This is a genomic window from Bacillus sanguinis (genome assembly GCF_018332475.1).
In the GTDB taxonomy this organism is placed as follows: domain Bacteria; phylum Bacillota; class Bacilli; order Bacillales; family Bacillaceae_G; genus Bacillus_A; species Bacillus_A sanguinis.
Genome location: NZ_BOQB01000174.1, coordinates 1 through 43,378, shown reverse-complemented (window position 1 = coordinate 43,378; position 43,378 = coordinate 1). Strand labels below are relative to the sequence as shown.

Annotated in this window: 45 protein-coding genes, 1 pseudogene, 1 riboswitch and 1 other annotated feature; of the genes and pseudogenes, 15 read left to right on the top strand and 31 right to left on the bottom strand. The window is 35.5% G+C overall.

Going from position 1 to position 43,378, the window contains the following annotated elements; translation table 11 throughout:
• Nucleotides 1-417 precede the first annotated feature (417 nt).
• Together KI369_RS18905 and ybaK are read right to left on the bottom strand one after the other, a co-directional pair.
• Nucleotides 418-1,077: a hypothetical protein gene (locus tag KI369_RS18905; protein ID WP_212956955.1), complete on the bottom strand. Its 660-nt coding sequence runs from the start codon at nt 1,075-1,077 to the stop codon at nt 418-420.
• Nucleotides 1,078-1,921: 844 nt separating this feature from the next.
• Nucleotides 1,922-2,398 carry a Cys-tRNA(Pro) deacylase gene (gene ybaK / locus KI369_RS18900; protein ID WP_212956954.1) on the bottom strand — a complete coding sequence of 159 codons (477 nt, stop codon included), beginning with the start codon at nt 2,396-2,398 and terminating at the stop codon, nt 1,922-1,924.
• 340 nt (nt 2,399-2,738) lie between these two features.
• Between ybaK and KI369_RS18895 the strand changes: the two genes are divergently transcribed.
• The 3 genes from KI369_RS18895 (at nt 2,739) to KI369_RS18885 (ending at nt 5,348) form a co-directional block, all read left to right on the top strand.
• Entirely contained in the window at nt 2,739-4,016 is a 1,278-nt protein-coding gene (locus KI369_RS18895) for a histidine--tRNA ligase (RefSeq protein ID WP_212956953.1), read from the top strand.
• Between the two features lie 162 nt (nt 4,017-4,178).
• Nucleotides 4,179-4,487 (top strand): hypothetical protein, encoded by a 309-nt coding sequence (locus KI369_RS18890; protein ID WP_212956952.1) that lies wholly within the window; start codon nt 4,179-4,181, stop codon nt 4,485-4,487.
• A gap of 261 nt (nt 4,488-4,748) precedes the next feature.
• Entirely contained in the window at nt 4,749-5,348 is a 600-nt protein-coding gene (locus KI369_RS18885; protein ID WP_212956951.1) for a hypothetical protein, read from the top strand.
• A 58-nt stretch (nt 5,349-5,406) separates the two neighbouring features.
• Here KI369_RS18885 and KI369_RS18880 read toward each other — a convergent pair whose 3' ends face one another.
• Nucleotides 5,407-5,787 carry a winged helix-turn-helix transcriptional regulator gene (locus KI369_RS18880; RefSeq protein ID WP_000340653.1) on the bottom strand — a complete coding sequence of 127 codons (381 nt, stop codon included), beginning with the start codon at nt 5,785-5,787 and terminating at the stop codon, nt 5,407-5,409.
• Between the two features lie 128 nt (nt 5,788-5,915).
• On the opposite strand from KI369_RS18880, the gene KI369_RS18875 reads away from it, so the two are divergent.
• Nucleotides 5,916-6,599, top strand: coding sequence for an NAD(P)H-dependent oxidoreductase (locus KI369_RS18875; RefSeq protein ID WP_074609220.1), 684 nt, complete (start codon nt 5,916-5,918; stop codon nt 6,597-6,599).
• Nucleotides 6,600-6,746: 147 nt separating this feature from the next.
• A complete protein-coding gene (locus KI369_RS18870) occupies nt 6,747-7,028 on the top strand; it encodes a DUF1292 domain-containing protein (protein WP_001997837.1) in 282 nt (93 codons plus the stop codon).
• Nucleotides 7,029-7,079: 51 nt separating this feature from the next.
• On the opposite strand, the gene KI369_RS18865 is transcribed toward KI369_RS18870, so the two are convergent.
• The 8 genes from KI369_RS18865 to KI369_RS18830 all read right to left on the bottom strand — a co-directional run bounded on the left by KI369_RS18865 (nt 7,080) and on the right by KI369_RS18830 (nt 15,815).
• Nucleotides 7,080-8,138: a pyruvate kinase gene (locus KI369_RS18865; protein WP_212956956.1), complete on the bottom strand. Its 1,059-nt coding sequence runs from the start codon at nt 8,136-8,138 to the stop codon at nt 7,080-7,082.
• Between the two features lie 137 nt (nt 8,139-8,275).
• Complete coding sequence (locus tag KI369_RS18860) at nt 8,276-9,535, bottom strand: hypothetical protein (RefSeq protein ID WP_212956950.1); 1,260 nt, start codon at nt 9,533-9,535, stop codon at nt 8,276-8,278.
• Entirely contained in the window at nt 9,532-11,076 is a 1,545-nt protein-coding gene (locus KI369_RS18855) for a hypothetical protein (RefSeq protein WP_212956949.1), read from the bottom strand. The genes KI369_RS18860 and KI369_RS18855 overlap by 4 nt, the downstream gene beginning before the upstream one ends.
• 215 nt (nt 11,077-11,291) lie before the next feature.
• Complete coding sequence (locus KI369_RS18850) at nt 11,292-12,002, bottom strand: hypothetical protein (RefSeq protein ID WP_212956948.1); 711 nt, start codon at nt 12,000-12,002, stop codon at nt 11,292-11,294.
• A 338-nt stretch (nt 12,003-12,340) separates the two neighbouring features.
• The gene (locus KI369_RS18845; protein ID WP_000716989.1) at nt 12,341-13,099 is read right to left on the bottom strand and encodes an SDR family oxidoreductase; all 759 of its coding nucleotides are present in this window, start codon (nt 13,097-13,099) and stop codon (nt 12,341-12,343) included.
• A 56-nt stretch (nt 13,100-13,155) separates the two neighbouring features.
• On the bottom strand, nt 13,156-14,814 hold the full coding sequence (locus tag KI369_RS18840) for a putative ABC transporter permease subunit (protein ID WP_212956947.1): 1,659 nt from the start codon (nt 14,812-14,814) through the stop codon (nt 13,156-13,158).
• Complete coding sequence (locus KI369_RS18835) at nt 14,807-15,532, bottom strand: ABC transporter ATP-binding protein (protein ID WP_078985035.1); 726 nt, start codon at nt 15,530-15,532, stop codon at nt 14,807-14,809. The genes KI369_RS18840 and KI369_RS18835 overlap by 8 nt, the downstream gene beginning before the upstream one ends.
• 88 nt (nt 15,533-15,620) lie before the next feature.
• Entirely contained in the window at nt 15,621-15,815 is a 195-nt protein-coding gene (locus KI369_RS18830; RefSeq protein WP_029438995.1) for a hypothetical protein, read from the bottom strand.
• A gap of 179 nt (nt 15,816-15,994) precedes the next feature.
• On the opposite strand from KI369_RS18830, the gene KI369_RS18825 reads away from it, so the two are divergent.
• A complete protein-coding gene (locus tag KI369_RS18825) occupies nt 15,995-16,354 on the top strand; it encodes a DUF3796 domain-containing protein (RefSeq protein WP_212956946.1) in 360 nt (119 codons plus the stop codon).
• Nucleotides 16,342-16,545, top strand: coding sequence for a helix-turn-helix transcriptional regulator (locus KI369_RS18820; RefSeq protein ID WP_046198411.1), 204 nt, complete (start codon nt 16,342-16,344; stop codon nt 16,543-16,545). Before KI369_RS18825 ends, KI369_RS18820 begins: the two co-directional genes overlap by 13 nt.
• Nucleotides 16,546-16,743: 198 nt before the next feature.
• Here KI369_RS18820 and KI369_RS18815 read toward each other — a convergent pair whose 3' ends face one another.
• Together KI369_RS18815 and KI369_RS18810 are read right to left on the bottom strand one after the other, a co-directional pair.
• On the bottom strand, nt 16,744-17,706 hold the full coding sequence (locus KI369_RS18815; RefSeq protein WP_212956945.1) for a tubby C-terminal domain-like protein: 963 nt from the start codon (nt 17,704-17,706) through the stop codon (nt 16,744-16,746).
• Nucleotides 17,707-17,776: 70 nt separating this feature from the next.
• Complete coding sequence (locus KI369_RS18810) at nt 17,777-18,487, bottom strand: YjjG family noncanonical pyrimidine nucleotidase (protein ID WP_076870206.1); 711 nt, start codon at nt 18,485-18,487, stop codon at nt 17,777-17,779.
• A gap of 340 nt (nt 18,488-18,827) precedes the next feature.
• Here KI369_RS18810 and KI369_RS18805 point away from each other — a divergent pair, with 340 nt between their 5' ends.
• The gene (locus KI369_RS18805; protein WP_076870205.1) at nt 18,828-19,253 is read left to right on the top strand and encodes a DUF1648 domain-containing protein; all 426 of its coding nucleotides are present in this window, start codon (nt 18,828-18,830) and stop codon (nt 19,251-19,253) included.
• A gap of 96 nt (nt 19,254-19,349) precedes the next feature.
• Here KI369_RS18805 and KI369_RS18800 read toward each other — a convergent pair whose 3' ends face one another.
• Both KI369_RS18800 and KI369_RS18795 read right to left on the bottom strand, forming a co-directional pair.
• The gene (locus KI369_RS18800) at nt 19,350-20,372 is read right to left on the bottom strand and encodes a tyrosine-protein phosphatase (protein ID WP_212956944.1); all 1,023 of its coding nucleotides are present in this window, start codon (nt 20,370-20,372) and stop codon (nt 19,350-19,352) included.
• A 178-nt stretch (nt 20,373-20,550) separates the two neighbouring features.
• Nucleotides 20,551-21,273, bottom strand: coding sequence for an N-acetyltransferase (locus tag KI369_RS18795; RefSeq protein ID WP_076870203.1), 723 nt, complete (start codon nt 21,271-21,273; stop codon nt 20,551-20,553).
• Between the two features lie 123 nt (nt 21,274-21,396).
• Here KI369_RS18795 and KI369_RS18790 point away from each other — a divergent pair, with 123 nt between their 5' ends.
• Nucleotides 21,397-22,236: a DUF2785 domain-containing protein gene (locus KI369_RS18790; protein ID WP_212956943.1), complete on the top strand. Its 840-nt coding sequence runs from the start codon at nt 21,397-21,399 to the stop codon at nt 22,234-22,236.
• 17 nt (nt 22,237-22,253) lie between these two features.
• Entirely contained in the window at nt 22,254-22,742 is a 489-nt protein-coding gene (locus tag KI369_RS18785) for an NUDIX hydrolase (RefSeq protein ID WP_076870201.1), read from the top strand.
• Nucleotides 22,743-22,828: 86 nt separating this feature from the next.
• On the opposite strand, the gene KI369_RS18780 is transcribed toward KI369_RS18785, so the two are convergent.
• The 9 genes and pseudogenes from KI369_RS18780 to KI369_RS18740 form a co-directional block, all read right to left on the bottom strand.
• The gene (locus KI369_RS18780; protein WP_076870200.1) at nt 22,829-23,083 is read right to left on the bottom strand and encodes a YbeF family protein; all 255 of its coding nucleotides are present in this window, start codon (nt 23,081-23,083) and stop codon (nt 22,829-22,831) included.
• A 98-nt stretch (nt 23,084-23,181) separates the two neighbouring features.
• On the bottom strand, nt 23,182-23,562 hold the full coding sequence (locus tag KI369_RS18775; protein ID WP_076870199.1) for a VOC family protein: 381 nt from the start codon (nt 23,560-23,562) through the stop codon (nt 23,182-23,184).
• Nucleotides 23,563-23,623: 61 nt separating this feature from the next.
• The gene (locus KI369_RS18770; RefSeq protein WP_212956942.1) at nt 23,624-24,652 is read right to left on the bottom strand and encodes an ROK family transcriptional regulator; all 1,029 of its coding nucleotides are present in this window, start codon (nt 24,650-24,652) and stop codon (nt 23,624-23,626) included.
• Between the two features lie 122 nt (nt 24,653-24,774).
• Nucleotides 24,775-24,923 (bottom strand): annotated as a pseudogene (locus KI369_RS18765) (MFS transporter); the annotation flags it as partial.
• A 167-nt stretch (nt 24,924-25,090) separates the two neighbouring features.
• Nucleotides 25,091-25,654 (bottom strand): maltose acetyltransferase domain-containing protein, encoded by a 564-nt coding sequence (locus KI369_RS18760; protein ID WP_212956941.1) that lies wholly within the window; start codon nt 25,652-25,654, stop codon nt 25,091-25,093.
• Nucleotides 25,655-25,961: 307 nt separating this feature from the next.
• Nucleotides 25,962-28,451 carry an FtsX-like permease family protein gene (locus KI369_RS18755; RefSeq protein WP_212956940.1) on the bottom strand — a complete coding sequence of 830 codons (2,490 nt, stop codon included), beginning with the start codon at nt 28,449-28,451 and terminating at the stop codon, nt 25,962-25,964.
• Nucleotides 28,448-29,206 carry an ABC transporter ATP-binding protein gene (locus tag KI369_RS18750; protein ID WP_212956939.1) on the bottom strand — a complete coding sequence of 253 codons (759 nt, stop codon included), beginning with the start codon at nt 29,204-29,206 and terminating at the stop codon, nt 28,448-28,450. The genes KI369_RS18755 and KI369_RS18750 overlap by 4 nt, the downstream gene beginning before the upstream one ends.
• On the bottom strand, nt 29,199-29,348 hold the full coding sequence (locus tag KI369_RS18745) for a hypothetical protein (protein ID WP_076870194.1): 150 nt from the start codon (nt 29,346-29,348) through the stop codon (nt 29,199-29,201). The genes KI369_RS18750 and KI369_RS18745 overlap by 8 nt, the downstream gene beginning before the upstream one ends.
• Nucleotides 29,349-29,426: 78 nt before the next feature.
• Nucleotides 29,427-30,425, bottom strand: coding sequence for a tryptophan--tRNA ligase (locus tag KI369_RS18740; RefSeq protein WP_212956938.1), 999 nt, complete (start codon nt 30,423-30,425; stop codon nt 29,427-29,429).
• Nucleotides 30,426-30,469: 44 nt separating this feature from the next.
• Nucleotides 30,470-30,678 (bottom strand) — a binding site (T-box leader).
• A gap of 152 nt (nt 30,679-30,830) precedes the next feature.
• Here KI369_RS18740 and KI369_RS18735 point away from each other — a divergent pair.
• Nucleotides 30,831-31,130, top strand: a complete 300-nt coding sequence (locus tag KI369_RS18735; protein WP_212956937.1) for a hypothetical protein — start codon at nt 30,831-30,833, stop codon at nt 31,128-31,130.
• A 64-nt stretch (nt 31,131-31,194) separates the two neighbouring features.
• Here the strand turns inward: KI369_RS18735 and KI369_RS18730 are convergent, their stop codons facing one another.
• Together KI369_RS18730 and KI369_RS18725 are read right to left on the bottom strand one after the other, a co-directional pair.
• Nucleotides 31,195-32,316 carry an AI-2E family transporter gene (locus KI369_RS18730; RefSeq protein ID WP_212956936.1) on the bottom strand — a complete coding sequence of 374 codons (1,122 nt, stop codon included), beginning with the start codon at nt 32,314-32,316 and terminating at the stop codon, nt 31,195-31,197.
• Between the two features lie 63 nt (nt 32,317-32,379).
• The gene (locus KI369_RS18725; protein WP_000539720.1) at nt 32,380-32,628 is read right to left on the bottom strand and encodes a GlsB/YeaQ/YmgE family stress response membrane protein; all 249 of its coding nucleotides are present in this window, start codon (nt 32,626-32,628) and stop codon (nt 32,380-32,382) included.
• 136 nt (nt 32,629-32,764) lie between these two features.
• On the opposite strand from KI369_RS18725, the gene KI369_RS18720 reads away from it, so the two are divergent.
• Nucleotides 32,765-33,226, top strand: a complete 462-nt coding sequence (locus KI369_RS18720; protein ID WP_212956935.1) for a GNAT family N-acetyltransferase — start codon at nt 32,765-32,767, stop codon at nt 33,224-33,226.
• A gap of 38 nt (nt 33,227-33,264) precedes the next feature.
• Nucleotides 33,265-33,407: riboswitch (cyclic di-AMP (ydaO/yuaA leader) on the top strand.
• Nucleotides 33,408-33,504: 97 nt separating this feature from the next.
• Complete coding sequence (locus KI369_RS18715; protein WP_000945246.1) at nt 33,505-33,648, top strand: hypothetical protein; 144 nt, start codon at nt 33,505-33,507, stop codon at nt 33,646-33,648.
• Between the two features lie 71 nt (nt 33,649-33,719).
• Here KI369_RS18715 and KI369_RS18710 read toward each other — a convergent pair whose 3' ends face one another.
• From KI369_RS18710 to KI369_RS18695, 4 genes are all read right to left on the bottom strand, one after another.
• The gene (locus KI369_RS18710; protein ID WP_212956934.1) at nt 33,720-36,233 is read right to left on the bottom strand and encodes a BC_3345 family exosporium-associated protein; all 2,514 of its coding nucleotides are present in this window, start codon (nt 36,231-36,233) and stop codon (nt 33,720-33,722) included.
• A gap of 22 nt (nt 36,234-36,255) precedes the next feature.
• Nucleotides 36,256-38,763, bottom strand: a complete 2,508-nt coding sequence (locus KI369_RS18705; RefSeq protein WP_212956933.1) for a collagen-like protein — start codon at nt 38,761-38,763, stop codon at nt 36,256-36,258.
• Between the two features lie 148 nt (nt 38,764-38,911).
• Nucleotides 38,912-39,667, bottom strand: a complete 756-nt coding sequence (locus KI369_RS18700) for a class I SAM-dependent methyltransferase (RefSeq protein ID WP_212956932.1) — start codon at nt 39,665-39,667, stop codon at nt 38,912-38,914.
• Nucleotides 39,668-39,708: 41 nt separating this feature from the next.
• Complete coding sequence (locus KI369_RS18695; RefSeq protein WP_212956931.1) at nt 39,709-40,251, bottom strand: CGNR zinc finger domain-containing protein; 543 nt, start codon at nt 40,249-40,251, stop codon at nt 39,709-39,711.
• A 112-nt stretch (nt 40,252-40,363) separates the two neighbouring features.
• Between KI369_RS18695 and KI369_RS18690 the strand changes: the two genes are divergently transcribed.
• Nucleotides 40,364-41,560, top strand: coding sequence for an MDR family MFS transporter (locus tag KI369_RS18690; protein WP_212956930.1), 1,197 nt, complete (start codon nt 40,364-40,366; stop codon nt 41,558-41,560).
• A gap of 81 nt (nt 41,561-41,641) precedes the next feature.
• On the opposite strand, the gene KI369_RS18685 is transcribed toward KI369_RS18690, so the two are convergent.
• On the bottom strand, nt 41,642-42,556 hold the full coding sequence (locus tag KI369_RS18685) for a tetratricopeptide repeat protein (RefSeq protein WP_212956929.1): 915 nt from the start codon (nt 42,554-42,556) through the stop codon (nt 41,642-41,644).
• Nucleotides 42,557-42,893: 337 nt separating this feature from the next.
• Here KI369_RS18685 and KI369_RS18680 point away from each other — a divergent pair, with 337 nt between their 5' ends.
• The gene (locus KI369_RS18680; RefSeq protein WP_212956928.1) at nt 42,894-43,274 is read left to right on the top strand and encodes a hypothetical protein; all 381 of its coding nucleotides are present in this window, start codon (nt 42,894-42,896) and stop codon (nt 43,272-43,274) included.
• Nucleotides 43,275-43,378 lie beyond the last annotated feature (104 nt).

The window sequence follows — 43,378 nt, the reverse complement described above, 5'->3', positions numbered from 1 at the left end:
TTGATAACCTCACATGAATGGAGTATTCATGTGAGGTTATCAAAACGTCTCATTATCGGCATCAATGAAAAGAGGAAAACATATTCTCACAAGAGAACCTTCTTTTTTACATGGATCCATGTATTTTTTATACATTCCTATCCTAGCTCAGTTTTAAAATTCTCGTTTGTTACTGAATTAGCTGAAAATCCACATAAAAATTTGCATACTCTTAACCTGGGAATTTTCTAAAAACCTGACGATATCCCTCTCATAAAATCTCCTTTTGTACAGAAATAATAGAGTGCTATAAAAATACCGGTCATATTTTTCAGCAATTGGGCCAGATTATAGAGTGATTTTATTAATTGCGAATCAATCGTTTTGCATTTCATATAATCTTGCCCCTACTGTGCTGTGCGCTCTAATCCAATTTTACTAATATTTGTTTATGACATCTGACATCGTAGATTTCATTGTTCGTAACAGTTCTTCTTTTGTTATCTTTTCTTGCACATTTTTAAAAGGACCACCTAAAGATTTACCATTTTGATCCTTAATCTCTAGTTCTGTTATCTTTTTATTATTCTCCTGAATGAGTTGAAATAGAGCATATAAACGATCTAATTCTACGGAATTCAATTGGCTAAAGTCAATCTCGTTACTCATTTGCAAAGTTAATAATAATTCATTAGTAGGTTTTCCTTCATCTGGATCTTTATTATCTAATATATATTGAAGAGGATTTTCCGTTTCAGATTCCACGTATCCTAATTTTTTTATTTCTTCTAGAGTTGGTTTGAATTTCTTATATTCCTCAAATGTTTTTTTCCCATATTGGTATTCATCACCTACTAGATACGAATAGAGGAGACCTTGTACCTTTACTCGGAATTTTAGATATTTGTTATTTTTTTCTTGTACAGTATGGTAGGTATTACCACCATTATTTTCATTTATCGGGCTCCAATCTGTTACAACAACATCAATACTGTGTTTTTCTTTTATATATTCTTGTACCTCAGCTCCATTTTCTTGATTACAACCATTTAGACATAAGAAACATAATACTAATATTACATGCTTCAAAGTTTTCATATAAGCACTCCTATGTAAGAATTAATTCTTGAATGTGTGGCACACTACAAAACCTTCTTTTCCTTAATCATATACTTTAACTTTTATATAGTTTGAATCTTAAATCATTTAAGTTACTTAATTCCCTAAATATACCACTTAAAGTATTACCGTCTTAAAATATATAACTTATTTGTTTTTAGTTCTTTCTCAATTCTATAAGCCTATGTTTCATTGGGCTCATATCTAAAACGTACATTTATACCATGATACCTATTTTACTATAAAATCCGGTTAAATTGTTAAAATATACCTTTTTTCATTTCCTAGTATAGGCGTTCCTTCTACTCAATGAGGGAATATTTATGGAAAGACATTATACAATTTCAAGTTATGCACCATCTATAAGCAGAGAAAACATAGATATAAACATAACAAAACCAAAGTAATATATACGAATAATCACATTTAGAATCACTAATGATAATGTTATACTACTATCAACCAAGAAGAACCCAATAAACTATGATTAATCACTACATCCTCTTTCAAGGGTAGCACCCCATGCCCATCTAGCTAAGATTGGGTATTTCTTGAACCCCTATTAAACACTCTCCCGTCACTTGTCTATCTTTAAGAGTAACTCTGCTTGTTTATTTAAAGTCCTCGCACCGAGGCTTTGTCGTCCCCAAAAATCCAAACAAACGATTCAGATTATATGTTTATATCAAACTGAACATTCAATCTTTATTTGGTTTATCCAGTTTGTAAATAAAAAAGGATAATCCGCCCTCATAATGGACTAACTATCCTATAAATCTTTATCTAAAGTTAATAAAACTAGAACTTCTTTTCCTATGTATCATTACTTCGTTATCTCACCAAACTGCGCTCTCGTCACTTTCGCTAAGTCATCCACTTTCAGCTCAATTTGTATACCTATTTTCCCGCCGCTTACAATAATCGTTTCAAGCGATTGAGCACTCGCATCAATACATGTAGAAAACAACTTTTTCATTCCGACTGGTGAACAACCACCGCGAATATATCCTGACACTTTCGTAATATCTTTAACAGGAATCATTTCAATTTTCTTTTCACCAACTGATTTTGCCGCAGCTTTTAAATTTAGTTCCTCATCTACCGGAATGATAAACACATGATAATTTTTACTATTCCCTTGAGCGATTAACGTTTTATATACTTCTCTCACTTCTCGTCCAATTTTCTCGGCTACTGATACGCCATCAATTTTCCCATCGTCTGGATTATATGACATCATCGAATATTCAATTTTCTCTTTATCTAATATTCGCATCGCATTTGTTTTATCTTTTTTCATAGTGATCTCCTTAAACGGTTATTTCATATTATTAAGTTTTATTATACACCCTTTTCCATTTCTCCTACATAACTTCACGTATATTTCAAAACTAAAAATATTGATAATTCAAAAATCATCTGATATACTTTGAAAAAAACTTATGTTAAGGAGAGATTTCTAATGCAAAATTTTAATACGTCTTTCCAACTTCATCATCATACGTAACGCCGTGTATCCGAAGAAAAATTTTTCTTCGTGGGTACAGGGCTTTTCCTGTTGACCCACGAAGCGTTCATAAAGCTATGTGGGTATTTTTATACCCGCATAGCTTTTTTTAATTTAAAAAGGAGTGATTACAATGGAAATGAAAAATGTAAAAGGAACGAAAGACTATTTACCAGAAGAACAAGTGTTGCGAAATAAAATTAAAAGAGCTTGTGAAGTCACATTTGAACGATACGGATGTAAACCGTTAGAAACACCGACATTAAATATGTATGAGCTTATGTCTTACAAGTACGGAGGTGGCGATGAAATATTAAAAGAAATATATACGCTTCAAGATCAAGGAAAACGCGCACTTGCCTTACGTTACGATTTGACAATTCCATTCGCAAAAGTTGTGGCAATGAATCCGAACATCCGCCTTCCTTTTAAACGGTATGAAATTGGGAAAGTATTTCGAGATGGGCCAATTAAACAAGGCAGATTCCGTGAGTTTATACAATGCGATGTTGATATAGTAGGTATAGAATCCGTCATGGCAGAAGCGGAACTTATGAGCATGGCGTTTGAACTGTTCCGAACGTTAAACTTAGAAGTAACGATCCAATATAATAACCGCAAATTATTAAACGGTATTCTTCAGGCCATTAACATCCCTACCGAGTTAACGAGTGACGTCATTTTATCATTAGATAAAATCGAAAAGATTGGGATTGATGGTGTACGAAAAGATGTATTAGAGCGCGGAATTTCTGAAGAAATGGCTGATACAATATGTAATACTGTATTATCTTGTCTAAATCTTACAATTGCTGACTTTAAAGAAGCTTTCAATAACCAACTCGTTACCGATGGAGTAAACGAATTGCAACAATTACAGCAATATTTAATCGCTCTTGGAATAAATGAAAATGCTATATTCAATCCGTTTTTAGCCCGAGGACTCACAATGTATACAGGCACCGTATATGAAATCTTTTTAAAAGATGGCTCGATTACATCTAGCATCGGTAGTGGTGGTCGTTACGATAATATTATTGGAGCATTCCGTGGTGATGATATGAGCTATCCAACAGTCGGTATTTCATTCGGTTTAGACGTTATTTACACAGCACTGTCGCAGAAAGAAACGATATCATCTACAGCGGATGTATTTATCATCCCACTCGGGACAGAATTACACTGTTTACAAATTGCCCAGCAATTACGTGCTACCACTTCCTTAAAAATTGAACTTGAACTAGCAGGACGCAAATTAAAACGTGCCCTTAATTATGCCAATAAAGAGAATATCCCTTATGTGCTTATTATTGGAGAAGAAGAACTTAATACAGAAACCGTTATGCTGCGGAATATGAAGGAAGGTAGTGAGGTGAAAGTCTCCCTTTCTTCTTTAAGTAGTTATTTATAATACGAACCACCCTCGTTTGGGTGGTTTTTCTATTTTATAGATAACGAAACAATTAGTTTACATAAAACAATTACATTCTACTAAAAACCACAAGTATTCAATATCCAATTATCTATTATTTTTGGTAATATATAGATATGAATTATTTTAGGAGGATTTACTTTGAAAACTTACATACAAGCACTAAAGTGGGCCACAGGGATCTATCATCTTTTATTGATTCCTTTTTGTTATTTATTTCTAAATCATGCTAACCTATATGGGATACCTTTACTAGTGATTGCTTTACATATCACTACTATTTTATTATCCAAAAAAGCAGCCATGAATACGTCCCCTCATTATATCGGTATTATCGTTACTCTAGTTGCCTTCTTTCCTTATATAGAAATCGTTCTACATATTATAGCAGCCGTTTTCCTTTTATTAGATGCTGCTTCTATGAATGCAAAAGAAGTGTATGATTCATAGCTGGATAAAATGAAACTTTAATCAGTAGAGTTTTGAAGTCGGTTAGCAAATTGCAAAATTTACACAATAACTTTATTGTTAACATCCAAAAAGGATTTACTTTTTAAGTAAATCCTTTTTTAATTTCAAATTACCCTCCTTACTCCAGACCAATAAAAGAATATTCTGTTTAATTTTTATAAATTTCTAAACATTTATAAAACATTCAAATTATCATACATTTTAGTTATGTAAAAAACTAAGTTTAAAGGAGAGGAATTTATGCTAAAAAAATTGATAGTAGGTGCAGTGGTAGCCATTTCATCATTAACTGTAGGATTGGGATCAGTATCAGCTAGTACCGAAAAGGATTATTCGATTACCTCTTTTGAATATGTAACTGTAGATGAAAAGACAGTAGATTCGTTTAACAAATTGGGTGCTCCATCTAAGGAAGACATAAAAATAACTTTAGTTCTACCGAAACAAAACCAAAATGGAGACTGGTTATCTTATGGTTTTTCGAGCAAAGAAAGTTTAGAGTCTTTTATTGAAAAAGATAAACAAAGATTGAATCATACAATCACTCCCCTTGGGGTTGAAGGAAGCGGCCCTGGTAGTACAGACTTCTATAAACGTACAAATCAAGGTAGCGAGTATTTTTCTCTAAGTAGCGGTTATAAAAACTTGTCTCCTAGTTGGCAAAATCAAATTTCTTCCGTAAGTACAGCATCCCCTACTGCTAGCTATTCAACAACGCTATGGGAACATACTTCAACTGAAGGATATGGAAAAGGTGTTGTTTTTAAACATGCTGATTGGTATGGTAAAACTGCAAACTTGGCTGCCATTCCAACTTCAGCAGTTGAAGTTAAAAAGTAAAAATACAGAAATAAAAGGTGTCTTCACGTATGGAAGACACCTTTTATTTCTACAACTCTTAACTATTATTTTTCATATTCCTACTCTCCAAAACTTTCTCCATATTATGAGTCGCCCACTCCATCATTAATAGAATCATTGGACGCAGTGATTCACCAAGCTCCGTTAACGAATATTCTACTTTCGGGGGTACTTCACGGTACACTTCACGATGTATGATACCATCTGCTTCGAGTTCCCTCAGCTGTAATGTTAACATTCTTTGTGTGATATTTGGCTTTAACCTTTTTAACTCATTAAAACGTTTTGTACCATCTAATAGATGATACAAAATTACCCCTTTCCATTTCCCTCCAATGACCTCGACCATCGCTTCCACTGGACAAGAATATTTATTTAAAAATGGGTAATTTATATTATTTTCGTTTGAACAATCCATAATAAATCCCTTCCCTTAACATTAGTATCTTTTTTGATACTATACCACATAAATGTGCGTACTTGTTTCTATGTTACTTTAAAAATATAATTTGGTTACAAAATACATTAATGAAAAGAGGAACTTTTATGACAAATACAAATCAAATTACAAAAGAAAAAATTATGGAGGCTTATCATTTCAGACATGCATGTAAAGAGTTCGATTCTATGCAAAAAATTTCAGAAGAGGATTTTAAATTTATTTTAGAAACAGGAAGATTATCTCCTTCTTCTTTCGGATATGAACCTTGGAAATTTGTTGTCGTACAAAATAAAGAATTAAGAGAAAAACTACGACCATATTCATGGGGCGCTGGTGGGCAACTTGCAACAGCTAGCCACTTTGTCATTGTTCTTTCAAGAAATATTAAAGATATGCATTATGATGCAGATTATATTAAACATATGATGAATGATATTATTGAATTACCTGAAGACGCGCAAAAAATTAGATATGAATTCTTCAAAAAGTTCCAGGAGTCAGATTTTAACTTATTACAATCCGACCGTGCTGTATTCGATTGGGCATCTAAGCAAACTTATATTGCTTTAGGGAATATGATGACGAGCGCAGCTCAAATCGGGATTGATTCTTGTCCAATAGAAGGATTTGATAAAGAGAAAGTAGATTCTTTACTTCGTCAAGAAGGCATAATCAATGGAGATAACTTTGAAGTATCTGTTATGGTTGCCTTTGGTTACCGTAAAGAAGAGCCAAAACGTGATAAAACAAGACAGACCATGGATGCAATTGTTGAATGGATTGAATAAGATAACATGCGCTCCTTATCGCTGTATACCCATACGAAAGAAGTAGAACTTCATTTTTCTTATGTATGAAATTAGTTTTTCATGGAAAGATATATTAGTATGTATGCAGTTTAAACACTCTATTTATTAGAGCTGGACAGGAGGAGAATGAATATGTCTGATATTGAAGTTGGCGAAGTGTTTACTCTTAGTGATGAGAATAACGAAGAGCAAGAAGTAGAAGTGCTTGGAGCGATGGATGTCGAAGGTGCAGAATATATTGCAGTTGCCTTTGTTGAAGATATCCAAACAGAAACCGAGGAAGACATTGATATTTTCTTTTTAAAAGTAGAAGAAGATAGTGAATTCTCATACATTGAGAATGACGAGGAATTTGAAAAAGTATCTGCTGCGTTTGAAAAGATTTTGGATGAGCAAGAGCAAGAATAGAATAGAATGAAACACACGAGGACGGATACATATCCGCCCTCTTTTTATTTTTCACTCACCCAAAGATTTATGCAGCAATTCCAGTACATCTTTCATCACAAAAGGACCGTCTTGTTTCACATGCTCAGCAAATTCAGAAACGAGACGTAGTGTACTCACACTTTCAACCGGATGCTCTCCTGAAGCACTTTCAGCAGAAAGCATAACAGCATTCGTTCCGTCCAATACAGCTTGAAACACATCAGTTACCTCTGCCCTTGTTGGAATCGAATGATCTACCATAGATTGAAGCATTTGAGTCGCTGTAATAACATATGTATTCGTTCGATTACATTCCTGAATCATCATTTTCTGCAAGAGCGGTATAAATTGAAATGGCAACTCAACTCCTAAATCGCCCCTTGCAATCATAATTCCATCTGCTTCTTTACATATATCTTGAAAATTCTCGATTGCTTCCATCGTTTCTATTTTTGCAATTAAATTAGGTGACGTTTCTTTATACTGTTGTATAAAATCTCGTATTTCTTTTATATGACTAGGTTTTCTTACGAAAGAACACGCAATAAAATCAACATCCTCTTCTAAAAGAAACTGAATATCTTTTTTATCTTTCTCTGTAATAGCTGGTAAACTAACGATTGCCCCTGGTAAGTTCACTCCTTTATGTGATGAGATATTACCACCTGTTTTGACCTTTGTTTCTATTTTATCCGTACTTACCTTCTCAACGATTAACTCAACTTCACCATCATTCATTAAAATTCTACTTCCGACTTTCACATCATTCGCGATTCCTTCATAATCAACACTTGCTTCCCTATTACTCCCTGTAACTGGCTGTGTATGCAAAATAAAAGGATCCCCCGCTTGAAGTGTAATTTGTTCGCCTTTCATTTCACCTAACCTTATTTTAGGACCTTGTACATCGCCTAAAATTTTAATAGAATCATCTAACGATTTCACTAAACGAATAATATCTTTATGACTTTCATGCGTACCATGTGATAAATTTAGACGAACAATTTTCATACCATTGTTTATTAACTTCGCTAACGTTTCTTTATTATTACTTGCTGGCCCAATTGTACAAACTCGATCGATTGTCATATTTCCACCATCCTTTTTCATTAGGATTCCCACTAAAAAATGATTAATTCTCATTATAGGTGTCGTCTAAAAATATGAATTGAATAGCAAAATGAAGTTATAATTTAGATCATATAATTACTTACTTAAGCAAAAAACTATAGTTTCTTATATAATGCCTTCATTAATTTTTCTACGTTCAAAAGTTCATTTCGAATACTGTGTACATGAATTCCTGACTTTGTTAAGACTCCAATTAACCTTTCAAATGCACGTAAAGCATCTTTATGTATTTCCTGTTCAATTGCAGTAAGCTCCTTGTTCATGTTACCGAGAAATTGAATTTTCCCCTGATGAACCACTTCTAAATTAACTATAGGTTTTTTATTAAAAATTTCGTGTAAAATACTTTTCCACTTTTCTTTCTTTATTTCTTCTTTCAAGCCCAATTGTCTTTTCATAGCTACAACTAGATCCTGCAAACTTATTTCTAATTGACTAAATTCCTTCTTCGCAAGAATTTTCTTTAACTTATTCGCAACACGCCAGCTCTGTTTTAATCCGACAAAAGCACCTACTAGAGGCAGTACTATAGCAAATGCTCCTCCTGATACAAATACGGCTTTCGCAGCAAAAGTACAAGCTACTTGTCCTGCAGCGGCTAATGATGCACGACTCGTTGTATCAATAGCCACATTTCGTGCTGCAAGCTGAAAAGGTAATTGCTCCTTCACAACTCGCCTTAAATTGTAAAAAGAACTCACCCCAGCCGAAATCCAAGGAACCTCAAAATCAAGTATCCCCTCTGCATGAGATAAAGTAGATTGTGTTGCTTCAAGAACTTCTTCTCTCGTTACCCCGATACTATAAACATTAAGGTTATCTGAATAATGCATTGCCAATTCATCATTCACATATACAGGAATATCGGGATAACGTTCTAAATGTTCATCAACAATTGCTTTATTACTACCACACTTCACTTGAAATTGTTCCCCATCAATAAGAATATCCCATCCAGCTTGATTTGAGGTTTCTGGAAACTGTACATCATATCCTGCTGCTTCCAATCTTTGGGCAATCATTTGTTCAGCTACATATCCTTGTAATTGAGCCATGTCTCCTGTAGCTAAGTCTATATCGACTGTTTTTGCAAACTGAGCCAATGAAAATATCGAACTCAAATCCTCACTACGTGCAAAGTCAATTCCTTTAACAACGGTAGGATTAATCATAAAATAATCATATAAAAACTCACCTACACTAATTCCGACAATACCATTCATTTCTTCTGTTTGATTTGTACTCCCAAATAACCTAGCACCTTTTCTTTTATTTTTCTTACCTACTGTGCATTTCATTGCCTGTTCAAATTCACCATTCCGCCAATACTCCCAAAATTGTTCATTTTGAATCATACGATATCACCTAAGCCATAGATTTCTTTTTGTAATGCGCGTAATTCATCTTTCTTTTCATAAAGCATGTTATTTACTGTCGATAAGTTTTTTTCAATATCTCTTTTTTGCTCTTTTAACTTAGTCACTTTTTCATTTACTTTTTGTTTCTTCTTCATAATAAAATGTGCTTCATTGCACATTTTATTTAGGCTTATCGGCCGAATAGAAATCACTTCAACAGCTTGTTCTCTTTTCAATTCATGGATTTGTTTTTTTATTTTTGAAATATCATTTTCATATGAAATATTTGAAACCATTCCGCTAACTTTCCCCCAAAAAGAATCTACCTGTCTATTTTTTCTAATAGACTCTTTCTTAGTTCGCACTTCCATTTCTAAACCCTCAATTTTCATGCTCTTCTGTTTGAAAACCTCTGTCTTTTCATGTTCACTTACTAGTATTAAAGAATCAATGAGTTGATTCACTATGTTATTATAAGCACTTGTACTTTCCGATAATTGATTATTGCAATACACTAGACTATCTTTGTTCATTTTTAATTGCTGCGTTATCATTTCGCATTCCTTTTTATAATTAGCAATTACATCTAACAATTTACTTTGCTCGTTATAAAATTGAGACCATTCTTGAATAAAAGTATCATACTCATATACTTTCGCATCTCCTAAAAGTACTGGTAGCATTAATTGAACAATACCCATCTGTAACAATGTTTTCTTCACTTTTTTACTTTGTGTTAACATCATCATGCTACTAAATCCACCAATTAAAATAAAGCCTACTGGTCCTGTCAAAACAGATAATGCAGATGTTGCTGTTATATAAGCACTAAAAGGTAATGTCAATCCAAGCAAACTAGCTGTCCCAGCAATTAACGACGTTAAAGTTGTGTACGCCGCAAATCCTGCTATCTCCACAATAACAGCCAACAATACAGCACTGCCTTGTGTCGCAATGAGTTTTTTTATCGTAGCACTTGTTACTGCATCAATATTTAATTTATCTTTAATCTTTTCTTGCTGCTCTGTTGGTAGAGACTCAATAAATTGCTCAATTTGATTGGCAAAATTTTCTTCTTGATCCGCAGTTAGATTTTTTAACTCCCCACCAATTGACTCAAATATTTTTTGCATTTGATACAATGTTAATTGATTATCGATTGTCAAATGTTCATTACGTGATACAAACGCACTATAATTTTTATCTTTTTTCATTTGAAGTGTATGTGCTTTTTGAAGAATTTCTCCACATTTATTCTCTATTTCATAAGAGGTATTATAGTACGACCCTGCTAGGTCAAATTCTTTTGTCATATATAAAAATAATTGTAAACGTAGTGTATTGTCATCCACATCCTTTAGCTTTGCAATTTCGAAATCTAGCTCTTGCTTTGAATGGTCTACACCTTTATTAAAAAAGTCTTTCGTTTTATTTGCTATCATATTAAAAATTCCAGTCTCCATAACTAAAACATAAATTAAGCGTAATTGCTCCCCGTTTGCCGCCATTAATCCGTTAGCTAAACTTTTACCTATCATTCAAAACTGCCCCCATTTTCTATAAAAATTTATAACAATAGTAGATACTAATCTTTATTGCCTAAACTATTTCTTACATCATATAATCATTATATCAATCTATATACAATATTTGTTATATTTTCCCGTATAATATTTTCTATAGAAGGATACACTCATCCAAATTCCCCTTAAACAACGTAAAAAAGCCTACTCCCACAAGTAGGCTTTTGAAACTACGAAAGTTTCGTCAATAACTGATTTAAATCTTTTTTCGTTTTCGTCGTTAATGACTTCATTTTAGTAATATCTATCTTTTCTTTCTCCGCTCCTACAATTAACGGGTACATACTTTGTCCGATTGTTTTATATTCAGCTGGGTGTGATGTTTCTAACTCTTTCTCGATTACATCCCACTTTGCATTAATTTGTTTTCCAAGTTTATTTACTGTTTCTAATTTCGGATTAGCAGCTAATTGCTTATCTAAGCTATCAACTAATGCAACAACTTCTTTCACACTCGTTTTCACAGCTACACTTTTCTTCGGATCTTTCGTTGTTTTTCCGTCTGAGTTTGTACTTGTACTTTGATCTGTTGTTTTTCCGCTAGTCGTTTGATCATTCGTCTTTCCTGTCGTCTCTTTTTCTTTTGTTTTTATATTCTCGTTTTGAGTTGACGTTTTACTGTTACTTTCTGTTCCTGATGATTCTTTCGTGTTTTTAGCATCTTTATCTGTTTTTTCGTTGGAAGAAGTATTTGTTTCTTTGTCAGTATCTTTCGTTGTTTTTGACGTTTCATCTGTACTTGTCGTTTTTACTTCCCCTTCATTTTGTGCAGTTACTTGTTCCTTCTTTTCTGTCTCTTTATCTGCTGACGGACTACAAGCTGCCATAGTAAGCATTGTACCAATTGTTATCGATGCGATAGCGACCTTTTTCATTTTCATATAAATCCCCCTATGTTTACTTTATTTATCCTCCCCTTTACGATTCGATTTCCCCTTAAAAAATCCCTTTTCATACGAATTACCATCTTTCCGACAGTAATCTTCATAATAATACGTACAAAAAACGATAAACCAATTTGAATATTCGAGTTTCTTCTACTGCATTTTTCTTCTCTTTGGCAAAAGAAAAAGAGTATATTGTCACATGAAGAATTACGATCTTCATATGACGATATACTCTCCTATCAAATTTTTATCTTTCTTGACATTTTATTTATACAAAAAAATAATATTTTCTTTCATTTTTTTGTTTCTCAACGATTGTTAACATAATACTTTTATGAGTAACCACCATTCGAATGAATAACTTGCCCAGTAATCCATTTTGCTTCTTCACTTACTAAAAAAGATATTAAACGCGCAGCATCCACCGGCTCTCCTACTTTACCTTGCGGGAACTTCCATACTAAATGATGCTTCAGCTCCTCTGTAATCCATCCTGTATTCGTCGGTCCTGGATCAACAGCATTTACTGTAATCCCCTTCTCCATCGCAACTGGTGCTACTGATTTTGTAAATGCTTCAATTGCTCCTTTCGTTGCTGCGTATGCTAGTTCATCAGGCATTGGCCCGAGTGACTGTCCTGAAGTAAGATTAATAATACTCCCACTCGTCTTGCTTGCATAATGTTTTATAAATAATGAGCTTAATAACATAGTAGCCCGAACATTAACCGTATAATGTTTATCTAACTGTTCTACATTTAATTCCTCAATTCTCGTATGAGTAGCATACGCTGCATTATTAATTAAAATAGATGGATCACCTAACCGTTCTGATACCATATAAAACAAACGATTTGATGAATACGACTGCGATAAGTTGATTTCTGCCATTTCACATCGAACACCGTAACTTTCAATCTCCTCTTTCAACAAAAAGGGTTCTTTGTCATGCATTCCCCACGGCATCGCTTTATCATACTGAGACCAGTACGTGAAAAAAATGTCTATTCCTTTTTGAGCAAGCACCTTGCATACAACTGCACCAATTCCATTCAGACGAGTGGCCCCTGTTACAATTGCTATTTTCTTCACCTTTTCTCCTCCACCTATGGATAAATCCTCTGCACGAATACAGAGGATCTATCTTTTTATTCAATATTTGACAATATACGTTCTGCACCTAATTTTAAAATTTTAATAAAGATATAATTTACAACCGTAAACATTACAAATAAAACGATAAACATAACCCACAGTCCCACTTGAAGGAAGAAGTATAATAGACTTACTCCCGCTACAATAACTAAAGCTATTAAAATATTAGCTAAAAAATTCCACAAAGTTGTATAGCGACTCTTAAATAATTTCTGCTCTGTATCCCAATGTATATCTGCAGTTTGTGCATCCCAGCGTGTGCCGATTAAATTAATTAACAATAAACCGTTCGCACTTAATAAGAACCAAAGAACCATAAATACTGGAGAAATTCCCGCTACAACTGCCATCGTAATACCGAACACTGCTAAAATAATTACATTAATTAACCAAGCAGTGATCGCTTTCGCAAAAAAGATATCCGAAGCTTTTACTGGTAAATAACGATTCACAAACCAAGAGCTTCCATCACGTGAGAATGAAGTTGTTGCGATGACGTTACTTCCCATTAAAAATAGAGAGGCACAAAGGCCAACACCAATTGCAAGTCCTGCTGATTTTGGATTATCAATATATCCCGTGATCCATTTTAAATTCCCATCTTGCACGAATAAAATGAAGAACAACATAATCGGCATAACGAAAGTTTGTACGATACAATTTAAGAAAAATTGTGGTGTACGGAATAACGTTTTAAATTCTTTTTTCACATATGCTTTCAAATGTGAACTTTGTACCGTAGATTTCTGTAAGCCTTCTGCTGAAATGACTTCTTTTTTTGCTGTACTCGTTGAAAGTCCAATAACCCCTTTTAAATATGTACGCTCTGCAATGTAATAAAACAACACAAAAAATACAAATGAAATAACTGCAAAGATTATTACGTATAAAGGACCCTTCCAATTTGCATTTTCTACTAATGCTACTGCTCCAAAATATGTAGTTGGAAAATAGTTTGTCATTTGTACTAAAAGAGAAGACTGGTTGTTTGCAAGGTAATCCGCAATTGCATCTTCAGAAAACGAACTTTTATTTTTCCACTGCAAAAATACGTTAATTCCTACAATAAATAGTATACTTACGATTCCAATAAATATATTTCCTCGGTCTTTATTTTTCGCTATATTTGTATACCTCATAATAACTGTCATCAGTAACGAAGCTAGTACTAACGGCACAATTGGGAAGAGTAAGTAAATGAAAATCATATATATGTAATATGTAATAAATGCGCCACTTTTTAAACCGTACGTAATAAAGATCGGTAATAAAATAAATGAACTCATTACGTATTGTGTAATTAATACCGTTAAAAATTTGGCTGAAATAATTTGCGCTGGTTTTAATGGTAATGGTAATAACATTTCAATGTCATTGCTGTAGTAAAATACAGTTAAAATGTTTGTTATACTCATTAAAAATACCCATATACTCGCAATCGCAAGTCCCATTGCGATAATCATTCCTGGATCTTGCCCTAAATGTATCATTCCCTCATACATTGCATGCGTGATAGAACCAAACAGTAGAAAGCCGACAAATAAAATAGCTGCAAATGAAAATACATACGCCCATCGCTTCTTCTTATCTGTTATAAAATCTGCATAATTTAATTTCAATAATACTTTCGTTAACGTCCAAATTTTACTCATTGCCCGTCATCTCCAAGAACATTTTTTCAAGTGATTCATTGGATTTAAAATGATCTCTCATTTCATCTAAATTCCCTTTAAACTGAAGGTTTCCCTTATTAATAATCGCGACGCGGTCACATAATTTTTCTGCCACTTCTAATACGTGTGTAGAGAAGAATACAATCTTTCCTTTATCCGCATGTTCTCTCATCATTTCTTTTAAAATATATGCAGATTTCGGATCAAGCCCTGTTAACGGTTCGTCTAAAATCCATACATCTGGCTCATGCACGAGCACACCAATAATAACAATCTTTTGTCTCATACCGTGCGAGTAACTTTGTATTTGATCCGATAACGCATTGTAAAGATCAAATTTCTTCGCTAAGGACTCAATTCGTTCTTGTCGTACTTCTTTCGGCACTTCATACATATCTGCCATAAAGTTTAAATATTCAATTCCCTTTAATCGTAAAAACATATCTGGACTATCCGGGACATAACCAAACGTCCTTTTCGCTTCCATCGGATTTTTCATAATATCTATACCATTAATCGCAATCGTCCCTTTGTCCACCCCATGAATACCAGTAATCATCTTAATTGTCGTTGATTTACCCGCACCATTCGGTCCTAAAAATCCAAAGATTTCTCCGCTAGGCACAGATAAACTTAAATCTTTTACTGCATAGGTAGATCCATTATAACTTTTTGACACATTCGTAATTTCAATCATTCCATCCAATCCTTTCCTTAATTACCAAATAACTATATCTACATTATAGCATACTTCTATTTTTAGATTTTTATATTTTTTCAGTTTTTTAACCTTTAAAATAAATATACACGCCTAATCCAACGATTAAAACGACAGCTAGTATAATATAAATCATCGTAAGTCTTCTAATATTCCCCTTTGTCGCTTTACTATAATTTGCATCACCCTTTCGCCCAATTAACACTGTCGCGACTACAGTAATCACTACAAGTAATACAACGATCATGATCCAATTTAGCATACCTTCCTCCCCCTCCTTACAACCATTTTACAATATTATCCTCTTTATTTCGCAGTATATTTCCTCTTTTTACTATTATTATGAAGCAAACTGGAAAACTATTATTACCATTCCTATCCATATATGATATATTTATAACATAACGTGATTTATTTCTAACATGATAAGGAGGAACTATCATGAAAACAACTTGGATAAAATATTTAGGATTTCTTGGTTTCTTCGGTTTCCTCGGCTTTTTTTACGAAAAAGGATTGTTTACTATGTTTTGTTTCTTCTCCTTTTTCACCTCATATAGAACGGTTCAACATGATGAACTGTTTGAACAAATCGTCAATAAATCGTGCCGCAATGCCTTTATCATTTCGTTACTAACTACCGCTATCATTCTGTTTATTGAAATGTTATTTCCAAACCCGGCGCTACAACAGATTGATATCGCTCTTATTTTCGGCACACTCATTCTTACGTTTGGTTTTTCTATGTTCTTTTACGATAAACCTGTTGAAGAAATGGAAGATGCACCATGGCGTTCGTAACGAAAATAAAAGAATACCGTGCCAAATTGAATATGACACAAGAAGATTTAGCAAAGAGCGTTGGTGTACGTCGTGAAACAATTAGCCACCTTGAAAAAGGAAAATACAACCCTTCCTTGCAGCTTGCTTACGATATAGCGAAGGCACTTCATAGTACGATTGATGAGATTTTTATTTTTGAGGATGAATAAAGTGAAACTTTAATCAGTGGGGGTTTTCTTCCCCCCACTGATTATCAGCCCTCACCAATCGGACTTTTATGGGCAGCCCGACCCCCACCTAACTTCTTTGCTTTCGCTGCATTTTGAGGTGGGGGTCTTACTGCCTATTAAAGTGGGATAAAAAATACCGGTATTCTTTTCACAAAGAATACCGGTATTTTTCATTTATCACCCATACAAAACCGCATGAAATACACCTAACAGTAAGTATTGATCCTGTATATAATTTTCCTCATATACATTCATCTCAATGTAATACATATCTTCCTCAAGACGAATATTCCAATCTGCGATTACATAGCCTTTTCGTAATAACTTTCCCATCCCAAAAGTGGTTTTGTGAACAACAAATTCTTCTCTCTTATATGTAAAGGTAAATAAGAAATTTGCATCCAGTAACTTTCCGTCACACACAAGTATTTCATGCTCTATATCATTAGGATCGATGTACGTTACTAAAATCCTTCTTTGACGCTGCCTACTTACATCCTTTGCAATGACGCGAATATTGTCCTTACTATCCTTTATTTCGTAAATGATATTACTACCGACTTTCGGAATGAAATCTAGCACTCTCATCAACGTATTTTTATAATAGCCCCGTACTGTGCCTACGCCTTCGCTTTCATTGTAAACCTCAATAGGCACCGTGTCCGCTTTACTATCACACAATCGCTTGTAAGAAAGCTGCATCATTCGCTCTCCTCTTAAGTACTGATCAAACGTCACAGGATATTCTACCATGCGCAGCTCTTTATTTAACTCATATAAATAGCGTTGAATACTCTCCACTAATGTTGTAGTAGAAATACTCTCCTGAAGTTCAAATTGTTGCCAACTGGAAGAAACCCTCCACTGATTGTCCTCTCCATAGAAGAAACTAAGAATGATCTCATCACGGTCAGGCGTTTCATAATTCATATGTACGTTCTGCCCGTGTTGCACTTGCTCCATCCACTGTCCTAAATAAATGCCTAGCTCTGCAACCTTCATACGTGACTTTTGAAAAAGTACGCTGTCACTCACGCGAATCGTTACATCCCCTTCGATAAAGCCCTTTGAATAAGCATCATACCGCGGCTCATCCTTCTGCGGGATATTCTTGTCTAACTCAAATAAAAACGTTAACATCCTTTATTCACCTCTAGTTGTTACACAGCTCTTGCCTATATTGACTGTAACTGAAAATATATCAATACAATTAAAATGAAGCTACCTTTTCTTCAGTCACTTCTACAATTTCTAAAATTTGTAGCAGGCTCCCCACTTCGTAAGTCGGCTTAACATCTGCCCTATTTTCATTCAAACTCGGATTATACCAACACGTATCAATGCCGTAGTCTTCTCCGCCTTTCATATCAGAAGTTAACGAATCTCCAACCATTAGTACACTTGATTTATCCGTAATCCCAAACTTTTCAAACGCATAATCAAAAATCTCACGTGCTGGTTTTTGATGGCCAACCTCTTCAGAAATAATGATATGTTCAAAGAAGTTACATAAAGGCGAATTTCCGATTCTAGATTGTTGCACCTTCGTATATCCATTGGTAATGATGCCTAGCTTGCAATCTTGTAGATTCTCACATAATTGCACTGCACCTTCTATAAGATGTACTTCTTTCCCTAAGTTTTCAAGATATACATCACTAAATTGCTGCGCATCTACTTCTATATTATGAAGTGCAAATAATTGTCTAAATCGATCTACCGCTAATTCACTTAACGTAATCATTTTATTTTCTAAATCTCTCCATAACCCATTACTAATCTCTTTATAACTTGCAAGATAATCACTATACCCTGTAGGCATACCAAACTGTACAAACGCATTATGTAATGCGTGTTTTTCCGTTTCAGGGAAATCTAATAATGTATCGTCTACGTCGAATAATATAACTTTATATTTCATTATGCTCTCCTCAACTAGTACGTTATTTACAACTTGTATTTTCTCATTAATTGTCTCTTAAGTCGAATTTTTTTCTTTTACGAAAAGCAGCTGTCCAGAGATTTTACAGTTGTTTCAGACACACGAGTCATGTTATTCAAAAATAATTAATTGTGAAAATACTATAAATTTGAGATAATTTGGATAATAGATTTGAATTTTAAAAAGGTAATACAGGAAATGTATTACTCTAGTTATTATAGGAAGGGAGCGGAAAAATATAGTAAATTCATGGGAAAGACCTAAAATAAAAATTCCAAGAACAAAAAGTGAATGGGTTGGAGATATTATTGGATATTCATTGTTCTTTGGATCAATCATTTTTTTGATTATCATTTGGGGAAGATTACCTGAGGAAGTACCCGCACATTATAACGCATATGGGGCTGTAGATCGTTGGGGATCCAAATGGGAGCTTTTACTTCTACCAGGAATAGGAGCATTTATACTCCTTTTAATGCAGACTTTAGAAAAGTTTCCAGAAGTTCATAACTATCCAAAAAGATTTAATGAATCGAATGCTGATCAGTTTTATTTAAATAGCAGAAAAATGCTTAATCAATTAAAAAATGTCTGTTTACTTATTTTTTCTTTCATCCAATTTGAAACAATTTCAATAGCTCTAGATTGGAGCGACGGTTTTGGAAAATTATTTTTACCGATATTATTAATTGGGACAGCTATTCCAATTATTTTAGGCATTATAAGGCAACGAAAAATTTCATAATGCGGACAACGATATTCGGTTATCCATCATTTTATGGAATAACATGATATCAACAATAAGAATTCGGGAGGCTAATTCAATCAGCCTCCCGAATTCTTATTTATCCTCTAGCAATAACACTTTCATTTTTTCTAACGACTCTTTCGTAAAGCCAAGTGCTTTTTCAGCATACGCTTCAACTGAACCGTATTGCTTTTTCACTTCATCAATCGCAGCTTGTAAATATTCAGCGCGCGCTTCGAACATCGCACCTAATATCGCTCTACTCTCATCATTTTGTAGTTTTGCACCTAAAAAGGCCATCATTTTCTCATTTAGCTTTTCACGGAATCCGTTACTTAATAAGTAATCTTCCATTACTGTTTTCTCTGGTACACCTAATAAAAGTAATAATAATGCTGATCCAAATCCAGTACGGTCTTTCCCAGCTGTACAGTGGTTTACTAACGGTAAGTTTTCCGGGTCTTGCGCTAAGTTTAAGAAGCTCACGAATGCTTCGTTACCACTTACGAAGTCTTGATTCATTTTCACAAGATACTCACCTGGTTTTCCTAACATAGAAAGGTCACCAACTTGGAAAAATTCATTTATATTTAAATCTTTCGCCAAGTCCTGCATAACTGGTAAGCACACTTGACGAGCGCCTGTAATCTCAGGGTTTGGCTTATGCTTCACTTCAAAGTCTGTACGGTAATCGCAAATTAACTTTAAACCAGACTTTTGTAAATACGCAATATCCCACTCTGTTAGTCCTGCTAATTCTTCAGAACGGTACAACTTGCCCCATTTTACTTTACGGCCTTCAAGCGTTTCATATCCGCCCATATCACGGAAGTTAAACGCTCCTTGTAATGGCAATCTACGCTCAGCTACTGTCACTGCTTGTCCATTACTACCTACTAGTCTAAAATATGGACGCTCATTGTCGCTCGGGTTTTCAATTGAATATGATGATTCTCCATTTACCGTTGCAAGTAATTCTCCATTTTCTTCAATATGATCTGGCGAAGTACTCCAGTAAATGCGAACTTCCTCTATATTATTTTCCCACTTTATTTGTAACGTATTATCTTCATTTCTTTCTACAGTTGCTTGTAACCAATGTCTTTGCTGCTCCATTCTTTCACCAACGCTTTCTCTTATAATCAAATCTTTCTCTATTTTATTATAGGAATATCTATTTTGTCGTTCTCATTTTTCTTTTTATCTTACAAACAGGCAAAAAGTTCTTTTACTTGTTCAAAATTTGTACACGGATTTCCTCGAAATACATTCAAGAAAGTACATCATTCATCCTTTAAATCTTCTTCACATATCGTTCAGTACAACTCAGCAGCTGACATCCGTTCTTTTCAAAAATATCCTTCATCCACTCATTTTGTACATTTGCCTCGCCAATATAATAAGATGCACCTATTTCTTTTAAGACAAACATTGCACCTGTAAAGAATGCTGCTTCGTACCCTTTATTTCGCATATTTGAATCAATTGCGAAATACATTAGTTTTCCTTCTTCTAACGTACCTCTTTCGATATGCGGGATGACAATTCCTAGTGGCTCTTCATCGATACTCGCTGTTAAACAATGCTCTTTCCATTGCGCACCAATTTCTTGTAGCATCATATTTACAAATTGATCATAAGTGACTTGTTCTTCCGTCATTTCGTTCCAAAGAGAATAAAATGTATCTTCTCCTACTTCTTCAATAAGTTTAAAATCAATTTCACTTTCTTCATCTTCTACTTCATATATATCCTTACATACAATCATGTTTTCCGTAATATATTCAAATGAATACGTTTCGAAACATTTTTTATATAAATCATAATTTGGGCTTTTTGAAGAAATCTCAAAATGTACGTTTTCTAATTCCTCTTTTTCAGCCTCAGCAACGCAATATTGCATCATTTCCTTTAATTGCTCTTCTGTAAAAACTTCTGCATTATTTTCTTTTATCATGATTGAAGAATCATTTCTTCTTATTTTAAAATGTTTTTCTAACTGTTTTATAGTCATCATTTACTTCCCTCATCTATGTCATACTCGAATTTCTACTTGTTCTCCTTGCATGAGCAGGATTGTCCTTGAATATATAGAATACTAGAAAACATCGCATCTTTAAAGTGCGGAGGAGGTTCTCCATTGGATATTACAGCGTTGCAACAACAGTTAGAGCTTATACAACAAAATGACTATACGCAACTGCAACATATAGATATTAATGAGTTAACTTTGAACATGCTTCAGTTTATCGGAACGACTGATAGTTACGTCCGTTATCAACTTATATATAAATGTTTTGCACATTTCATTCATCATGAATTCCTTATGGATGATCAACTAAAATTACTGTTGCAAACTTGTTTAAGTGATGAGTATTTATATTGTGACATTTACTCCCCACATACAGATGGGGTTTTCACACGTTCTTACACTGTTTCGTTACTTGCGTTAATACTCCAATTCGCTAATTCGCACTACTTTTGTACAGAGGAGGATATCGAAGAAATAAAAAACAAACTCATTACATATACAAACTTAGAAACAGATTTTCGAGGCTATATCGAAAATAAAGGATGGGCTCATTGTCTTGCCCACGTATCTGATGCCTTTACTGAAATTGTTCACAATTCTTATACGACCTTTGAATGGTATGAAGAATTAATTCATTGCTTATTAAATAAAATCTTCATTCCATCTGACCTTTTTCATAATAACGAAGATGAACGAATTGTTACGCCATTACTAGCAATGCTGTATCATGACTTCCCGCAAGATGAGTTAATTTCTATTATTCATAAAAAAATAAAAAGGCTTCCTCAAATTAGAAAACGCCTTTCACTTAATGAGTATTGTATTTTATGTGCCAACATTAAAACTTTTTTACGTACATTATTTTTTAGAACGAAAGATGACCACAACTTAGCCTATACAGCTCGTAAAACAGAAAGAATGTTAAAAGAACTTCCTAATTATTATTAACTATAAGGAGAATGACTATGGGTTATATTGAAGACATGAGAAATCTAGTAGGCAATCAACCACTTATTCTAATCGGTTCACACGCCATTATTTTAAATGAAAAAAAGGAAATATTACTACAGCTCCGTACAGATTTTAACCGCTGGGGCATCATTGGCGGCGCCTTAGAATATAACGAAACGCTAGAAGACGCTTTAAAACGAGAAGTATATGAAGAAACTGGACTTAATATCAAAAATCCAGAACTATTCCGTACATACTCAGGACCAGATTTCTTTCAAATCTATCCAAACGGCGATCAAGTACACGGTGTACTCGTTGTTTATATTTGCCGAGAATTCAACGGTGAGCTTGTATGCGACCATACGGAATCGAAAGAACTACGCTTCTTTCCACTTGATGAGTTACCTAGTAACCTTCCTCCTGTTATTGAGAGGATTATTAAGGAGTTTCAGCAATCCAATTCATATGTTAAAAAGAATGGTTCTTCTTTTCACTTGATATAGTAATATAAAAACCTCATTTCTCGTCATTACAACGTGAAATGAGGTTTTTATCGTTCACCGTAACTCCCTATTTCCCCAAAATGATATTAACGTTCTCTTTCTACAACTTTATATCCCTTTATAAAAAGTATAGTTATATAAGAAACAATAAATGAAAGAATCGTATACATGCCAACCCAAAAGAAAAATACTGGATCGTACACTGTAACATTTAGCAAAAGAAAAATAAGAAATGTTACCATTGGCATCACGTAAAATGTACCTACTTTATATGTCACAGCTATTGAAAAAATACAAATAAGCAATGGATATATACAGAAAATCAAAATTGACTCACTCAACGTTATGTCCCCCTTTCTGCAGAAATAATAGGTTTCTTTTAAACATTTTGGGGAACAACAAAGTTTTATATTTCCATTCGTTTTTAGTAAATAAAACGTTAAATTGTTATCTCAATCTGATTTCCTTCAGGATCACTTACTACACTTTCATAATAACCATCACCTGTAGTTCGTGGACCGTTTAACACAGGGTATCCTGCTTCTCTTAGTGTACTTGTTAATTCGTTCACTTTTTCTTTACTACCTACAGAAAAAGCAATATGCGCATATCCTATTGTTTGTGTTTGTAATGCATCATCTATCCCTACTTGTCTCATCAGTTCTAGACGCGCTCCACCTTCAAAAGTTATAAAATAAGATTCAAACTGCTTTTTCGGATTATGATATAAACGATTTTCTTCACCACCGAAGTACTGTTTATAAAAATCACGCATTCCTTCTAAATCATTCACCCAAATTGCTACATGTTCAATTTTCATAATAGACACCTTTTCTTTTATGTTATTCAACTGACAATTGGATGCTTCATTGCCAGCACATTTAATTTTCTTTATTTGTTCTAGTAATCATAAGATCAAGTCCAAGGCTTTTTAATCCATATAAATAATCTTCTTTCCAATTACTCACTGTTATTTTCGGAATATGTTCCGCCGGAATGTACTGCGGACAACTTTTTACAATTTGCTCTATTACAAATTGATTCACTTCATCATCACAGAAGATAAAGGCATGAGGGTTAATAATAGCTATACATGTAGCTATTAAACGAGTAATAGCATCTATATTATATTCCTCTGGATTACTCGAATCTTCACTTCTCAAAGCTTGTAAGAAATTTTCATTATCATACTGCGGAACGAAAGATATCTCTCCTGAGAAAAATGTACTTCCTCGTACTACATCTCCATTTATCATAATACCTGCACCTGGACCATTTTGACCTGAATACAAATATACAAGCGAGGAATTGTCATAGTTTCCAGTGTTTTTATAATAACCAAGCACTGCGGCATTCATATCGTTTTCTATTACTACAGGTATAGAAAACAGATCCTCCAAATGACTTTTCAAATCAAAATTTTGGAACTTTTCATAACCAGGTATATAAAAAATACGACCATTATCAACCGAACCAGGCACACCAATTGATATAGAGCTTATTTTCGGGAATGTAGCGATAAAACCTTCAATTTGTTTAGATAATAAAGTTAAGCCCGTATCAATTAATACACTTGAAGTACTTCCTTGTTCTTTTACTTCCCCTAAACAGTTGAAAATTGTATAGTTTGTCTCATTTTTTTCTAAAAATATTGCTAAACCTAACATATATTCTGGATTATAAGCATATCGTTTCGCTCTTCTTCCGCCACTTGAATCATCTAAACCGACTAAAGTGACTTCACCGTTTTGTTTCATATTTTCTATAAATTTACTTATCGTTGGAAAACTAATTTCTAATGTATTACTAAGTTCAACTTTTGTTGCACTACCTTGCTCTAGAAGAGCTGTACGAATGCCGCGAAGGATCGTCTCTTTAATCGATTTTTGAGTAACAAATTGTTCACTCAAATCGCTCACCACCTTAATCAACATACTTATTAAACCCTTTTAATAAGTTGCGTTGACAATATATCATACATCATTTTCTAAAGCAATAGAGATGATATATTTCTAATAGCGGCATTCCGTATTTAACTCGATGTATTCTCTCTCGTAACAGACGATACAATTCCAGACAAGATAACAAATAATAAAACTGCTAGCAAAGCATTACGTATTCCGAATGCTTCCCCTAGTATACCTAGCCGACTAAAAAGGCTGTATAACCGATGATAGCAACTTACAGCAAACGAGAAAACCGGCAAAACAAATAAGAAACAGAGCGTTTCGAGAGGCAAGTAATGTCTTTGTATGATTATCCGCACTATTTTTCTCCATATGAAACACCTTTCACATTGTCTATACGATACGACACCAGTTTATTCATATACCCATGAAAAATGATTTCTATAAGTCTATCGTTTTAATAACTTTAGCTGGATTACCACCAACTACTACATTATTAGGTACATCTTTTGTCACAACTGCCCCTGAAGCAATTACAGCGTTGTCTCCAATTGAAATACCAGGGTTAATAATAGCTCCCCCGCCAATCCAAACATTGTTACCAATCTTTACAGGCTTCCCATATTCTTTACCAGAATTCCGCTCTACCGAATGTAAAGGATGCGTAGCAGTATAAATGTGAACACCAGGTGCAAACATACAATTATCACCGATTCGAACTTCACAAACGTCTAAAATCACACAATTGAAATTTGCGAAAAAGCTCTTTCCAACATGGATATTGTAGCCGTAATCACAACGAAAATCAGGATTAATTTGGGCTTTTCCATCAGCTGAAGAACCTAAAAGCTGATTTAATAAAGTGTAACGTCTCTCATCTCCTGTCTCCATTGCCTCGTTATAAAGGCGTGTTAAACGTTTTGCCTCCACCCTATCAGCTACTAATTCTTCGTCATCCGCAATATACATTTCTCCCGCCAACATCTTTTCTTTTTCTGTTTTCATACAATCATCTCCTTTGTTATCGAATGAACCGCACTTATTAAACATCTTTAATAAGTGATTTTAATTATACTTATTAAACAAGTTTAATAAGTATCCCTATAGTAGCATACTTTTTAATATATGCAACTAATAAGTTTCAAAAAGAAATGCAAACTCCTTACTTCACCTAATGATATTACTCGGTGGCATCTAACTAAAATAATGCACTATACATTTATGAATGAGCACATCAATATGAAAATCAATTGTTAATAAAAAGAGAGATTGACCCAAAAGTAGCTGAATAGCAACTTGGGTTAACCTCTTTTTATTTATTATCCTTATTTAACTCTTCTACAATGTCCCTTTTTCCTATTCTATTAGCAAAAGGTATAAAAATAATAAAGACTATTCCAAACATCCCCGCTATTACCCTTAAGATAAGTTTGAAATCAAAAAATAAAGGTGTACGATCTATTATACTTACCATATAGGTTAATAATGCTCCTATAACAGCCCCTAGTACGATTCCAATAAGTACATATAAATTAACTTGCGTCAAAATAATTTGTACAACCCCTTTTTTCTTAACTGTTATTGCTCGTAAAATAGCAAACTCTTTTCTTTTAGATTGAATATTATTTATAAGTGTATTACATACCCCTAATGTCACACTAAACAAAATCACTACAATAACAACGATGAAAATGGACCACCTTTGCTGAAACATTAAATTAGATTGTTTTAATGATTGAGTATAACTACTTATTTTTAATTGTGGATATTGATCTTTCACTTTCTTTAATTGCTCCAACGTCTCTCTCTCATTATTTGAACTAATAAATGCACGCTCAAAAACTGTATAATCTTGTTTATATTTTACATTACTCCAATCCATGAGTACCGAAGGAGAATTTGGTAGTTTGTTAACAATTAATCCAACTTCTACCTTACCAATCGGTCTAACTTTTTGTTCCTGTTCTGAAAATAGACCCAATTGAACGATATCGCCTACATGAAGTTTATATCGCCCCGCTAACTCTTCTGTAACAATTATACTATTCTCGAAGTTTGCAGGTAGTTTTGGCAGTAATCCTTGCTTTTCCATTTCCTTTACATCACCTAAATTATAGTCAAAAGTAATATATTTTTCACCTTGCTTTAATTCTGCCAGTGAGTTCGTACTAATCGTACTAGCTCCTTTTACACTACTTATTTCTTTAAATATATTTTGTATATGAGGTGAGGAAATGGTTGAATCATTATTCAAACGATTTTCCACAACAATATGTGTTGGAAATTCTCGTTGTAAATATCTTTCATTATTTTTTTGCATCGTTTTAAATATAGTGGATCCGAAGACAACTATCACCATCATTGTACTTATCATTAAGATAACAAATGTATTTTTTCTTACTTGCGGAATTACATTTTTAATAGCAACAAATGTATTCCTTCCAAATATTTTTTTCATTATAGGTAGACATGCTATTAATATCGAAGAGAGATAAGTCGGAAATAAAATATATACTCCTAAAACGAGAAATATAGCTCCTATTAATATCACTATTGCCTGCGTATCTCCCGTATTTGCTACAAACCCACCTAAAACAGTTAAAAATACGCTACTCATTAAAAGGAATTTCCCCATAATACTGCGTATTTTTTTATTAGAAAAATCGGATTCTTCATTCTCCCGCATAAGCTTTACTGGCAATATTTTCGAACTTCTGTATGACGGATATAACATAAACAGTTCAATAAAAAAGATACTAAAAATCACTGTTACAATTGCTATTTTATAATCAAAATTCATTGAATTAATTTGAAAAGCAAATACATGCTCTAGCCAACTTTGTAAAAAACGGTTACTTATTACAGCTAGTAACAAACCTAATATTCCACCAAAGAAATTGATTACACTACATTGAATAAATATAACTTTAAACATTTGTTTCGTTGTTGCTCCCATTGATCGCATAATAGCAAATTGACTTTTATATTTATATAAAAACACTTCAAAATTAGACACCAACAATAACGCAGTAACAATAAGTATTAATGTAGATAAAACGATTATAAAAATATGTAATGATGCTAAATTACTTTTTAAAAACTCGTCTTCCTCCGCAATATCGATTCTTAATTCTTTGTCTATTTTATGAATTTCACTAGACAATGCTAGTACATCTGCATTCTCTTTTGCTTTTATTAACAAATAAGTAGCTTCATTGTGTTTACCCGTTTTTTCATATATGTGCTGTTTCACCGCACCTTCAGATAAAATAAGTATATCTGGAGCTGAACCTCCAGCTTCTATATCAGGCAACACTTCTTTTACTACATATGATTTATTTTCGATTTCAATCTTTTCCCCAACTTTTACTTGTAAAGTTTCTGCTAATCCATCATTTAATGTTACTTCCTCATTTGATATATTTTTAGAAAAATGATATCGACTTTTAGATAATGAATCGTTTTGAACACCTACTGTATAAATAGCTGTATTCAATTTATTTACTTGCAAATGATTTACTAATACTTTTGACATGTATTCAACATTTTCTTGTTCCTTAATATTTTGCAGTAAAGATTTATCCATCAACTTATTTTGATCAGGGTTATATCCGACAGATAAATCCATATCTCCGTATACATTTTTCACTTCATTTATAACAGACTGTTTCGCATGACTCGAAAATACAATCATCGTAACAATTAGAGAAACAGCCAACATAACGCTAACTATAGAGGAAATAGCAGTGAATTTATTCGTCTTAAAAAAGCGTAAACTTAATCCTCGTACTGATTTTATCATTTTGATTTCCCCATTATTTTTTTGAATTTATCTAAAATAATATTCATATCATTTACTCCATGAGAACACGTATAATCATCAACAACTTCTCCATTATGAAAGAAGAGAACCCGATCTGCATACGTAGCAATGTGGGGATCATGAGTAACAAGAATCATACTTTGATTAAATTTTTGTTTCATATCGACCAGTACTCGTAAAATATCATTAGACGTATTGAAATCTAAATTTCCAGTAGGTTCATCTGCAAGAACAATTGGGGGAGATGTTATTAACGCCCTACCAATTGCAACACGTTGTTGTTGCCCCCCAGAAAGCTGAACTGGTCGATGATTTCTCCAATTTACTAAACCAAGAACATCTAATATTTTATTTGTTTTTTCTCGTATCTCCTCTTCTGAATTAGCTGATAATATGAGGGGTAACGCAATATTTTCTTCTACAGATAAATCCTTTAATAAATGAAATGACTGGAATATAAATCCTATGTTATCCCTTCTATACTCTGTCGCATACGGTTCAATAAACATATTTTCAGGCACTTCACCATTTACATAGAGAACCCCCTCATCAGGCTTATCTAGAGCACCAAGAATGTTTAGTAATGTACTCTTTCCAGATCCACTCGTTCCCATTATGGCAAGGAGTTCTCCTTTATTTAACTCCAAAGATACATTTTGTAACGCCCTAACATTTGTATCTACACTCTCATATGTTTTACTTAACTCTTGAACTGCTAACACAACTTCATCCATCATTATTCACCTCAACATGATTAAGTTTTATTCCCTCCACCAAATTAACCTGAATTAAAATTTTTTCTTTTAAATTACTAGGTGGTACAATTTCTGTTCCTATTTGGAATAACAACACTTTTAACTCGAGAGTTGTAATCATTTCTATCCCTCCTCACTCTATATTGGTAACAAATTGAAATTTCGTTCGTTTTTTTTTTGCAAAAAAATAAGGGAACGCTTAACGTCCCCCTTCAAATCCAATCCGTTTTTTAATTTCCGCTAAATTTACCTTCGCGATTTCTCTTGCCCGTTCAGCACCTTTTCCCAACGCTTCATATAATAAATCCGGTTCATTCATATACATTGCATATTTCTCACGAGGTCCAGCCAATACACGATCTACAACGCGAAACAACTCTTTTTTCACATCGCCCCATCCGATTCCAGTCTCATATTTTTCACGTAATGACTGCATTTCATCTTCTGTCGCAAATTCTTTATATATTGTATATAACGTTTCTAGTTCTTTCGGTTCATTTGGAAGTGAAGAATCTGTTTTAATTTTAAATATTAACTTTCGTAGTTTTTCTTGCTCTGCAAATAATGGGATCACATTCCCATAACTTTTACTCATCTTTCTTCCATCAAGCCCTGGTAATATTGCGCCCTCTTCTTGTATGACATACTCTGGAATTGTAAATGTCGTTCCGAAAGTATGATTAAAATACGTCGCAATATCACGCGCGATTTCAATATGCTGAATTTGATCTTTTCCGACAGGTACATGCGTAGCCTGAAATAGTAATATGTCGGCTGCCATTAAGATCGGATACATATATAACCCCATATTCACACCAGCATCTACCTCTAACCCTGCCTCTTTATTTTGCTCTACTTTCGCTTTATACGCATGAGCACGGTTCATAAGCCCTTTCGGAGTTAGGCAAGCTAATATCCAAGCTAGTTCTAGAATCTCCGGTACTTCTGTTTGCCTGTAAAAAATAACATCTTCATCAAGTCCGAGTGATAACCAAGTAGCGGCTACCTCTTTCGTATAACTACTAAACTGACTTGGATCATGTACAGCATTTAATGCATGATAATCAGCTATGAAATACAATGCTTTTCCTTCATTACTCTTTGACATTTGCAACGCAGGTTTAATTGCACCAATATAATTTCCTAAATGCGGATAACCTGTCGGCTTAATTCCTGTTAACATTATTTTGTCACTCATCCTAACTCCTCCTTTCTCAAAATAAAAAGAGCCCCTCATCCTTAAAAAAGGACGAGAGACTCCCGCGGTACCACCTTAATTAGCTATCATGAATAGCTCACTTCAACTTCTTAACGTGAAGCAACCGTCTTTACCTACTCATTTCAGTTAGAAGCTCCAGAGCCCATTCCATATTCATCCCTTACTGATTTCCACCACATATCAGCTCTCTGAAAAGTTTTGAATATGTACTCTTCTCTTTCATCGCTTTTGCTTATTTTTTACAGTTTATCACATTTTCTCCTGACACAAAACTAAATATTCAAATTTTTTAGCGTTTTAACAATAATGATTACCAATTTATCCCTAACAATATATAATCAATATATATAGAAGCGATTTACAATACAAAAAAGAGGTGATGTTATGGGTTGGTTTACTAAAAAGAATGATGAGTTTAAAAACGATGATACAACGCAAGGTGATACTTTAGGGGTAATTATACATTTCACACCTATCGCTATATATGTATACACTTGTGATGAGTATATAGAATCGTTTGAAGGTACGCTCACTTTTGAAAACGAGAACGGAAATCAAGTAGAAATCGGAGGTACTTTCATTTCTCTTGAAGTGGATGCGAATTTTCGCATGGACGATTTAATATTTGACTACAAACTAAAGGAAAGCAATCTACCTATTATTGAATTAAAAGCCTACGCATGAAGTCAATTTGTCTACTATAGAAAGAGTAAAAAAGCTAGAACAGTACTATCTGTTCTAGCTTTTTTCACGTATTCAACTTAACAAATCGATAACCGTGCGTAACTAACACTTTTAATATCGCATATCCTGGGATCGCTAAAATAATCCCCATAATTCCAAATAAATTTCCGGCAGTTAAAATAATAAAAATGATAGTAATCGGGTGAATATCTAGCTTTTTCCCCATGACTTGCGGAGAAATAAATTTACCTTCTGCTAATTGTACAACCATCATAACAATAATTACTTTTAACACCATCCCTGGCGAGTCAATAAACGCGATAATTAACGCTGGTGTAATTGCAATGATTGGTCCTACATACGGAACGATATTTACAATCATCGCTAAAATAGCAAGTAGTACCGCATATTTAATACCGATAATAAGGTAACCAATTAATAGCATAATACCGATAAATAAGCTAACGATAATTTGTCCTCTAATATACGAACTAATCGCATAATGCATATCATCTAGTATTCTCATTGCTGCTGGTTGTCTTTGCTCTGAGATAAACTTTAAGAAATGATTCGGTAATTGCTCACCATCTTTTAAAAGATAGAACAATATAAACGGAACCATTACAAACGTTAAAACGACCTCTGTCACAGTGCTTAAAAATCCAGTTACATTCCCAGTTACTGATGATAACGACTTCGTAAAATCAACTGTGTAGTCTTTTACCATACTCGCTACATCAATATTTAAATTCTCCTGAATTTTTCCTAGTAAATTACTTTCCCCGAATCGTCGTGCTGCTCGTTCAATTTCATGACCGAAATACGGTAAGTTATCTATTAATGCATCAATTTGATCTTTAATAATCGGAATAACCGTTACGACTAAAAACACAAATAATCCAATTACTATTAAGTATATCGAGGCTATCGATACGATTCTGGAAACACCTTTCTTTTCTAAAAGTGAAACGAATGGATGTAAAATGTAAAATAGTACGCCCGCTAATAATACCGGGAAGAAAATTGTTTTTAAAAAGACGATAAACGGTGTAAAAACAAATGATATTTTTGTTAGTAATAAAATATTAATGAACAATAGTGCAAACCCAAGTAACACTGCTAAATAATTGTGTTCTCTAAAAAACTTTTTCAGCTTATCTCTTTTTCTTATATTTATTTTCTCCAACGAAACCACCTCTTCGAATGATGAAAAGCCCTTATTCAGGGCTTTTCATCATAATCTATATATCTATTTCTTTGCAGCTTTCACTACAAATGATACAATAAGAATTAACACGATTGCTCCTAATAATGCTGGCACGACATGAATCCCACCAAATGATGGCCCAAAAGATCCAAATAATCTACCGCCTAACGAAGCACCTAATAAACCTGCGATAATATTTCCAAACATACCACCCGGAAAATTTTTACCCGTTATAGAACCTGCAATTGCACCTATAATAGCACCAACTATTAATGTGATAATCCATCCCATTTTTAGTCCTCCATTTCTACTATGGTGTATTTCTTTTTCATACTAAATTGTTATGTAACTATTATAATTATTATATCCAATAAAGAAAAATCTTGTCAAATCTATGAAAATAAAGCCTATAAGGAGGTTTTACCCTATGATTCAAAAATTAATAACAACTTCTCACAACACTGCTACTTCTATTTTAAACATTCAAATACCCGCTTATGAAATTGAAGCAAAATATATAAATAGTACGGCTATCCCTCGTCTTTATGATACTGTAGCCGATATTCAATTATGTGATGAAATTTTTTACGGCTATTTTTATGAAGATACACTTGCCGGGTTTATTTCTTTTAAAATAGATGAAGAGGAAGTTGATATTCATCGTTTAGTAGTATCCCCCGATCATTTTCATAAAGGAATTGCAACAAAACTACTACTATATGTATTTGACATGTTCTCTTCTTCTAAAACATATGTTGTACAAACAGGGAAAGAAAATACCCCCGCTCTGTCTTTATACAAAAAACATGGATTTATTGAAGTAAAGGATATCATATTACCCGATGGAGTGATTTTAACCTCACTTAAAAAATCAGAAAACAACAAATAGTTTGACTTATTATTTTATTTATGTTATCTTTTACTTTATAAAACCTTTTGCTGAGTCCAAATTTTGGAGCGGGGGAACCATTTTTGTAGCTATGCTACTTGGGGCGAATCTTATTTAAGTAGGGAAACTCTCACTTCCCGAGTCCGACAGCTAACCTCGTAAGCGTAATGGGAGAGGAAGGTGCTTTTTGCCTATGTTACACATTTTGCCTCCTTAATTGTAAATATGGGATCGATACCAAATAGTCACCTATATTTATAGAAAAGGAGAAATGTAAAATGTTACGTTTATCTGATCACGCAATAAAAATGATGGAGCAAAGACTTCGACTCGAACAACACCGCACATATCAAGCAAATAAAGTTGTAGATAATTTACATCACAAATACTTCTTTCAACATATTTTTCAACCGAAAAGATAAGGAAATGGTTCATTTAACATCAAAAACACAAGGTGTGTCTAAAAAGACATTCCTTGTGTTTTTTATATTCCTTATAATATTCTCACTACATTTAAACTTGCCGTAATCGCACCTGCTATAGTGGTCACATGCCCTACACCTAATGGACCATTTTGTAATACTAACGTGGAATTAGCACTCGTTACATTCACAAGGAGTGTATTTGAAATGGCAGGTTCGATTACTACAGTTGATGTCGTTACGTTTTGTATAAAACTCCCTGTTAGTTGGGCTCCATTTAATAGTAATCTGACAGATACTGTCTCATTCCCCGCACTTGCATCTCCTTGAAAATAATAACTTACTAAATATATGCCTGGCGTAGATACGGTAACCGTTGTGGAACTAGTTAAAGATACACCTGTTCCATATACTGTAGATCCACTATTAATTGGAATATTGGCATTTGCTGCAATGGCACTCGTTGATGTAGAAAAGAAATAGCCGCCACCTGTTGATATTGCAGATGATCCAGTTGCACCTGTCAAACCTGTTGGACCCGTGGCACCGGTTGCTCCCGTTATTCCCGTTCCCCCTGTTGCTCCTGTTATTCCTTGGATTCCTTGGATTCCTGTCGGTCCTGTTGCACCTGTCACTCCCGTCGGTCCTGTTGCACCGGTTGCTCCCGTCACACCTTGTGGTCCTTGGATTCCTTGTGGACCGGTTGGACCCGTCGCTCCCGTCGGGCCGGTTGCACCAGTTGGACCTGTTATCCCTTGTGGACCTTGGATTCCTTGTGGACCTTGTGAGCCCGTTGCTCCTGTCTCTCCAGTTGCTCCCGTCTGCCCTGTTACTCCTTGTGGTCCTTGAATTCCTTGTGGACCTTGAGGACCCGTTACTCCCGCCTGCCCTGTTGCTCCAGTTGCTCCGGTTGGTCCCGTCGAACCGGTTATCCCTTGAATTCCTTGCGGTCCAGTTGGGCCGGTTGGACCAATAGGACCTTGGATTCCTTGGATTCCTTGAATGCCCTGTGGACCGGTTGGGCCTTGTAGACCTTGTATGCCTTGAATTCCTTGTGGTCCTGTTGCCCCTGTTGGACCAGTTGGACCCTCTGGACCTTGCACTCCTTGGATTCCAGTCGAACCAGTTGGACCTATATTTCCTTGAGGTCCCTGTATGCCTTGAATTCCTTGTGGTCCTGTTGGGCCTGTTATGCCGCTCAGCCCTTGTACTCCTTGGATTCCTTGGGGTCCAGTTGGTCCCTGTATGCCTTGAATCCCTTGTAACCCCTGTAAACCAGTTGGACCCGTTGCTCCCCTTACGCCTTGCTCACCTTGTATGCCTTGAATTCCTTGAGGGCCTGCCTGCCCGATTGGCCCCTGTGCCCCTTGCACACCTTGCGGACCGGTTGGGCCGGTTGGGCCTACCGGTCCCTGCACTCCTTGTAAACCTTGTAGACCGGTTGGGCCCGTTACTCCCATTACACCTTGAGGTCCTTGAATACCTTGATCACCCGTTGGACCAGTTGCCCCCATTGGTCCCTGCACCCCTTGCAAACCTGTTAAACCTGTTGTTCCAGTTGGTCCCTGTACTCCTTGCACTCCTTGAATTCCAGTCGCTCCCGTTGCTCCCGTCGCCCCTGTTGGACCGGTTGCTCCAGTCGGACCGGTTGGACCTCCCGGTGATCCTGCTGGACCGGTTGGACCGGTCGGACCTCCTGGTGGACCGGTTGGGCCCGTTGCTCCGGTTGGACCGGTTGCAGATCCTGTTGGACCAGTTACTCCCGCCTGACCTGTCGAGCCTGTTGGACCTGGATCCCCTTGCAAGCCTGTTGGGCCAGTTGGCCCTATTACACCTTGCACTCCTTGAATTCCTTGAGACCCTGTTGGACCGGTTAGCCCCATCTCACCTTGTGGACCTTGTAAACCTTGGACGCCGGTTGCCCCTGTTGGTCCCATTGGTCCTTGTTCCCCTTGAATTCCTTGAGAACCTGTTGGACCGATTGGACCAATCGGACCCTGTATTCCTTGTATTCCTGTTACACCTTGTAAACCACTACTTCCTAAATTACCTTGCACCCCTTGTATACCAGTATTTCCAGTTGGACCGGTTGGACCATTTTCTCCTTGCACTCCTTGTATACCTTGTATTCCTGTTGGGCCCGTTGGACCGATTTCTCCTTGCACTCCTTGTACGCCCTGTATTCCTGTTGGACCGGTTGGACCGATTGAGCCAGGAATTCCTTGTATTCCTTGAATACCTGTTGGACCAGTTGGACCTCTTTCGCCTTGTATTCCTTGAACACCTTGTATTCCTTGCGGACCTTGTTCCCCCATCGGCCCTTGACTACCTTGAGCACCCTGTGGTCCTGTTAAACCAATTGGACCGGTTGGACCAATCTCTCCCTGTACCCCTTGCACTCCTTGAATTCCTGTCGGACCTGTTGGACCAATTGGTCCTTGTACGCCTTGTATTCCTTGCGGGCCAGTCGGTCCACCTAAAGAACCTGTCGGACCCGTTGGACCAGTCGGTCCCGTAATACCTGACGCTGGAAAAGGAATAGGTGCTTGAAACTTACTACACTTATCTTGATCCCTCACAAGCATCTCCCCCGTTATAACTAACGTGTCAAACTATTTTTAATACATTTAAACTAGCTGTTATCACACCAGATAATGTCGTGACATGCCCAATAGCTAATGGGCCATTTTGTAAAGATAAAGTAGCATTTGAAGAAGTAACATTAATGACCATCGTATTAGAAATCGCTGGCTCTAATACAAAGGTACCTCCTGTAACATAAAAAATAAAACTCCCTGTGACTTGCGTTCCATTTAAAGTAAGCCTCACGGAAATCGTTTCATTCCCCCCATTTGGATCACCTTGAAAATAGTAGCTGACTAAATATATTCCCGGCGTACTTAACGTTACAGTTGTTGCATTTGTTAAACTGACACCAGAACCAAAAGTTGTAGACCCAGAATTAATTGGTATTAATGCATTCGCTGCAACTGTACTCGTTGAAGTAGAAAAAAAATAACCACCCCCGCTAGATAAGCCAGTCGCCCCTGTTGCACCTACTATCCCTAAGGAACCTATAGCCCCTATACTACCAGTGGATCCGGTAGGTCCCACAGCTCCAATCGGCCCCTGACTACCTTGCGCTCCGACCGGCCCTACACTACCGCTACTCCCTGTCGTTCCCCTTGCTCCAGTTGGTCCTTGTGGGCCTTGTATACCTTGAGAACCTTGTATCCCGGTTACTCCCGTTGCTCCAGTTGGGCCGATCATTCCTGTACTTCCTTGTATCCCCATAATCCCTTGAACGCCTTGTATTCCTTGTGCTCCTGTTGCCCCTGCTTCTCCTGTCGCTCCTGTTTCTCCAGTTACGCCCGTAACCCCAATATTTCCTTGTGGTCCCTCGGGTCCCTGAGTACCTTGCGCACCTTGCACTCCTTGAGGACCTGTTATCCCGTTTTCTCCTAGATTCCCTTGGGGACCTCTAATTCCTTGCGCACCTGTCGGACCAGTTATTCCTTGTATGCCTTGCATTCCTTGAGAGCCTTGTGCTCCTGTTGGGCCTACTATACCTTGTATTCCTTGAGGTCCTTGCAAACCAATAGCTCCAGTCGGCCCTATTATTCCTTGCACTCCTTGAGGACCTTGTGCGCCTTGAGGACCTGTCAATCCCGTTATCCCTTGTATCCCTTGAACTCCTTGTATTCCTTGTACTCCAGCTGCCCCTGTTTCTCCTCGGATTCCTTGTGCACCTTGTATGCCTTCTGCTCCAGCTGGACCGGTTGCACCTTGTATGCCTTGTGCACCTTGAGCTCCTGCAGCTCCTACCACTCCTGTTAGACCTTGTATACCTTGTAACCCTTGCATTCCTTGTGCTCCTGTTGGACCTGTTACTCCTTGTATCCCTTGCACACCTTTAGGGCCTTCTGCACCCGTTGGACCAAATTCCCCCTGCGGACCTTGAGAACCTTGTGGACCTTCTACACCGGTTGCTCCCGTTATTCCTTGATTACCTTGAGAACCTTGTGCACCTTGTACGCCAGCTACACCAATTACACCTTGAGAACCTTGTACTCCCCTTACACCTTGAGCGCCAGTAGGACCAGTTATACCTTGTAACCCTTGCACTCCTATTGCACCAATTCCTCCTGTTACACCCCGAGCACCAGTTTCGCCCGTTGGACCGGTTGGTCCCCCAGGTGGACCGGGTGGACCAGATGGACCAGTCACTCCACTAGACGGACCAATTGGACCGGTTGTTCCTGTAGGCCCACCAGGCGGACCTACTGGACCTTGTGTACCAGTAGGTCCAGTTGCTCCTGTTATCCCTCGTATTCCTTTTGCTCCTTGAAAACCTGTGGATCCGTTTATCCCTTGTATTCCTTGAATACCTGATGGACCTTGAGGCCCTATTACACCTGTTATTCCCTTTATTCCGCTTATACCTTGAGAGCCTTGTAGACCAGTAGAACCGGTTGGGCCTACTACACCTTGTATCCCTTGATCACCTTGGTGTCCTTGCTCTCCAGTAATTCCTTGTATTCCTTGTGGACCTTCTTCTCCTTGTATACCTGTAGTTCCGTCCTCCCCTTGTATTCCTTGCCCTCCTTGGGAACCTTGAGGACCTGTTACACCTGTAATACCAGCTTCACCTATCACACCTTGCATTCCTTGTGCTCCCGTTTGTCCTCGCTCACCTATCTCTCCTTGTATTCCTTGGGGACCTTGTATACCTTGACTACCAGTTGGGCCTGTAATTCCTTGTATTCCTTCTAATCCTTGTACTCCACTATCACCCGTTGGACCTTGGTTTCCAATTAATCCTTGAGGACCTTGTAAGCCGACCGGACCAGTAATTCCTTGCTCTCCGGTATCACCAACGGTACCTTGTATTCCTTGAGCTCCTGTTGTCCCTCGTGGCCCTTGTATCCCCCTGATACCTTGAGGGCCTTGTGGACCCGTTGCTCCTGTAGGTCCAGTGATTCCCGGAGGCCCAACCGGACCTTCATGCCCTCCAGTTGGACCAGTTGGGCCACTATCACCAGTTGGGCCAGTTGCTCCTATAAGTGGAAGAGGCAGTGCCACTCCAAATTTTTTGCACTTTCTATGATGACGCACAACAATCCCCCTTCCCCCAAAATAATTACACCTTTTATATGAAATGCATTTTTATAAGAAAAGTACACCTTTGACCTCATTTTCTTAAAAATAAAGAAGCCTATCATTTCATTTATTTGAAATGATAGGCTTCTTTTTATAAAACACTTTACTTTCTCGCCTTAATAATAAAAGTAGTTGGCACCATTCTAGCTTTATGTAAAGAATAATATTTCGTAGACGGCTCAGCTCGTTCTTCATCAAACGAGCTCGATGGTTCAGGCTCTTCTATTCTCTCAATTGTAAATCCCGCTCTATTTAACTCATTTATGTATGTACTTATTTTTCTCTTATATAATGTCGCTTGTACATTCTCCCCTTTAAATGTTTCAAACGTAATAGGCGTTTCCTCAAGGTAAGAAGACTTTAAAGCAATTTCTTCTGTACCATACTGTAAATTTGAATATACTGGGTGCTCCCAGCTAAAAATAAAACTGCCTCCTGGCTTTACATATGAATAAATCAGTTTCAACGTTTTACGTAAATTCGAAGTCCAACCTAATGCATAAATGGAATATACAATATCAAAATATCCTTTCGGAATATCTCCTTCTTCTTCCATTGCTCCGCATATTAACTTTGGATTCCAACACTTTAACGTTTCATTCGCTGTTTTAATTTGTTCACTTGAAAGATCCAGGCCCCATACTTCCTCTGCGCCATGTTCCGCCATATATTTCAGCGAATGCCCACTTCCGCACCCAATATCAAGAACCTTTTTATTTCTAATTGAATCGAACAAATGAATTTCATCTTCAGACGCTGTATACGGTCCGTATTTCGGTAAACAATCTACCTGAAAGAAATATGGTGCTACTGTATCCCAACACTTTTTATTTAAAGCTAACATTTGTGTACCCTTCATATTCTACATTCCCCCATCCCATTTTCTTCCCCTAATATAAATTACACATTATAATCCGATCTTCCTTTTCTCTTCGCACGGTAATTTTTCACTTTGGCGATTGTCCCGCACGCTCTTCCTCCTTCTTCTCCAGCATACATACCGCACCATCTTTTACTTCCATTTCGCGAATGATCATAAAATACCCAGCGACAATCTGGACATGCTTTTAACCTTCCCCAAAAATTTTCTTGAATTGACATTAAAACAATGCTTAATAATTTGGTATATACATTCTCTTCATGCACAGGCACATATGTAATACCTTTCATATCTTCCTTTACCTGTACATGAAATGGGTATTTCTCTAACCACTTTTGCAATGATTTTACGCCTTCAATTGCCACCCGGATATCTTCTCGAAAACTTTTTAATTCCTCTATCGTATGAAATGGAAGCTCTTCATGAAAATATTCTTTCATAAAAAGATTTATATCCACTTCTGTTTGCAGCATATCAATTGGCTCTCTCGTATCGTTTGGTATTTTCCATGTATTTAAAAATCCCCGAATATATTCTAGTTCATTTGGTGCATTTTGATTCAATTCCATCCACCTTCTTCTTAAAATTTACTTTTTTCTGACTTTATGTATAATTATAATATAAATTAGTTAACCATCAAATATTTTTACTGGTTACATAGTTAGGAGGAGTTATATGAAAAATTTCTCAATACCAATACGTTTCATGCTTATTTCTTCATTTTTTATGTCTTTCGGGTATTTTGCTGTATACGCATTTTTAGCTATTTATCTATTAACCTTTCTTCATTTTTCAGCTGTTCAAGTAGGAACAGTATTGACGGTTATGACAATCACATCACGAGTTATCCCTTTATTCTCAGGATTAATTGCTGACAAAATAGGCTATATCATTATGATGATAGCTGGATTATTTTTAAGAGGAATCGGATTTATCGCTTTAGGAATATGCTCTGATTTCTATACAATTTCTATTTCTTCTGCACTTATTGGCTTCGGAACTGCATTCTACGAACCTGCTGCTCGCGCCATATTCGGCTCACAACCAGCTCATATGAGAAAAAATTTATTTACATATTTAAACCTTAGTTTTAATTGTGGTGCAATAATCGGACCAATTGCAGGAGGGTTCTTACTCTTACTTGATCCAATCTATGCCTTCTCTCTAACAGGATCACTTATGCTGTTATTCGCTTTTATCTTTTACTTACTTAAAAATCACTTCCAAGTCACTACTGAAAACACGTCTATTACATTAGGAATACAGGCTATCTTACAAAACAAGCCTTTTCTTCTGTTTTCATTTATCATGATTTTCTTCTATATTATGTTTACTCAGCTTACTGTCGCACTTCCACTTCATATGAAAAACATTAGTAATAGCAATCAGCTTGCTACACTCGTTATTACGATAAATGCAATAACAGGCGTCATATTTATGGTGTTATTTCGAAAGCTCTTTCACAAATACAACACACTTTCGATTATTAAATACGGTGTTTTATTAATGAGCATTTCCTTTTTACTCATTCCTTTATTTCAACACCCCTACTGGCTATTTATTTGTGTAATTTTATTTACAATCGGTGAAACACTCGTATTACCTAACGCTGATATCGCTATTGCAAATTACAGTAACGAATCGTATACAGCTACTTACTTCGGATTCTATCAACTATCACTTGCATTTGGTTTTATCATCGGTAATTATACGGGTACATCTTTTACATCCAACTTAAACGGAATGTATACACCATGGCTTATTTTCGGCGGAATAGGACTTATTGGTTTTATTTCACTACATATTTTAAATATAAAAAAAGGATTCCCTAAAGAGGATACATACCTATGTAATGATACGAAACATCTTTAACAAAATTAAGTCGAGATGGTATCTTTAGACAAACGACCTATAATAAAAAAATCGACCGTCATATTTGACAGTCGATTTTTTTTATTCTTCATATTCAAGATGATTATGTCTTTTACAACCAAATAAATAACAACCCCCTATATAATCCGTTTCAAATTCCAACCCTGGAACATATCCAGATTTGATACGTTCTATCATTGTTTTATAACAATTATTCTCTTCTGTATATTCCTCAATTAACTCTTTCTTATCGTTTTCTGTCCAGTTTTCTTCTACTTCTTCATTCTGAACATCTTCTATTTCTGCTGTCTTCGCTTCAATAGATTCCCGTATAACTTCATTTATACGGGAGAAATTATTAGCCTTATATAAAGCATAAACAAATCTAGCAATCCAATTGGGGCTTTTCCAATCTTCTTTGTATCCCTTTTCAAAACACTCAATTGCTTCGTTATAACAATTCAATTCAACATATAAATCTGCTACATTAATTTCCCCTACAAAATCATCAGCTTTCCTGTTAAAAGCATCTAACTTCTCTTTCGCTTCTGTCGTTCGTCCTAAATCAATTAAACATTTTACATAGTTATACATGATATAGTCCGAATCCCCTGCAACTCGCAAGAAAAATTCCGAAGCTTGTTCCAGTTCTCCAAGATTATAATGAGCTACAGCTACATTGTGATATGCTTCATCCGATGGTTGAATCGAAATAGATTTTTGTAATGCTTCTTTCGCTTCTGCCCACTTTTCTTGTTTTATGTAAATGTCCCCTAAAATGTTATAAGGAAAGTATGAGGAAGGATTCAACTTAACAACTTCTTTTATTAATTCAAGAGCTTTATCATTATCCTCTTCCTCATAAAAGTACATCCAAGCAAGATTATTGAGGGATTGTACACCTCTAGATTCGTGTACCGCTCGTTGAAACAGTTCCATCGCTTCCTCATATTCATTTTGTTCAAACATTTCAATTGCCTTCTCGTTAATATTCAAATAACTACCTCCGAAGTGAATGAATTCATCTATTCCATATCTTTATTTTAATATTTAAAAATTGTAATTTCCATAAAAAACAAATTCATTATCCTACATTTGAACATCTAATTTATAATGCCTTTAGCAACACCGCTTTCTAAAAAAAATATACCTACTGTAAAATACTAATTCTCAACAATAAGTAAACCTTTCATTTCTCCATAAATTGGATATATAACCTGTTTCACTTTACATATTATGGTACAATTAAAAAGAGTGCTAGCTAAACATTTACATAAAATACTACAAGCCTAGCAATACCAAAATCAAAAATCACTTGAAATTGGAGGATGTTATGAAACAGAAATTAGCTATACTTCTATTCACCACAATCATATTATCCGGATGTTCAACTATAGTAGAAAATTCTTTAGAAACTGGAAATGGCAGTATTGAATTATTAACACCGACGATTACAACAAAAGATAACGAATTAGAAATTAAGACTGAAGGTATTGATGAAAATAAAGTAACTTTTATTTATGTTGCCAATACAAAAGTATTCGAACAAAAAATAAAGAATGGGGAATCCTACAAGCTTGATATTACAGGTATCGAGGATGCTCATAGGACAGACTACAAACCACGAGTTCAGCTTTTACAGAATGAAGATGATGATAAAGATGGGGAAATGGTAACCTTTAAACAAGTTAGATATACAGTTAATAAAAACTAATTTTATAGTCATTTCATTATAAATGTAACGAACGAAAATATACTTTTAACAGAGAAGAAATGTAAGGGGTGTTAACATGAAAAAACGATGGATTTCTTGGTGGA

What these genes read in the sequence shown, in the direction of transcription:
- KI369_RS18905 (WP_212956955.1), bottom strand. Translation starts at nt 1,077, where the DNA reads ATGAAAACTTTGAAGCATGTAATATTAGTATTATGTTTCTTATGTCTA.
- KI369_RS18880 (WP_000340653.1), bottom strand. Translation starts at nt 5,787, where the DNA reads ATGGATTGTTCAAACGAAAATAATATAAATTACCCATTTTTAAATAAA.
- KI369_RS18870 (WP_001997837.1), top strand. Translation starts at nt 6,747, where the DNA reads ATGAATATGTCTGATATTGAAGTTGGCGAAGTGTTTACTCTTAGTGAT.
- KI369_RS18700 (WP_212956932.1), bottom strand. Translation starts at nt 39,667, where the DNA reads ATGAAGGGTACACAAATGTTAGCTTTAAATAAAAAGTGTTGGGATACA.
- KI369_RS18710 (WP_212956934.1), bottom strand. Translation starts at nt 36,233, where the DNA reads ATGCTTGTGAGGGATCAAGATAAGTGTAGTAAGTTTCAAGCACCTATT.
- KI369_RS18680 (WP_212956928.1), top strand. Translation starts at nt 42,894, where the DNA reads ATGAAACAGAAATTAGCTATACTTCTATTCACCACAATCATATTATCC.
- KI369_RS18830 (WP_029438995.1), bottom strand. Translation starts at nt 15,815, where the DNA reads ATGCTAAATTGGATCATGATCGTTGTATTACTTGTAGTGATTACTGTA.
- KI369_RS18785 (WP_076870201.1), top strand. Translation starts at nt 22,254, where the DNA reads ATGGGTTATATTGAAGACATGAGAAATCTAGTAGGCAATCAACCACTT.
- KI369_RS18740 (WP_212956938.1), bottom strand. Translation starts at nt 30,425, where the DNA reads ATGAGTGACAAAATAATGTTAACAGGAATTAAGCCGACAGGTTATCCG.
- KI369_RS18690 (WP_212956930.1), top strand. Translation starts at nt 40,364, where the DNA reads ATGAAAAATTTCTCAATACCAATACGTTTCATGCTTATTTCTTCATTT.
- KI369_RS18755 (WP_212956940.1), bottom strand. Translation starts at nt 28,451, where the DNA reads ATGATAAAATCAGTACGAGGATTAAGTTTACGCTTTTTTAAGACGAAT.
- KI369_RS18720 (WP_212956935.1), top strand. Translation starts at nt 32,765, where the DNA reads ATGATTCAAAAATTAATAACAACTTCTCACAACACTGCTACTTCTATT.
- KI369_RS18860 (WP_212956950.1), bottom strand. Translation starts at nt 9,535, where the DNA reads ATGATTCAAAATGAACAATTTTGGGAGTATTGGCGGAATGGTGAATTT.
- KI369_RS18715 (WP_000945246.1), top strand. Translation starts at nt 33,505, where the DNA reads ATGTTACGTTTATCTGATCACGCAATAAAAATGATGGAGCAAAGACTT.
- KI369_RS18825 (WP_212956946.1), top strand. Translation starts at nt 15,995, where the DNA reads ATGAAAACAACTTGGATAAAATATTTAGGATTTCTTGGTTTCTTCGGT.
- KI369_RS18815 (WP_212956945.1), bottom strand. Translation starts at nt 17,706, where the DNA reads ATGTTAACGTTTTTATTTGAGTTAGACAAGAATATCCCGCAGAAGGAT.
- KI369_RS18795 (WP_076870203.1), bottom strand. Translation starts at nt 21,273, where the DNA reads ATGATGACTATAAAACAGTTAGAAAAACATTTTAAAATAAGAAGAAAT.
- KI369_RS18885 (WP_212956951.1), top strand. Translation starts at nt 4,749, where the DNA reads ATGCTAAAAAAATTGATAGTAGGTGCAGTGGTAGCCATTTCATCATTA.
- KI369_RS18865 (WP_212956956.1), bottom strand. Translation starts at nt 8,138, where the DNA reads ATGACAATCGATCGAGTTTGTACAATTGGGCCAGCAAGTAATAATAAA.
- KI369_RS18810 (WP_076870206.1), bottom strand. Translation starts at nt 18,487, where the DNA reads ATGAAATATAAAGTTATATTATTCGACGTAGACGATACATTATTAGAT.
- KI369_RS18800 (WP_212956944.1), bottom strand. Translation starts at nt 20,372, where the DNA reads ATGGAGCAGCAAAGACATTGGTTACAAGCAACTGTAGAAAGAAATGAA.
- KI369_RS18820 (WP_046198411.1), top strand. Translation starts at nt 16,342, where the DNA reads ATGGCGTTCGTAACGAAAATAAAAGAATACCGTGCCAAATTGAATATG.
- KI369_RS18855 (WP_212956949.1), bottom strand. Translation starts at nt 11,076, where the DNA reads ATGATAGGTAAAAGTTTAGCTAACGGATTAATGGCGGCAAACGGGGAG.
- KI369_RS18840 (WP_212956947.1), bottom strand. Translation starts at nt 14,814, where the DNA reads ATGAGTAAAATTTGGACGTTAACGAAAGTATTATTGAAATTAAATTAT.
- KI369_RS18760 (WP_212956941.1), bottom strand. Translation starts at nt 25,654, where the DNA reads ATGAAAACAGAAAAAGAAAAGATGTTGGCGGGAGAAATGTATATTGCG.
- KI369_RS18895 (WP_212956953.1), top strand. Translation starts at nt 2,739, where the DNA reads ATGGAAATGAAAAATGTAAAAGGAACGAAAGACTATTTACCAGAAGAA.
- KI369_RS18735 (WP_212956937.1), top strand. Translation starts at nt 30,831, where the DNA reads ATGGGTTGGTTTACTAAAAAGAATGATGAGTTTAAAAACGATGATACA.
- KI369_RS18725 (WP_000539720.1), bottom strand. Translation starts at nt 32,628, where the DNA reads ATGGGATGGATTATCACATTAATAGTTGGTGCTATTATAGGTGCAATT.
- ybaK (WP_212956954.1), bottom strand. Translation starts at nt 2,398, where the DNA reads ATGAAAAAAGATAAAACAAATGCGATGCGAATATTAGATAAAGAGAAA.
- KI369_RS18850 (WP_212956948.1), bottom strand. Translation starts at nt 12,002, where the DNA reads ATGAAAATGAAAAAGGTCGCTATCGCATCGATAACAATTGGTACAATG.
- KI369_RS18745 (WP_076870194.1), bottom strand. Translation starts at nt 29,348, where the DNA reads ATGATTACAACTCTCGAGTTAAAAGTGTTGTTATTCCAAATAGGAACA.
- KI369_RS18750 (WP_212956939.1), bottom strand. Translation starts at nt 29,206, where the DNA reads ATGGATGAAGTTGTGTTAGCAGTTCAAGAGTTAAGTAAAACATATGAG.
- KI369_RS18775 (WP_076870199.1), bottom strand. Translation starts at nt 23,562, where the DNA reads ATGAAAATTGAACATGTAGCAATTTGGGTGAATGATTTAGAAGGAATG.
- KI369_RS18835 (WP_078985035.1), bottom strand. Translation starts at nt 15,532, where the DNA reads ATGATTGAAATTACGAATGTGTCAAAAAGTTATAATGGATCTACCTAT.
- KI369_RS18875 (WP_074609220.1), top strand. Translation starts at nt 5,916, where the DNA reads ATGACAAATACAAATCAAATTACAAAAGAAAAAATTATGGAGGCTTAT.